45 protein-coding genes, 6 pseudogenes and 1 riboswitch (2 of these 52 only partly in view) are annotated in these 57,671 nt (G+C 43.9%); of the genes and pseudogenes, 39 read left to right on the top strand and 12 right to left on the bottom strand.

Translation table 11 applies throughout. The features are described 5' to 3' along the window. On the bottom strand, positions 1-365 hold the 5' portion of the coding sequence (locus LC048_RS17635) for a nitrous oxide reductase accessory protein NosL (protein ID WP_306048264.1). It extends 271 nt beyond the left edge of the window; the window shows 365 of its 636 coding nt (coding positions 1-365); the start codon lies at positions 363-365; its stop codon lies off the left edge, out of view. Positions 366-734: 369 nt separating this feature from the next. Beyond that, entirely contained in the window at positions 735-1,073 is a 339-nt protein-coding gene (locus LC048_RS17630; RefSeq protein ID WP_226602679.1) for a helix-turn-helix domain-containing protein, read from the bottom strand. Positions 1,074-1,728: 655 nt separating this feature from the next. Continuing rightward, positions 1,729-1,814: riboswitch (cyclic di-GMP riboswitch) on the top strand. A 30-nt stretch (positions 1,815-1,844) separates the two neighbouring features. On the opposite strand from LC048_RS17630, the gene LC048_RS17625 reads away from it, so the two are divergent. Then, a complete protein-coding gene (locus LC048_RS17625) occupies positions 1,845-1,970 on the top strand; it encodes an anti-repressor SinI family protein (protein ID WP_226602685.1) in 126 nt (41 codons plus the stop codon). A gap of 104 nt (positions 1,971-2,074) precedes the next feature. Here the strand turns inward: LC048_RS17625 and LC048_RS17620 are convergent. Next, positions 2,075-2,396: pseudogene (locus tag LC048_RS17620) on the bottom strand (helix-turn-helix domain-containing protein). 295 nt (positions 2,397-2,691) lie between these two features. Here LC048_RS17620 and treR point away from each other — a divergent pair. Beyond that, positions 2,692-3,421 (top strand): annotated as a pseudogene (gene treR, locus LC048_RS17615) (trehalose operon repressor). A 225-nt stretch (positions 3,422-3,646) separates the two neighbouring features. Here treR and LC048_RS17610 read toward each other — a convergent pair. Continuing rightward, a complete protein-coding gene (locus LC048_RS17610; RefSeq protein WP_226602688.1) occupies positions 3,647-3,922 on the bottom strand; it encodes a late competence development ComFB family protein in 276 nt (91 codons plus the stop codon). A gap of 202 nt (positions 3,923-4,124) precedes the next feature. On the opposite strand from LC048_RS17610, the gene LC048_RS17605 reads away from it, so the two are divergent. From LC048_RS17605 to LC048_RS17540, 14 genes are all read left to right on the top strand, one after another. After that, the gene (locus tag LC048_RS17605) at positions 4,125-4,640 is read left to right on the top strand and encodes a type 1 glutamine amidotransferase domain-containing protein (protein WP_226602689.1); all 516 of its coding nucleotides are present in this window, start codon (positions 4,125-4,127) and stop codon (positions 4,638-4,640) included. Positions 4,641-5,003: 363 nt separating this feature from the next. Next, positions 5,004-5,753, top strand: a complete 750-nt coding sequence (gene map, locus LC048_RS17600; RefSeq protein ID WP_226602693.1) for a type I methionyl aminopeptidase — start codon at positions 5,004-5,006, stop codon at positions 5,751-5,753. A gap of 116 nt (positions 5,754-5,869) precedes the next feature. Next, the gene (locus LC048_RS17595) at positions 5,870-6,730 is read left to right on the top strand and encodes a MurR/RpiR family transcriptional regulator (RefSeq protein ID WP_371931928.1); all 861 of its coding nucleotides are present in this window, start codon (positions 5,870-5,872) and stop codon (positions 6,728-6,730) included. 145 nt (positions 6,731-6,875) lie between these two features. Beyond that, entirely contained in the window at positions 6,876-7,778 is a 903-nt protein-coding gene (gene gnd / locus LC048_RS17590) for a phosphogluconate dehydrogenase (NAD(+)-dependent, decarboxylating) (RefSeq protein ID WP_226602694.1), read from the top strand. Positions 7,779-8,162: 384 nt separating this feature from the next. Continuing rightward, the gene (locus LC048_RS17585) at positions 8,163-9,113 is read left to right on the top strand and encodes an ABC transporter substrate-binding protein (RefSeq protein ID WP_306048260.1); all 951 of its coding nucleotides are present in this window, start codon (positions 8,163-8,165) and stop codon (positions 9,111-9,113) included. Beyond that, positions 9,110-9,490 (top strand): hypothetical protein, encoded by a 381-nt coding sequence (locus LC048_RS17580; RefSeq protein ID WP_306048258.1) that lies wholly within the window; start codon positions 9,110-9,112, stop codon positions 9,488-9,490. The genes LC048_RS17585 and LC048_RS17580 overlap by 4 nt, the downstream gene beginning before the upstream one ends. Then, on the top strand, positions 9,429-11,348 hold the full coding sequence (locus LC048_RS17575) for an ATP-binding protein (RefSeq protein WP_306050538.1): 1,920 nt from the start codon (positions 9,429-9,431) through the stop codon (positions 11,346-11,348). Before LC048_RS17580 ends, LC048_RS17575 begins: the two co-directional genes overlap by 62 nt. Continuing rightward, positions 11,320-12,660 carry a sigma-54-dependent transcriptional regulator gene (locus LC048_RS17570; protein WP_226602699.1) on the top strand — a complete coding sequence of 447 codons (1,341 nt, stop codon included), beginning with the start codon at positions 11,320-11,322 and terminating at the stop codon, positions 12,658-12,660. The genes LC048_RS17575 and LC048_RS17570 overlap by 29 nt, the downstream gene beginning before the upstream one ends. Positions 12,661-12,906: 246 nt before the next feature. Continuing rightward, positions 12,907-13,884: an NERD domain-containing protein gene (locus LC048_RS17565; protein WP_226602701.1), complete on the top strand. Its 978-nt coding sequence runs from the start codon at positions 12,907-12,909 to the stop codon at positions 13,882-13,884. A 281-nt stretch (positions 13,885-14,165) separates the two neighbouring features. Then, complete coding sequence (tatA, locus tag LC048_RS17560; RefSeq protein ID WP_041967698.1) at positions 14,166-14,375, top strand: twin-arginine translocase TatA/TatE family subunit; 210 nt, start codon at positions 14,166-14,168, stop codon at positions 14,373-14,375. Positions 14,376-14,399: 24 nt separating this feature from the next. Next, a complete protein-coding gene (locus LC048_RS17555) occupies positions 14,400-15,287 on the top strand; it encodes a 4Fe-4S dicluster domain-containing protein (RefSeq protein ID WP_226602703.1) in 888 nt (295 codons plus the stop codon). Between the two features lie 12 nt (positions 15,288-15,299). After that, a complete protein-coding gene (gene nrfD / locus LC048_RS17550) occupies positions 15,300-16,592 on the top strand; it encodes an NrfD/PsrC family molybdoenzyme membrane anchor subunit (protein WP_226602709.1) in 1,293 nt (430 codons plus the stop codon). Next, entirely contained in the window at positions 16,582-19,680 is a 3,099-nt protein-coding gene (locus LC048_RS17545) for a molybdopterin-dependent oxidoreductase (protein WP_226602710.1), read from the top strand. Before nrfD ends, LC048_RS17545 begins: the two co-directional genes overlap by 11 nt. A gap of 59 nt (positions 19,681-19,739) precedes the next feature. Then, the gene (locus LC048_RS17540; RefSeq protein ID WP_226602712.1) at positions 19,740-20,324 is read left to right on the top strand and encodes a molecular chaperone TorD family protein; all 585 of its coding nucleotides are present in this window, start codon (positions 19,740-19,742) and stop codon (positions 20,322-20,324) included. Positions 20,325-21,066: 742 nt separating this feature from the next. On the opposite strand, the gene LC048_RS17535 is transcribed toward LC048_RS17540, so the two are convergent. Beyond that, complete coding sequence (locus tag LC048_RS17535; RefSeq protein WP_226602714.1) at positions 21,067-21,291, bottom strand: DUF1128 domain-containing protein; 225 nt, start codon at positions 21,289-21,291, stop codon at positions 21,067-21,069. Positions 21,292-21,385: 94 nt separating this feature from the next. Beyond that, positions 21,386-22,744 (bottom strand): annotated as a pseudogene (locus tag LC048_RS17530) (alanine/glycine:cation symporter family protein). A gap of 327 nt (positions 22,745-23,071) precedes the next feature. On the opposite strand from LC048_RS17530, the gene LC048_RS17525 reads away from it, so the two are divergent. Together LC048_RS17525 and LC048_RS17520 are read left to right on the top strand one after the other, a co-directional pair. After that, positions 23,072-23,434, top strand: coding sequence for a YtxH domain-containing protein (locus LC048_RS17525; RefSeq protein WP_226602717.1), 363 nt, complete (start codon positions 23,072-23,074; stop codon positions 23,432-23,434). Positions 23,435-23,486: 52 nt separating this feature from the next. Continuing rightward, on the top strand, positions 23,487-24,302 hold the full coding sequence (locus LC048_RS17520; RefSeq protein ID WP_226602719.1) for a YihY/virulence factor BrkB family protein: 816 nt from the start codon (positions 23,487-23,489) through the stop codon (positions 24,300-24,302). An 852-nt stretch (positions 24,303-25,154) separates the two neighbouring features. Here the strand turns inward: LC048_RS17520 and LC048_RS17515 are convergent. After that, positions 25,155-27,076: pseudogene (locus LC048_RS17515) on the bottom strand (heavy metal translocating P-type ATPase). Between the two features lie 194 nt (positions 27,077-27,270). Here LC048_RS17515 and LC048_RS17510 point away from each other — a divergent pair. Further along, positions 27,271-28,209, top strand: a complete 939-nt coding sequence (locus LC048_RS17510; protein WP_226602722.1) for a DMT family transporter — start codon at positions 27,271-27,273, stop codon at positions 28,207-28,209. A 16-nt stretch (positions 28,210-28,225) separates the two neighbouring features. On the opposite strand, the gene LC048_RS17505 is transcribed toward LC048_RS17510, so the two are convergent. Then, on the bottom strand, positions 28,226-29,404 hold the full coding sequence (locus LC048_RS17505; RefSeq protein ID WP_226602726.1) for an MFS transporter: 1,179 nt from the start codon (positions 29,402-29,404) through the stop codon (positions 28,226-28,228). A 163-nt stretch (positions 29,405-29,567) separates the two neighbouring features. Between LC048_RS17505 and LC048_RS17500 the strand changes: the two genes are divergently transcribed. The 6 genes and pseudogenes from LC048_RS17500 to LC048_RS17475 all read left to right on the top strand — a co-directional run bounded on the left by LC048_RS17500 (position 29,568) and on the right by LC048_RS17475 (position 37,570). Then, positions 29,568-29,954, top strand: a complete 387-nt coding sequence (locus LC048_RS17500; protein WP_226602728.1) for an OsmC family protein — start codon at positions 29,568-29,570, stop codon at positions 29,952-29,954. 234 nt (positions 29,955-30,188) lie between these two features. Continuing rightward, positions 30,189-30,806, top strand: a complete 618-nt coding sequence (locus LC048_RS17495) for a YczE/YyaS/YitT family protein (protein ID WP_226602729.1) — start codon at positions 30,189-30,191, stop codon at positions 30,804-30,806. 154 nt (positions 30,807-30,960) lie between these two features. Beyond that, positions 30,961-31,791 carry a YfkD famly protein gene (locus LC048_RS17490; RefSeq protein WP_226602731.1) on the top strand — a complete coding sequence of 277 codons (831 nt, stop codon included), beginning with the start codon at positions 30,961-30,963 and terminating at the stop codon, positions 31,789-31,791. 576 nt (positions 31,792-32,367) lie between these two features. Continuing rightward, entirely contained in the window at positions 32,368-33,159 is a 792-nt protein-coding gene (locus LC048_RS17485) for a YtxH domain-containing protein (RefSeq protein WP_226602732.1), read from the top strand. Between the two features lie 1,075 nt (positions 33,160-34,234). Further along, positions 34,235-35,920 (top strand): gamma-glutamyltransferase, encoded by a 1,686-nt coding sequence (ggt, locus tag LC048_RS17480; RefSeq protein ID WP_306048251.1) that lies wholly within the window; start codon positions 34,235-34,237, stop codon positions 35,918-35,920. A 95-nt stretch (positions 35,921-36,015) separates the two neighbouring features. Beyond that, a pseudogene (locus LC048_RS17475) lies at positions 36,016-37,570 on the top strand (IS3 family transposase). Between the two features lie 65 nt (positions 37,571-37,635). Here LC048_RS17475 and LC048_RS17470 read toward each other — a convergent pair. Further along, on the bottom strand, positions 37,636-38,139 hold the full coding sequence (locus LC048_RS17470) for a DUF421 domain-containing protein (protein WP_306048249.1): 504 nt from the start codon (positions 38,137-38,139) through the stop codon (positions 37,636-37,638). Positions 38,140-38,287: 148 nt separating this feature from the next. On the opposite strand from LC048_RS17470, the gene LC048_RS17465 reads away from it, so the two are divergent. Together LC048_RS17465 and LC048_RS17460 are read left to right on the top strand one after the other, a co-directional pair. After that, positions 38,288-38,473: an SE1561 family protein gene (locus LC048_RS17465; protein ID WP_226601480.1), complete on the top strand. Its 186-nt coding sequence runs from the start codon at positions 38,288-38,290 to the stop codon at positions 38,471-38,473. A 748-nt stretch (positions 38,474-39,221) separates the two neighbouring features. Then, positions 39,222-40,775, top strand: coding sequence for a fumarate hydratase (locus LC048_RS17460; RefSeq protein ID WP_306048247.1), 1,554 nt, complete (start codon positions 39,222-39,224; stop codon positions 40,773-40,775). 161 nt (positions 40,776-40,936) lie between these two features. On the opposite strand, the gene LC048_RS17455 is transcribed toward LC048_RS17460, so the two are convergent. After that, positions 40,937-41,899, bottom strand: a complete 963-nt coding sequence (locus LC048_RS17455; RefSeq protein WP_306048245.1) for a DUF3231 family protein — start codon at positions 41,897-41,899, stop codon at positions 40,937-40,939. 119 nt (positions 41,900-42,018) lie between these two features. Here LC048_RS17455 and pdaA point away from each other — a divergent pair, with 119 nt between their 5' ends. The 3 genes from pdaA (at position 42,019) to rlmD (ending at position 45,582) form a co-directional block, all read left to right on the top strand. Then, positions 42,019-42,828: a delta-lactam-biosynthetic de-N-acetylase gene (gene pdaA, locus LC048_RS17450; protein ID WP_226601478.1), complete on the top strand. Its 810-nt coding sequence runs from the start codon at positions 42,019-42,021 to the stop codon at positions 42,826-42,828. A gap of 315 nt (positions 42,829-43,143) precedes the next feature. Next, a complete protein-coding gene (locus tag LC048_RS17445) occupies positions 43,144-44,004 on the top strand; it encodes a DNA-3-methyladenine glycosylase family protein (protein ID WP_226601477.1) in 861 nt (286 codons plus the stop codon). A gap of 15 nt (positions 44,005-44,019) precedes the next feature. Next, positions 44,020-45,582 carry a 23S rRNA (uracil(1939)-C(5))-methyltransferase RlmD gene (gene rlmD, locus LC048_RS17440; protein ID WP_226601476.1) on the top strand — a complete coding sequence of 521 codons (1,563 nt, stop codon included), beginning with the start codon at positions 44,020-44,022 and terminating at the stop codon, positions 45,580-45,582. 69 nt (positions 45,583-45,651) lie between these two features. Here rlmD and LC048_RS17435 read toward each other — a convergent pair whose 3' ends face one another. Then, entirely contained in the window at positions 45,652-46,125 is a 474-nt protein-coding gene (locus LC048_RS17435; RefSeq protein ID WP_371931927.1) for a TetR/AcrR family transcriptional regulator, read from the bottom strand. A gap of 209 nt (positions 46,126-46,334) precedes the next feature. On the opposite strand from LC048_RS17435, the gene LC048_RS17430 reads away from it, so the two are divergent. The 3 genes from LC048_RS17430 (at position 46,335) to LC048_RS17420 (ending at position 50,859) form a co-directional block, all read left to right on the top strand. Next, positions 46,335-48,392 carry an efflux RND transporter permease subunit gene (locus tag LC048_RS17430; RefSeq protein ID WP_226601475.1) on the top strand — a complete coding sequence of 686 codons (2,058 nt, stop codon included), beginning with the start codon at positions 46,335-46,337 and terminating at the stop codon, positions 48,390-48,392. Then, positions 48,389-50,185, top strand: a complete 1,797-nt coding sequence (locus LC048_RS17425) for a YhgE/Pip domain-containing protein (protein WP_306048242.1) — start codon at positions 48,389-48,391, stop codon at positions 50,183-50,185. Before LC048_RS17430 ends, LC048_RS17425 begins: the two co-directional genes overlap by 4 nt. Positions 50,186-50,355: 170 nt before the next feature. Beyond that, positions 50,356-50,859, top strand: a complete 504-nt coding sequence (locus LC048_RS17420) for a ferritin (RefSeq protein ID WP_226601473.1) — start codon at positions 50,356-50,358, stop codon at positions 50,857-50,859. Positions 50,860-50,938: 79 nt separating this feature from the next. Here the strand turns inward: LC048_RS17420 and LC048_RS17415 are convergent, their stop codons facing one another. Beyond that, positions 50,939-51,160: a hypothetical protein gene (locus tag LC048_RS17415; protein WP_226601472.1), complete on the bottom strand. Its 222-nt coding sequence runs from the start codon at positions 51,158-51,160 to the stop codon at positions 50,939-50,941. A gap of 368 nt (positions 51,161-51,528) precedes the next feature. On the opposite strand from LC048_RS17415, the gene LC048_RS17410 reads away from it, so the two are divergent. The 6 genes and pseudogenes from LC048_RS17410 to LC048_RS17385 all read left to right on the top strand — a co-directional run. After that, positions 51,529-51,912, top strand: a complete 384-nt coding sequence (locus LC048_RS17410; protein ID WP_226601471.1) for a hypothetical protein — start codon at positions 51,529-51,531, stop codon at positions 51,910-51,912. Positions 51,913-52,068: 156 nt separating this feature from the next. Next, positions 52,069-54,144: a catalase gene (locus LC048_RS17405; RefSeq protein WP_226601470.1), complete on the top strand. Its 2,076-nt coding sequence runs from the start codon at positions 52,069-52,071 to the stop codon at positions 54,142-54,144. Between the two features lie 67 nt (positions 54,145-54,211). After that, a complete protein-coding gene (locus tag LC048_RS17400) occupies positions 54,212-54,841 on the top strand; it encodes an NAD(P)H-binding protein (protein ID WP_226601469.1) in 630 nt (209 codons plus the stop codon). Positions 54,842-54,855: 14 nt separating this feature from the next. Next, positions 54,856-56,464: pseudogene (locus LC048_RS17395) on the top strand (FMN-binding glutamate synthase family protein). A 334-nt stretch (positions 56,465-56,798) separates the two neighbouring features. Next, positions 56,799-57,458 carry an oxidoreductase gene (locus tag LC048_RS17390; protein WP_226601467.1) on the top strand — a complete coding sequence of 220 codons (660 nt, stop codon included), beginning with the start codon at positions 56,799-56,801 and terminating at the stop codon, positions 57,456-57,458. 24 nt (positions 57,459-57,482) lie between these two features. Then, positions 57,483-57,671, top strand: partial view of an MBL fold metallo-hydrolase gene (locus LC048_RS17385; RefSeq protein WP_306048239.1) — the 5' portion only. Its footprint extends 918 nt past the window's final position; the window shows 189 of its 1,107 coding nt (coding positions 1-189); it begins with the start codon at positions 57,483-57,485; its stop codon lies beyond the right edge, outside the window.

Genomic DNA, 57,671 nt, shown 5'->3' with positions numbered 1-57,671 from the left:
ACCCATTCTGATGTGATATAATCACGGACCCATTTCTCCTCGAATTCAACATCATCACGTCTATTGATATTTAATAAGCAGCCTGAGTCATCAAAGAATACATATTCTCCGTCTTTTGTTTTGGCCTGTGCTGTGAAAACTCCCATTGGATCAGCTTCCGGATATACCTTCATGTTGCAGAATGCACAGACATCGTCAGCACCTGGTTCATGAGGGCCATCTGCATGGTCGTCATCATCGTGGTTCACTTCAGTTGCTGCCGTTTCCTGACCCTCTTTTTGTTCATTTTCCGTTGCTTCATCTCCACAGCCAGAAACAATTATCATTAAAAATAAGGCCAACATGATAGCAAATAACTTCTTCATAAAATCTCCTCCTTTGATCGAATTTAATCCTATCAGGGAGTTGTGAGTAAAATGCGAAAAATCAAAGGAAAAAGCGTGAGAAGTATTCTATTTTTTGTGACAGTTTTATGACGATTAAGCAATCATTAAAATATATATTTTATGTACATTCTTAAGAAGGTGAAAGAATTAACTGATAGGATAACCTTGTTGCGCATATCGTTAAAGTAGTGCGAGGGTGTGGATAAAGGATGCCGCCAGCCTGACCAGACAAAGAAAAGCGTATGATACTGTTTTTTTTGTGTGCGAACATCAAATAAAAGCTTCTTACTTGAAAATACTCGTTCTAAAGCGCAGTTTTGCATTGTAATTTATATAAGTACTAACATGCTAATCTTGTTTTCTCCTGCTATTAAACTTCATGAAATCAAGATAATAAGCAAAATCTTCTTTGCTGATACCGTTTTTTATAGCTTCATCTACAAGTCCAACCCATTCATCATCAACAGGCATCCTGGCGGCTTTCATGTTTTGCTGTCCCATCAAATACTCAACAGTTGTATCAAGGTTGTCTGCCAAGCGGGACAATACCTGAAGCGATGGATTTCCCTGAATCCCTCTTTCGATGTAACTGAGATAGGATTTAGAAACATTCGCTTTTTCGGACAGTTCACTAATTGAATAATTTTTTTCAAGCCTTAAGCTTCTTATAGTTTCTCCAACCTTCATAAGTGGATCTCCTTTTTATTCATCTATTAATTCATTATAACGAACAAAAGGGTTCTTTTAAAAACACGAGAAACTGAGATAAACGGAGGATATTCTTAAAAAAGAACGATTTATGTTCTTTTTTAAGAAAATTCGCGATATTTTAGACTTTTTCAGAATTGATACTTATGGACTATACTCGAATGGAAGATAGTAACAATTCACTTTTCAAAGGGGCTGGATGGCTGTGTACAGAAAAAATTGTGACCGTTGTAATCGTCCTTCGTTTAGCAGCAGTGAGGTAGGAGAGTGGCTCTGCCCAGTTTGCGGAAATGATTTAACAAGATATCCGTTTTTTAATGCCATCAATCTTGAAAAAGTGGTAATTACACCGCACTTAAAAAAGCAAATCTATAAGAAAATTGGCCAACGATAAAAACATCTCAAGTTTATGGGGGTTATTTGAAAAAAAGCGTTCTACAATTAGATTCATAATCTGACATAATATTTTAATGAATGGTTGTAATTTTCAGATAATATCTCTTTCTTACTATAATTTTGTAATTATTTGGGATAAAAGAGATGAAATACTTTTATTACAGCCGACAAATATTTACATTTTTTATATATAGAACAATGTACAATGGCATTGAAAGTGAAAAAATGAGTAAAAAGATACAGAAAAAGGCAAACTTGTTGAAAAACTAGGACGCAAAGTCACGGATCTAAGGTGCGATTAACTATGATGGCCGGACTGCCTGGAATACTAACTGTATTTTGGGAGGGAAAAACTTGATTAAAGAGCAGGTAGTTTTCGAAGAACTGGATACAGAATGGGTGCAGCTTATAATGGAAGCTTTAGAGATGGGAATTAACAAAGAGGAAATCAGGGAATTTTTAACGAAACCCAACAAATAGACAAATGAATTCTTACATAGAAAATGGAAGTGCCATCGAGCAGCTCTTTTGGAGGTGCTTTTTATTTTTAAAAAAAAATGGACAGCTTAGACTGTCCATTAAGTTTATTTATTGTGGAGTCTCCACTTATTGAATTCTAAAAACTCACGAAACTGGTCCTTTGTGATACCAGAATCCATTGCTTCTTTTACAAGGTTGACCCAATCAGTATCCATATTTTCCTTGTCAGGTTGTTCATGTATTAGATGGTCTACTGGTACATTCAATACTCCTGCAATTTTTTCTAGAAATTGAATTGAAGGATTTGTTTGAAGGTTTCGCTCCAATGAGCTCAAATATGATTTTGCCACGCCGGCTTGCTCTGCCAGTTCAGATAAGGACATTCTTTTTTTCTTGCCGAAGTTTCTTGACGCGTTCACCGATCACTGTTATCCACACACCTTATCAATTTATATTTATATCATAACAAATCTGACAAAAGAGTTCCATATTAAGAACGGCCTATAGAACAATTATAACCAATCTTAAAGTTTTTAAGAGTCACTTTTATGAAAATCATGTTGGGAAAAAACTCATCGCTTTATTATCGGCCAATATGATTACAGTTGTACAATATTTTATGAAGATTCTTTGAAAATTTCATATTCCATTGTCACTTGTGTTCAAAACCGCATAAAAAAGGTAAAATGGTAGCAATCAGACAAGGTACGGGTGATGTGTTATGCAGAAAAAATATTTAGTGATTTACAAAGAGATTTCGAAACTGATCCAGGAAGGGCATTATCCTCCAAAAACGATACTGCCATCTGAAAATGAATTTGCTGACAGGTATCAAACCTCGAGGGAAACAATCCGGAAAGCATTAAATCTGCTTGCTCAAAATGGGTTCATTCAAAAAATTCGCGGCAAAGGTTCGCTTGTGCTGGATTTGAAAAGACATCAGTTTCCGATTTCGGGATTGATTAGTTTTAAAGAACTGGCGGAGAACATGGGCGGAAAGGCCAAAACGACTGTGGAAGAGTTCATTCTTGAATTAGCAGGCGGTGAAATTGCCAGGGGAATTGAATGCAGAAGAAGATGAAAAGATTTGGAAGGTAAAAAGAGTGAGGCATATTGATGAAGAACGAGTGATTCTTGACAAGGATTTTCTCGTAGAAAAGCATGTGCCAGGCCTGTCACGTGTGACTTGTGAAAACTCGATATTTGAGTATATTGAAGGGGAACTGGATAAAAAAATCAGCTTTGCAAAAAAGGAATTTACAGTAGAGGAACCAAGTGCCGAAGACAGAAAACTACTTGATATGGAAGGGTTCAATGCGATTGTCATCGTGAAAAACTATATCCATTTTGATGATGCTACCCTGTTCCAATTTACCGAGTCAAGGCACCGTCCTGATAAGTTCCGTTTCGTTGATTTTGCCAGACGTATGGATACTCAACAGTCCTTATAATGGCTCTTTTCGAAAAGTAAGCAAGGGTCACTGTATTTTTACGTTTTTTCGTGCGATGTCTGTTATGGTACTGCAAGAAATAGCTCGAAGCTGGTCATAATGCAATTGATAGCTTATAAAGCATTAATCAATGCAACAACATCCCTAAAAAATAGCTGCCATTGAAGTTGCCCGGTTAACCAGGCTGTCAATTGGCAGCTTTTATTTATTGTGAAATTTCTATGTTTAATGCTTGGGGTACTTGCCGACAAGATGGATGGCACTGATGATTCTTTTATTGATCCAGGCCCTGTTTTCATGCGTATTAAGCTGTTCGTAAACTACCTTCCGGCCATCTTCAGTAGTGACGTAGTGACTTGGAAGAGTGTTCAGGCTGATGGCAATGATATCATTCCTGCACTTCTGGCAGTTACAGAAAGTCTGGTAATCAGGGCTCATCATCAGCACGTTGACAAGAGTGGAAACGACCTCTTCCATTACATTGACATAATTAAATTTCATGGTGCTTTCTCTCCCTATTGATGTCCTAGATTAAATTATAGTTGAATGCTGGAAATATAAAATGTTTTTTTAATATTTGCTATAAGATAGGTCTTTTTGCATATTTTTATACAAAATATTGGAACTTTTATTAAATGTTTTACGAGCCTCAGACAGGGAAATTTAATAGTGGAGATCTTGTAGAAAAGGAGATGTTGAGGACATGGGTAAAAAGATTGCCTGTTTATTAACCGATTTATTTGAAGATGTCGAATATCTTGAGCCGGCACGCGCATTCACCGAAGCGAGTCATGAAGTAGTCACAATCGAAAAGGAAAAAGGGAAGACTGTGACGGGAAAGCAGGAAAAAGCCGAGGTGAAAATTGATGAAAGCATCGACAGCGTTAAGCCGGAAGATTTCGATGCACTTTTCATTCCTGGAGGCTTCTCTCCGGACCAGTTACGTGAAGACGAGCGATTTGTCCAATTTGCCAAGGCATTCATGGACGAAAAGAAACCAGTCTTCGCCATCTGTCATGGACCTCAGCTGTTGCTAACTGCAAAAACGCTAGAAGGCAGAGGAGCCACCGGCTATAAATCCATCCGTGTGGATATGGAATACGCCGGAGCAAAATACATGGACAAAGAAGTCGTCGTTTGCTGCAACCAGCTCGTGACCAGCAGGGAACCGAAGGACATCCCGGCGTTCAATCGTGAAGCCCTTAAGGTGCTGGAATAGTATTGGTCAGGAACCCTTTTGCTTAGGCAGAAGGGTTTTTTAATGGCGGTGGTTTGTAGCTGGAAACTGGAAAAAACCGTGTGAAATTTCCAATTCGCTATAAAAAAGAGATTTTCGCTATAAAAATTTCATTATCGCTATAAAAAATGAATTTTCGCTATGAAAACGAGAAAATCGCTATAAAAATAAAATTTTCGCTATAAAAATTTATGGATGAGACTTTTTATAGAAGCAAAGAGGGTATTCGTAATGAAATCAGGCAACAAAGGACAATTTCATATTGCTCTCCGGCAATCTGGTTCATTTTGCGAATTTCATCATATAAGATAATATAGAATTGAATTGATTCGGGGAGATGACGGAATGATTGTTTTAAAATCGGCACGTGAGATTGAAAATATGAAGGCAGCGGGCAAGCTGCTCGCTTCCGTGCATAAAGAGTTGCGCAAACGGATTAAGCCTGGGGTTTCTACCTGGGAAATTGATCAGTTTGTTGAGGATTATTTGAAGGAGCACGGCGCCACACCTGAGCAGAAAGGTTACCGGAACTATCAATATGCAACGTGCGCCAGCATCAATGATGAGGTCTGCCACGGCTTCCCTAGAAAAGAAGCCCTGAATGATGGCGATATTGTCACGATCGATATGGTCGTCAAACTGAACGGTGCATTGGCGGATTCTGCTTGGAGCTACGCCGTTGGGGATATAAGCGAACAGTCACAAAAGCTGCTCGATGTAACAAAAGAGGCATTGTATCGAGGTATTGCAGCATCCGTACCTGGCAATCGAGTTGGCGATATTGGTCATGCGATCCAGTCATTTGTCGAAGGAGAAGGCTTTTCGGTTGTCCGTGAATTTATCGGTCATGGCATAGGCGCAGTGATTCATGAGAAGCCCGATATTCCACACTATGGCATGCCTGGCAAGGGGCCGAGGCTTAAGGAAGGCATGGTATTCACCATCGAACCAATGGTCAATATCGGCGAATGGAAAACGATGATGGATTCTAATGGCTGGACAGCAAGAACCGTAGACGGCAAGTTGTCGGCACAGTATGAACATACAATCGCGATCACCAAAGATGGTCCTGTCATTTTGACTCAACAGGATTAACAAATGTAGCGGGCTGAACACGAGTTTGGCCCTATTTTTATAAAAGAAATGAAAAAAAAATTTCAGCTTCAACATATAATTACGAAATTCGGCGTCAAAAAAAGGAGGCAATACAATTGGCCAGTGAGTTGAAAGGGCAAAATGTCATCGTCAAGATTAAAGCCATCCACTCGTCTCTTTCCTCGAAGGAGAAGGCAGTCGCGGATTATATATTGAACAATCCAAAGGAAATCATCCATTTATCAATCACCGAGTTTGCAGAGAATGCTTCTGTCGCTGAGGCAACCATTTTCCGTTTTTGCAAACGGCTTGGATTTCGGGGCTATCAAGCTTTTAAAATCGCGCTTGCGAGTGAAGTCGTGGAACCGATCAAGAATATCCACGAAGAAATAAAGGAAGAAGATCGAGTTGTTACTCTTGCGGAAAAAGTATTTTCCGGGCATATCGAGGCAATGAAAGGAACGCTTAATCTTCTGGATGAAAAGGTTCTTGAGAGCATTATTGATGTGCTTGCAAAGTCAGCACGCATAGATTTTTACGGATCAGGCGGTTCGTCAGCCATCGCACTCGATGCATATCATAAATTTTTGAGGACAGGCATCAATTGCAATGCCCACAGTGACGGACATCAGCAAATTATTTCCGCAGCGCTTCTCGGTCCTGGACAGGCAGCCGTTGGAATTTCCCATAGCGGCAGCAATAAAGATGTCATAGAAGCACTGAGGATTGCAAAAGCTAATGGAGCCGCGACAATCGCAATCACAAGTCACTTCAAGTCTCCACTATCAAAGGAAGCGGATTACGTATTGTACACGACCTCACGCGAAACACTATTCCGATCTGAAGCATTAGCTTCAAGGCTGGTTCAATTAAGTTTGATTGATGTGCTTCATGTAGGTGTTTCAGTTCGCAAGCAAGAACAAACACTGGATAACCTGCAAAAAATCAGGGAAGCCATTTCAATCAAAAGATATTAAGAATGAAAATTATTTTCTTATTTTTAATATACATATGAAAAAATATTTGATATTATCTTTGTATAAAGTTCGCTTCATAAATGAGAAGCTGTTTGGAAAATAAATAATAAATGAGAAATTTTTAACGAAAAAGGAGTGCTTCTAAGTGAAACTAGGAATGGTTGGCCTTGGTAAAATGGGCTATAATTTGGTATTGAATTTGATGGAAAATGGCCATGAGGTAGTGGCGAACGATATTAATGAAGAAGCGATGCAGAAAATTAAAGCAGAAGGTGCTGAGATTGCTGCAGATTATAAAACAATGGTGGACATGCTGCCAAAGCCGCGTGTAATCTGGCTGATGATTCCTGCTGGCGATTTAATCGACCAGGTCATCGAAAAGTTCACACCTTTCCTTGAAGAGGGCGACATTCTGATTGATGGCGGCAATTCAAATTACAAGGATACACTTCGTCGTGCTGAAAAGCTTTCAGCAGCAGGCATCCAATTCATGGATGTCGGTACAAGTGGCGGAATGGAAGGCGCTCGTAACGGTGCTTGCACAATGATCGGCGGCGATGCAGAAGTTTTTGCCCATGTAGAACCAATCTTCAAGGACATTTCAATCGAAAAAGGTTATCTCTACACAGGTAAAGTGGGAAGCGGACATTTTCTGAAAATGGTCCATAACGGAATTGAATATGGTATGATGCAGGCAATTGCCGAAGGCTTTGAAATCCTTGAAAAGAGTCCGTTCGATTATGACTACAAAGAAGTGTCGCGCGTCTGGAACCACGGATCCGTCATCCGCAGCTGGCTGATGGAATTGATGGAAAATGCGTTCTCCAAAGAGCCAAAGCTTGAAAGCATCAAGGGCGTCATGCACTCATCAGGCGAAGGAAAATGGACTGTTGAAACCGCACTTGACCTGCAGACAGCAGCACCGGTCATCGCGCTGTCACTGATGATGCGCTACCGCTCACTTGAAGACGATACGTTCACAGGAAAAGTTGTTGCTGCACTAAGAAACGAATTTGGCGGCCACGCAGTTGAAAGAAAAGAAGATTAAGACTCAGGTTCTCCTCTAAATGAGGGGAGCCTTTTTTTATTGTACGGGATGTATTAAATATTTTCCTTGTGGATGACTATAAATTGTTTTCTTAATCCAGCTTCAGACGCATGTCTAGCTGCGGCTCCTAACTCCTCGAGTCGCTTCGGTCCGCCCAATGAAGTCAAAGAACGACTTCACTGGTCGGCCCTCCAGCGCTTGTCGGGGGTGACCAAGGCGCTTGCGCTTTTCTTATACACGTTCATAAAATTATCCTTTTTTGCAAGATGGCTACGTTACTTTTTCCGTTATAGTGGAAGGGAATAATGGAATTGGGGGCGCAGATTGTGAAAACAAAGTGGTATTTCTTTTTTCTTACAATGATTGCCGTTTCGGCTATTATATATGCTTTTCTTGGAGTCAGGGGGAGATGAGCCGGTAGAAATTGGCGTCCTGATGATTGGTGAAAACAGATATGAGAAATTCACTGGTTTGGAAGCTGGGTTGAAAGATCTCGGGTATACCGATAATGAGGTTCATTTTACTGTGAAAAATGCACATGATGATGAAGTGCTGATTGAAAAGCAAATCGATGAGCTGCTCGAGGATGAACCCAATCTAATTGTTACGCTTGGCGGGATTGAAACTCAGCGTCTGAAAGCAAAAATGGATGAGAGAAACATTGAAATTCCGGTAGTTTTTGCAGGTCTTGCGGCACCGAAGGAACTTGGATTGATTAAAGATTACAAGTCACCTGGAGGTCTTTTTACCGGGATCAATAATTATCACGCAAGTATCTCTGGCAAGCGCCTCGAGATGCTTACTTCACTTGTGCCCGCTATTGAAAGGGTGCATGTGATTTATGACAGCAAAATTGATGTCAGCAAATTGAGCCTTGAAGAAACAAGAAAAGCAGCGAAGGACTTGGGGGTGGCGATTTCCCCATGCGATGCCAGCTCGAAGGAATGCCTGGATACTCTATGGAAAACGGTTGATGATGGAGAGGCAATCCTTATCTTGCCGAGTTTCAGGATTGAATCGCTGACAGCTGAGATTGTGAAGCTGACGGAGGAGAAAAAAGTTGCGGCAATGGGATTGTATGATTTTGAAGCGAAAAAAGGGTTGTTAGCAAGCTACGGATCCAGCTTTTATTCGCAAGGCTATCAGGCATCAAGGTTTGTCAGCTTGATTCTTCAGGGAAACAAGCCGGGGGAATTGCCTGTAGAACTGCCCGATGGCATTCGTTTTGTCGTCAACCAGCAGACGAAGGACTCGCTTGGAGTCGCCATTAATCAAGATCTGCTGCATATCGCCGAGCTGATTCATCCTGAAGTACAAGGAGGCAGGAAGCGATGAGAGCACTGATCAATTTCCTGCATTCGCAGACAATCCGCAACAAGGTTCTTGTATTCGGTGTCGTGATGTCGACCATCCCGTTGCTGCTGATTAGCTTATTTTACTACTCTTTTGTTAAATCGGATCTGGAAACGAGGATTCTGGAAAAACAGCATCTTGTGCTTGAAAATCTATCGGGTGAAATCGATTATGAATTCAGCCAGACATTTCAGCGAATCCAAGTCCTTGCATCTCTTAATCTATTAAATGAAAAACAAAGCGCCTTATATGAGCTCCTGCAGCAAAGCGAATCAGTCGAGGAGGTCATAATTGCCGATGATAAAGGCTTTGTGGAAAAAAAGGGTATCGCGATACGAGCTCAACATTGCCGGGGATAACGAGCGGTGGTTCACGGATGAAATGTGGTTCCAGCTCCAGACACTTGACAGGGTCTACGGCCAGGTAGAATTCAACCAGTACGGCCAGCCTGTTATGAAGCTGGCAATTCCTTTTTACGAAGGTGAATCGAAAAAAGCCATCGGGGTCGTTGTCCAGCTTCAGAAAATAATCGGGAAAATTTCGTCCATGCGCCAGGACCACTCCTCATATATATATTTAATCGATGACAAAGACCGAGTCATCGCCCACCAGGACTACAGTAAGCTCTGGCAAAAACAAACGTCTGGCAGCGAGGATGAGCTTGGTGTTACAGCTGAGATTGAAGACTTAAACTGGGTGCTAGTGATGGAGCAGCCGAAAACAACGGCATTTGCCCCAATCAACAGGATGCTGCAAAGTGGCATAGGTGCAGTCGCATTGATGATTTTAACCGTAAGCTTAATCAGCGTTTGGGCGGGGCTTTATTTTACAAAGCCAATTGTCTCAATCGACCGGGAAATGAACAATTTGAAGCAAGGCCGGAAAATCAAGCCGGTAAAAATGAAACGGACCGATGAGCTGGGGAAACTGGCTGATTCCTTCAATGATATGAGCAAGGAGCTGCTTGAAAAATCAAGACTTCTCGAGCAGGAGAAGGAAAGGCTCGATGTGGTTGTCAACGGAATTGGTGCCGGGCTGGCTCTCGTGACGAAAGAGTATCGAATCACCTGGATGAACCCGATTTTAAAAGGGTGGCTGAAGGAAGACCGGTTGACCCTGCCTTGTTACGCAGTGATTGGCGGGGAAAATGCTCCTTGCTTGAATTGTCCAATTACCTGTCCGGATCTTGATAAAATCGCCGACGAAGTCATGAAGTTTAAGGACGGCGCGAATGGCGAGCGGATTTTCAGGCACAGGGTTTTCCCGCTGAATCATGCGATCGATGAAGAGGGAGAGTTCCTAGTCGTCCTAGAAGATATTACCGAGCAAAAACAATTGGAAGAAACGATGATCCAGACCGATAAACTAAGCGCGCTAGGCATCATGGCTTCGAGCTTTGCGCATGAGGTCAACAATCCGTTGGCGACCATTAATGTATACGCAGAGGATTTGATTGACCGAATGCAAGCAGATGACGAGGATCTCGATGAGGATGAAATGGAGCACTATCTCCGTAAAATCAAGGAAAATACTGAGCGCTGCAAACGAATAACCGGAAACCTGCTTAATTTTTCCCGGAAGAATGATTGGACAGAGGACCAGATCCGGGTGAAGGAAATTATCGAGAATAGCGTCAGCCTTGTCGAGCATCAGCTGAAAAAGCAGCGGATCCAGCTTGAACTTCATGTGGAAGAAGGGCTGCCGGCTGTGAATGGTGACGGCCTCAAGCTGATGCAGGTGATCGTCAACCTGATCAATAACGCAGTCGATGCGATGGAAAGCGAAGGAAGACTGGTAGTTTCAGCTTCAGAAAGAAATGGAGATGTGGTTTCGATTAAGGTCACAGACAGTGGACATGGAATCCCTGCCGAAGCGATGGATAAACTGTTTGATCCTTTCTTTACGACAAAGCCAGTTGGTAAAGGAACCGGGCTTGGCTTGTCAGTATGTTACGGCATCATCCAGCAATTCGGCGGGAGCATCACGATTGACAGCAAGCCATCAGAAGGAACGACGGTAGAAATCCAGCTGCCGGCAGAGCGTTTACTGAAAGCAGGTCTGGATGTGGCTCAGGGACCAATAGAGAAGGACCGCAGTATCGGCAGTCACTTGCAAGCACGAGAATCAGTAGTGAACAGTGAAAATAACTACGAGCGGTCGGCACAAGAAATAATGGAGGTGGGCTACGATGTCAGCAACAAGATTGTTAGTCGTTGACGATGAGCAGGATCTGCTTGAGCTTCTGGTAAGAAGGCTGAAGCGTAAGGGATTTGACGTGGACAGCGCTGGCACAGCAGAGGACGCCCTTAAACTTGTGAAAAAGAATGAATATGACATTGGTGTCTATGATATTAGGCTGCCTGGTATGGATGGGATTGAGCTATTGAAAGAAACCAAGAAAGCCCAGCCGGAAATCGAAGTGCTGATTTTGACCGGGCACGGGACGATTGATACTGCGATCGAAGCTATGAAGGTGGGCGCATTCGATTATATCACAAAGCCTTATAATCTATCAGAATTGGAACTGACGATAGGGAAGGCTGCGGAAAATAAAGCGCTGAAAGAAAAGAATGACTCAATGAAAAAAATCATCGCCCAGCATAATGGTTTCAATATCATTGGAAACAGTGCCAATTTTAAAGAAGTGATTGAGATGACGCGGAGGATTGCTGACAGCGAGGTACCGGTCCTGATTGAGGGCGAAAGCGGCACAGGCAAGGAGCTGTTTGCAAAAGCACTTCATTATTGGAGTTGTCGTGCAGAAGAACCATTCGTGCCGGTGAATTCGGGTGCGCTCCCTGAGCACCTGCTGGAAAGCGAGCTGTTCGGCCATGCCCGCGGTGCTTTTACCGGAGCGAGCCAGGATAAGAAAGGTCTCGTTGAAGCAGCAAAAGGCGGAACTCTATTTCTGGATGAGTTGGGCGAAATGCCATTGGCGCTGCAGGTGAAATTGCTGCGTTTCCTGGAGACAGGTGAATTCCGACGCGTCGGCGATGTCCGGGAACGGCATGTTAGCGTCCGGGTAGTCGCTGCAACAAATCGGGACATGGAAAAAGAAGTTGCCCAAGGGCGGTTCCGCGAAGACTTGTATTACCGGTTGAATGTTGTCAAGCTGACGATCCCGCCGCTGCGTGAACGGAAGGGAGACCTGCCAGCGCTGATTGAGCATTTCATCGGGAAAACGAAAGACCCATCGAAGCTGCTATCGAGTGAAGCATTCGCTGCCCTTGAAGATTATGATTTTCCGGGTAATGTCCGGGAGCTGAGCCACCTGATTGAACGCGGTGTGTTGTTATCCAAAGGAAGCATAATTGGAACTGAGGATTTACTTTTGCCTCACGCTGGTAAAACCAAGGCTGAGCCAGAAGTTCAGCTTTCTCCACTCTGCTCCTTGGAAGAAGTAGAAAGAGTGCATATCGAAAACGCTTTGAAGCAGATGAACTGGAACAAAACGAAGGCGGCAGATGTGTTAGGCATCAGCGTCCGCAATTTGTACCGCAAAATCGATCAATACGGGTTGAAAGAATAGGATATTAAGTTTGAAGGCAAGCAGCGAACTGGAAAAAATCGCTCAAAATTTCCAGTTCGCTATAAAAATCTAATTTTCGCTATAAAAAAGAAAAAATCGCTATAAAAACGAGATTTTCGCTATAAAACTTAAAAAATCGCTATAAAACCTAAATTTTCGCTATAAAACTTTTAATGACCTGGTAAAAGGAATTTGAAGAGCACATAGAGAATCATTATAGAGAAAAAATATAAGGGAGTGATGTGCTTGATTGAAAAAATCCGGGATTATCCAAGAGAAATTACTGTTTTGAAGACATTATTAAGAAGATTTACCTTAAATCCACAGCTGCAAGCAGAACTTGAGAGTAAATTATCCAGAAAATTAGCAGGTTATAGAGGTGAAAAGGAATTAGATTACCATTTATCGCAATTTGACCATTCCAAATTCCATATTTTACACGATTTGAGGATTCCACATAATAATACCCACTTCCAGATTGATTCCCTCCTAATATCAGACACCTTCATCCTTATCATTGACTCAAAAAATTACGCTGGCGTATTGGATTTCTATCCGGAATTCAATTATTTGCTTCAAACGTTGAATGGAATCGAAAAAGTTTACCCGGACCCGATCCTGCAAACAAGAACCCAGGCTTCACAACTAAAATCCTTCCTAATTAAGCATTATTTTTCTCCACCCCCAATCGAATTTCTGGTTTCCATCAGTAACTCACAGGCTATCATCAGAAATCCAGGGAACAGCCAGGAGGTAAGAATGAGAGTTTTTAAGACTCCAGCTGTTGCCTATAAAATTCAAAACTTTGATGACAAATATCATAACCAGGTTTTATCAACAAAAGAAATCAAAAAAATCACCAAGCTTTTATTGAATAGCCATGAACCGTATATCCCTGATATTCTTTCAATGAACTTACCTATGAATCAAGTGCACAAAGGAGTCCAATGTCCTGAATGCAGCCGAATAGGCATGAAAAAGATTCATGGCAACTGGGTGTGTGAAAAATGCGGACATCTATCAAAAAATGCTCATATTGATGCGCTTAGGGATTTCTTCATCATTTATGGTCCTGCTATTACGAGCAGACAATTTAGCGATTTCCTCAACATCCCCTCCATACACCAAGCCAAAAGGCTGCTTTCATCAATGGATCTCGATAGCGTCGGCACTAAAAAAGGCAGAGTCTACAAACCTGGCAAAAATTTTCCGTTATGGGAATAAGCCGCCAATCTGGATTCCTTTCATTCCAGCAAACCATGCCAAAATGTCACATGCCAAAATTGCAAAACCATGCCAAAATGTCACACAACCAGCGGCTGATTCCGAATCTACAATTCGGTTTCAGCCGCCTTTTGGCGTTCACAAAGATGTCACGAATCCTGCAGCCTTACTCCCCCCATGGATTACAAGAAGCCGAACTCCCTATAATCCACCATGCCGAAAAAGTTGGCACGCAGCTTGCATTATATATTAGCAAGAAAAAATAAAAAGGATGTGGCATAATGCTATCCAATATTGGTATTCCTGGTTTGATTTTAATTCTCACATTGGCGTTAATCATCTTTGGTCCGAAAAAGCTTCCGGAAATCGGCAGGGCGTTTGGCCAGACGCTGAAGGAATTTAAAAAATCGACTCGTGAACTGACAAGTGATATCACTGACGATATCGCAGATGACATCAAAGAAATCAAAGAAATCAAGAAAGAAATCTAAACGCATAAAAAGAGGTGAGTAAAAATGGGTCTATTTTCAAATGAGAAAAAAGTAGATTACGACAAAATCGTCGACAAGATGGTTCCAGATGCCAAGAAAGAAATGGATGAATCACAGTATGACACAGAGCTCGGGCTGAACATGGCGCGCGATGCCAGGAAGGTCATCAGCGGCAAACTGAAAATTGAAGACTTCCATAAAGTCTATTCTTCATCACTGACCAAGGAATTCGGCAACTATTATGCATCAGCAGATGGACCAGACATCAGGAAGGGTGATGGCCCAAAATGGGCGATGGTCATCGATCTGAAGAAATGTGTCGGCTGTGATACATGTACGGTCAGCTGTAAGGCAGAAAACAGGACGCCGCCGGGGATATCCTACAACGTCGTCATGGAATCGCTAGAAGGGGAGTTTCCGAACATCAAGGCCGTCAACCTGCCAAGGCCGTGCATGCAGTGTGACAAACCAGCTTGTGCCCAGGTTTGTCCGACGAGAGCGACTTATAAATTGGAGAACGGAATTGTCGCGATTGACAATGACCGCTGCATCGGCTGCCGTTACTGCATCGTAGCCTGCCCGTATGGAGCTCGCTCCTTCGATTTCGGCGAAAGCTATGAACAGGAAATGCAGGGAGCTAATGATGTAACAAGCCCTGAATACGGCGTAGAACGCGGCAACCGTGAAAAAGGCAAGACACCAATCGGCACGGTCCGTAAATGCAGCTTCTGCTTCCACCGCCTGCAAAGAGGGGAAGAGCCGGCATGTGTGGAAACTTGCATTGGAGATGCTCGTTTCTTCGGAGATATCAGCGATCCGAACAGTGTTGTATCCAAGCTTGCAGCGAGTCCTAGAGCATTCCGACTTAAGGAAGAGCTTGGAACGCATCCAAATGTTATTTACTTAAGATAGGAGGGAATGGCGATGGCCAATCTTGCGGTTGATTTAAAAGAGAAAAGTACATCAAAAACGAAAATAAATGTGCAAGTATCAAAAGCTTTTAAAATTTGGATATCTGCTTTGACAGTTGCTTTCTTAATAGGCGGGTATTTTATCGTAGAGCGTTTCATCACTGGCCTGGCAGCAACGAATCTTTCCAGCATCACTCCATGGGGAGCCTGGATTGCTTTCTACATTTTCTTTGTTGGTTTGAGCGCGGGTTCGTTCCTGCTGTCGACGTTGATCTATGTTTTCGGGATGGAAGAATACGAGAGAGTCGGCAAGGCGGCGCTGTTCACAGCGATTGTGTGTATGATCGTCGCACTGACATTCGTCCTGATGGATCTTGGTCGTCCAGAGCGTCTGCTGAATGCGATTATCTACTGGAATGTTACTTCACCATTAGGGTGGGAGGTCCACTTTTACCTTGTCTACATTGCGCTGCTGATGGTGGAGCTTTACATTGCGATGAGGGAAGACCTTGTCCGAGCTGCAAAGAAAAACACGATGCAAGGCTTTGTGGCAAAGTTATTAACCTTTAAAAATTCAACAATCAATGCAGCAACAAAAAAACGTGACCATATGTGGATGAAAGTCCTCGGAACTGTCGGAATCCCAATCGCGATCTTCGGCGTCCATGGCGGTACTGGAACGATATTTGCCCTTGTAAAAGCACGGCCTGCTTGGAATACAGCATTATTCCCAATTATCTTCGTCGTATCGGCAATGGTTTCTGGAACCGCATTACTTTTGGCAATGTATGTCATAAAGAAAAAAGTCCAGAAGCAGGAAATTGATAAGAACATGGTTGTATCCCTGGCAAAATTGATGGTTGGCTTCCTGATCATCGACCTGGGTCTTCAATTCTATGAATATCTCACTGGCTGGTACGGTCTAGAAGCGGAACACCTTGATACCCTCGGAACCATGATGGCAAGTGAAAAAGCCTGGTCGTTCTGGATCGTGCAAATGTTCCTTGGTGCTGTAGTGCCAATCACGCTTGTATTCTGGAAGAAAACAAGCGAAAACATTAATGCCTTGCTGACAGCCGCCGTGCTAATCGTTATTGGCATCATCGGCGTACGCTTCAACATCGTTGTCCCTCCGCTTGTCGTGCCAGTTTTCCATGAGCTGCCTTGGGGAAATTACGCACCGACAATCAAGGAATGGATGGTGAGTGTCGGTGTTGTCGCGATGGGACTATTAATCTATTCATTCGGCGAGCTGCTGCTGCCAATCGAAGAAACTTCTGACGAGGTGAGTCATAATGGAAAATAAACCAATGAAACGGCGTGGATTTTTAAAAGCGCTTGGAACGCTTGGAGCGGTAGCGTTTGTCGGTCCGGCATTCGTTGGGCCAATCAAGCAGGTAATGGGCGATGTCTGGATCGATGAGCCACACGGAACCGGCACAGATTATCAGGATTATACAGCAGAAAATGTCATCTTCACGTCATGTCAGCAGTGTAATGCGACATGTACGATCAAAACATATATCACTGCCGGGGCGGCAGGGGGAGCTTACTCTTCCATCGTCCGCAAGATTGCCGGCAACCAGTACAGCCCGATAAATATGGTACAAATCGGCCATATCAACTACGATACGCCGGTCTCACAGGCTGTAAAGGGAACTGGCGATGTGGCTAAAATGGGTCGCGGCCTCCGCGGTGGACGTACCTGCTTGAAAGGGCAGGCCGGCATCCAGACCAACTATGATACATTCAGGATCCAAAAACCGTTGAAGCGCGTCGGCGAAAGGGGAAGCGGCGTCTGGAAATCAGTCAGCTGGGAAGAGGCCTACAAGGAAATCCTCGAGGGGAGCAAGGATCTTGGCACTCCGGGGTTAAAAGAAATGTGGAAATACGCCCCGGAAGCAGCGGTCATGGCTGATTGGGATAAACTGAAAGCTGGCGAAATGACAAAAGCTGAATTTGATAAAAAATACAAGGATGTCTTAATTGATACAAACCATCCTGACCTTGGACCGAAAGCAAACCAGATTGCTGTCATGGCAGGACACAGACGTGAATTCATCGAGCGACTAGCTGCTAGCAGCTTAGGAACTGCCAACTATTACGACCATGGCGGCTATTGCGGTATCACAAGCGTAATGGGTAATGTCCGCTCACATGATTCTGAAAAGGCGAAGAAGCGGATGATTCCTGATTATGATAAAGCAGAAATGGTCATTGTCTGGGGAACAAACCCAATGGTGGCAAACCGTGGTCCAACTACATTTGCTCCACAAATCACAAACGCAATCGACCGCGGCATGAAAATGGTCGTCATCGATCCACGCTACAGCAAGACAGCAGAGAAAGCGGACGTTTGGGTTCCGGTTAAACCGGGTGGTGACGGAGCGTTAGCCATGGCAATGTGTCGATGGATCATTGAGAACAATCGTTATGACGATATCTACCTCCGCAATCCGAACCAGGAAGCAGCAAATGAAGATGGAGAGACAACCTGGAGTGATGCTTCCTTCCTTGTGAATGTAGGAGATAAAAAGCGCCCGTTCGTCCGTGCCCAGGACCTTGGAATCGGCGGCGAGGAGTTTGTGGTCATCGAAAACGGCAAGCCAGTTTCACATGCGAAGGCAAGAAACGGCGAGCTTGATATTGATACAACAATCAATGGCATGAAAGTAAAATCGGTCTTCAGGATTTTTAAAGACAGGGTTATGGAAAAATCAATCGAAGAATACGCAAACCAGGCAGATGTGCCTGTTGACCAGATCGTCCAAATTGCTCGGGAATTCACATCCCACGGCAAAAAGGTCGGCATCCATTCTTACCGCGGACCAGCTATGCATACGAATGGCTATTACAGCGTGAGAGCAATCAATATGCTCAACCACCTTGTCGGCAACCATGACTGGAAAGGCGGCGACACCGTACTTGGCGCCAAGTATAAAGCAACCGAAGGACGCTACGATCTTGCGACAGTACCGAATGCGAACAAAGGCTGGGGCATCCCCGTCACAAGACAAAAAGTACCTTATGAAAAAACATCATTATTCGCAAAAGATGGCTATCCAGCAAAGCGCCCATGGTATCCATTCGGCAATAAGCTGATCCATGATGTCCTTCCAAGCTCAGCTGAAGGCTATCCATACAAAATCAGGGCATTGCTGATCAACAGGACTTCACCAGTCATGTCTGCGCCAAGATCGGAAATGCAGGCAAAATTCATCAGGGATCCAAAAGTTGTGGAACTTGTAGTGGCATCTGACGTAATCATCGGCGAGACTTCGAAGTATGCGGACTTTATTTTACCGGATCTTGCTTACCTGGAAAGCTGGAACGCGGAGGACATCTTCCCGATCCTGAAGCATAAATTCGCAGGCGTCATTCAGCCGGTGACAAGAGTCGTTCCAGACGCGCGCCCAACTGAACAAGTGTACATCGATTTGCTTAAAGGCTTGAGCCTTCCAGGTGTTGGCGACAAAGCATTCGCAGATGGTTCGGCGCTTAACACGCCTGAAGATTATTACCTAAAACGAATTGCGAACATCGCCTTCGATGGACAGAAGCCTGTCAAGGACGCAAATGCTGAAGAGCTGGCGATTTTTGAAAAAGCAAGAAAGAAAGCGCTCGGAAAATATTTTGACATCCAGAAGCTCAAAAGTGCCGTTAAACCGGATGAATGGAAGAAAGTCGTCTACGTATTGAACCGCGGCGGCCGCTTTGAGGCAGCTGGCGATGAATATGTCGGCAACAAGCTCAAGTATCAATGGGCAAAGCAGGTTTATTTTTACGATGAAAAGGCTGCAGGCTTCAAGAGTGCCTATACAGGCAAGTTCTTTGAAGGCGTTCCGGTAGCGGAGGAAATCAAGACATACGACGGAGAAGTTTATAAGCCAAACAAGCCGTTGCAATTCATCAACTGGAAATCAAGGAATATGGCAACTCACCGTACCGAAGGAAATACGTGGCTCCGTGAAGTGAAACCGGAAAACTATTTGTGGATCAACCCAATCGACGCCAAGAAAAAAGGCATCAAGACCGATGACGAGATTTACATCTCATCCAATAACTCAAAAGTGAAGGGCCGGGCGCTCGTAACACCAGGAATCAAGCCAGGCGTCGTCGGAGCAAACTTCAGCTTCGGACATGATGCATACGGCTCAAAGGCAGTCAAAGTCGACGGGAAAACAATCGAGCCCGCTGGAAAATATGGTCACACAGACTATGAATTCAATAAGCCGCTGCATGAAGAATCCGGCTACGCTAAACCGCGCGGACTAGGCTTCTCAGTCAATGCACTATCCGACCGCGATGGCAGTTATTTCGAAGGCTACCTTGCAGACTTGCTGATTGGCGGACCGGCACAGCAGGACGTATTCGTAGACGTGGATAAAGCATAACATCATCGGGGGTGCCTTGATGGGCCCTCGAAATTTCTTGAAAAATGAAGGTGGAGACAATGATGGAAGAACGATATGGAAAGCTCGCGGTCGCGAATATCATGACAAGCATCTGGCTTGGGGAATGGGATACTTATGAAGCGTTCATGAACGATGTCCCTGAAGGAATGCAGGAGGAGCTTACATTTCATTCATTTTACAAACGAGATGAAGTGCAGCTCTGGTATGACAATCACTTTTTCATACCTGGAGACCACTTTGTCTCCCCTTATTTTTCATCTTATACGAAGAATAATGAAGATGAAGAAGCTCGCAGGCACGAGCTGCTTTGCCTGATTGGTCTTTATGAAAAAACAGCCTTTTATTTCCCTCTTGAAAAAGACAGACTGCCAGACCATTTCGGCAGCATGACCGCATTCATCAGCTCAATTTTACAGGGGGAAATTAAAGCGGAGCAAGAAGGAGACGGAGAACAGCTTCAACAGCTTGAAGAAATTGAAGCGGAAATGATGACACGATTCATCAATCCTGTCCTCAAACCACTGCTTGATAACGCTAAAGCAAAATTAAACCATCCATTTTTCAAAGAGTTCCTCAGCTTTTATGCAGAGGTGATGAATGAAGATTGGGTGAAGGCAGCTTGATAAATGAAACGGTCCCCAAAAATTGGGGACCGTTTCATTTTGCTGTTAAGGAAATTATCAAATTATTTAAGTGTGTATAGCTAAATGTAGTTTTCTTAATCCAGCTCCAGCGCTTGTCGGGGCTGAACGAGGCGCTTGCGCTTTTTGTTATTTATTATGTTTAAATAAATCGATGAACGCATGATAAAATTCTATGCCCTGATAAAAAATAAAGCTAACCGCAGTCAGGGAAAAGAAACCGATCATTAGGAATCGAAACCACATATTCATTCCTCCTTGATTTTTTTTGGTCAAAAAATCAAAGAGTTCTGATCACGTAATTCGACTGAAAAAAAACTGCAGTAAGAAATAAAATTAAGCCTGAAACCTTATCTATTCGGAACGTTTTTAAGGTGATATATGCCGTTAGTGTGAGAAGGGATAAAGTGGATAGGACGAACGGGAATTTCTTATCATCGAAATCGGGACTAGGGGTATTTTCCTGAACTTGATCTAAGGGCAGTATGATTTTCGACGGGCTGTTGCCATCTGCATGGATTTTTTCAGCAGGAATCGTTCCATGGCTGAGCAAGAATAAAAAAATCAGGCTAAGTGAAGAAATTATCAGCTTATTAACGGTTCCTCACTCCCTTGAAGAGTAGTAACACTATCGTATAACAATATATGCATAGTGGAAACAAATAAGTTTTGACATTTTTCGTGGCATAAAAAAACAGGCACCGTAATTCAGTGCCTGCTGATGTTACTGCTTTCTTAAGTTTCCTAGTTCTTCAGCGATCGCCTGCATTTCATTCGGGCTGAAGTTGTTTTTTCGCATGATCATATCATAGATTTCTTTTAGTTCTTCATACATATCGCTATCAAAATGTGTTGATTTAATCGCGCCAAGGTTCATGAACTTCAATTTTTCCTTGATTTTCTCAATCATGAAATCAACGTTTTCAGGGGAATTTTTAGTTAAGTCCACACCGTTCATCCTCTCAATGTTTGTACAACCATCTTTCCACGTTCGTTTAAAAAAGTCAATCAGGAATCCGGCGCCGTAAAGACGCCGGAATCTCTTAGGCACTATACGTTTTTGCTTCGTTCTTTTCTTCCTTAATCGCATTCAGGATCTTCTTTGTTTCAACTACGACCACGCCAGACAAACCGAGCAATCCGATTAGGTTCGGGAAGGTCATCAATCCGTTCATAACGTCTGCAACTCCCCAAACGATCTCCAGTTGGGATATCGCTCCGACAAAGACAGCCGCGACAAACGCGATCCGGTAGTAAAACACGACCTTCTTGCTGAACAGATAGGAAAAGCACTTCTCTCCATAATAAGACCAGCCGATAATTGTTGATGATGCAAAGAACAGCAATCCAACCGCGACAATCACGGAGCCGGTCTGGCCGAGGAACTTGTCGAAGGTCGCTGAAGTTAGGTCGGCTGCGGTAGTATCGCCAGTGTACAAGCCACCCATGACGATGGTGATGCCTGTGATCGAACAGATGACAATGGTATCAATGAATACTTGAGTCATCGACACAAGAGCCTGGCGTCCAGGAAGGTCCGTCTTTGCCGCGGCTGCAGCAATCGGTGCAGACCCGAGTCCTGCTTCATTGGAGAACACTCCGCGGGCAACACCCATCCGGATGACAGTTCCAAGCGCCCCGCCAGCCACAGCCTCGCCAGTAAAAGCATCTGTAAAAATAAGTGCAACTGCTGCTGGGACTAGGTCAAAGTTCATGATCATCACAACAAGACCAGCAAGAAGGTAAAATGCCGCCATCACCGGAACAAAAAAGGGCAGTGACTTTCCCGATACTCTTGATTCCACCGATCAATGCAAGAGCCGTGAAAATGGTCAATACGAGCCCCGTAACCCAGGCAGGCACTGAAAATGTTGATTGTACGACGCTGGCGACTGAATTTGATTGAACAAGGTTTCCAATTCCGAATGCCGCAATCGCACCAAATAGCGCAAATAAAACCCCAAGCCACTTTTGGCCAAGGCCGCGTTCGAGATAGTACATCGGTCCGCCGGACATCTCGCCATCCTTGTCCTCGACCCGGTATTTAACAGCTAAAACAGCTTCCGCGTATTTCGTCGCCATACCGAAAAATGCGGTAATCCACATCCAGAACACGGCACCAGGTCCGCCTGTGAAAATCGCTGTTGCCACACCAGCAATATTTCCAGTACCAACAGTTGCAGCGAGAGCTGTCATCAAGGCCTGGAATTGTGAAATATCCCCTTCGGATTGTTGGTCCTGTTTTTTAGTAAAAGCCAGCTTGAGTGAGTATGGAAGCAGCTTCATTTGCAAGAAGCCAATGCGGAATGTAAGGTAAACTCCTGTCCCAACAAGCAGGATCAATAATGGAGGGTACCCCATACCCAGACGCTGATTCTTCCAATCCAATCTTCAAATGTCATGATGCTCCCCCTTAAAAATTATATTCGGAAAATGTTCTCCAACAAGAATATTCTGATAATTAGTGGGAAGTCAAGCGATATCCATCAGGAAAAATAGGACAATAGCTGAAAATAAGGTGAGATTGGTTGTCGTTATGGTGTTTTGTGGAATTATAAATAATTATTCATTTTTGAAATTTAGACCTCTTGTTGTTGTACTCAACATAAAATTTCTTAATATATTTCACAATACTTGCATGAAGTGATGGCAATCGTGGAAAATGTTAGGTAGTAGGCAGGCATGAAGAGGCCTGCAAAATGAGAAGGAAGAATGTAGGAGGAGAAAACATGGGCAGTTCGAAGAAGTTTTGGATGGGCATGGTGTTAGGCGCGGTGGCTGGGGGAGCGGTTACCCTTTTGGAAAAATCGACACGGCAGGCTGTAAAAGAGGATTTCAGCAAAGTTTCCAGTAGTGTTTCGTATGTTGTAAAAAATCCAAATGAGTTTATCGAAGACCTGAGAGAGACAGCGAATAAAGTAAGGGCAACAGTGGAACAAGTAACAGAGGACGTTGCTTTTATCACTGAAAAGGTAGAAGAAATAAAGGATGTACCGCCTCAGGTTACAGAATTGGTCAAAGATACAAAAGAAACGCTGAGAAAGATTGCGGCATCGGGACAAACACAGAAGCATATAGATGAAACAGATTGATGAATTGACAAGCCCTGGGAACGAGCAAGGAAAGCATAAATGAGGTGAATGGATGGTTGATATATCATTTTTTAGGCATATGTGGCAAAGAATTCAAGAGGACGATGTTCCGGCACTTGCCGCGCAGCTTGCCTATTTCTTTTTGCTTTCCTTGTTTCCGCTGCTGATTTTCCTGGTCACACTTGTTCCATATCTGCCAATTTCCGAATTGGATATCCTCGGTTTTTTTGATGACTATGCACCAGGTGAATCGATGGACCTGATCAAAAGCAGTCTTGAGGATATCATGAAAAAAGATGGCAAGCTGCTTAGCTTTGGTTTACTGGCGACAATTTGGTCAGCTTCGAATGGAATCAATGCGATTGTAAGGGCATTTAACCGTGCGTACCGAGTTGAAGAGACTAGGTCGTTTATCGTAAGCAGGCTTATGGCGATTTTTTTGACATTTGCCATGATTTTTGTGTTTCTGGTCGCTTTGATCCTGCCGGTGTTTGGAAAAGAAATTGGGAGCTGGCTGTTCGCGAATTTCGGACTGAAGGAAGAATTCCTTTATGTCTGGAATATGCTTCGCTGGGTAATCAGTATTTTGATTTTATTCATCGTTTTCCTTGGTTTGTACTGGATTGCTCCCAACAAAAAGCTGACCTGTGTCAGTGGGGTACCGGGATCGATTTTTGCAACCGGAGGGTGGGTGCTCGTATCAATCGGTTTCTCTTACTATGTCAGCAACTTCGCTTCTTATACCGCCACCTATGGCAGTATCGGCGCAATCATCGTCCTGATGATCTGGCTTTATTTATCCGCGTATATCATCATCATTGGCGGAGAAATCAATGCCTACTATAGCGAAAAGAAAGCAGGCTGCTGATGGCCTTTTATCCTGAAATTACCTTAAGTAACGTCTGCAGTTTTAGCAGAAGATACTGTTGAGGCTTGATCCTCATTATTTTAAGTAGTTAAGTTTTTACACTTAGATCAGTGTCCAGCTCCAGCGCCTAGCCCCTCGAGACGTTTCGGTCCGCCCAATGAAGTCAAAAAACGACTTCACCGGTCGGCCCTCCAACGCTTGTCGGGGCTGGACAGGCGCTTGCGCTATTCTAATAAGGGGGAATTCAGGATGGCAAAGAAAACGAAGAAAGACGGAAACACCAAGCAAAAAGGCAAAAGCAACCACAGCCAAAAAACATCCGGCTCAGCAAATGGATCAAACGGATATCACTAACACCAGGCGCCCCCATTGCGAGGGCGTCTTTTCATTGTAATTAAGGTGCAATGCATGATAGACATTTGCCGGTACGATGACTGACAGAATCTGCCCGTGCGGTAAAAAAAAGCCCGTCATCAAGGCTATGACGGACAGAAATCGGTGGACCAGGAGTGAAAGTGTCCGTCATCAAGGCTATGACGGACAGAAATCGGTGGACCAGGAGTGAAAGTGTCCGTCATCAAGGCTATGACGGACAGAAATCGGTGGACCAGGAGTGAAAGTGTCCGTTATCAAGGCTATGACGGACAGAAACCAGCGGAACAGAAGTGGAAGTGTCCGTCATCAAAGCAATGACGGACAGAAACCGGCGGCGGCAGTGGACAAGTGTCCGTCATCAGTGCAATGACGGACAGAAATCGGAAGAAACAGCGATAAAGTGTCCATCCCAGGGCTGTAAAGAAAATCCAAATAACAAAAACTCCTACTGGCTTAACTACCAGCAGGAGCTTCGTTTTATTTCAACAGCCTCAAACTATTCAAGATAACTAAAATCGTGCTTCCTTCATGGTCGATGACGCCGTATGGCAGGTCGAGCAGCTGCAGGAAGTTTGATGCGATCAGCACCATGATCACGAGGATGGAGAAGACGACGTTTTGCTTGACGATTCTGTTCATCCGGCGTGACAGATTGATGGCTTCGGCAATCTTCGGCAGGTCGTTTTTCATCAAGACGACGTCTGCTGTTTCCAGGGCGACATCGGAACCTTCACCCATTGCGATGCCTACGTTCGCGGTTGCGAGCGCCGGGGCGTCGTTGATGCCGTCTCCGACCATGGCAACCTGACCGTATTGTTCTTTCAATTTCTTTAATTCCTGGACTTTTGTTTCAGGCAGACATTCAGCAATGTAACCCTCGACATGGCTTTCGGCAGCGATTGCTTTTCCTGTGTTTTGGCTGTCACCTGTGAGCATGACGGTGTAGATGCCTTCAGATTTCAACAGGTCAATTGCCTGTTTTGTTTCTTCACGCACTACGTCCTTCAGTGCAATCAACCCTGCCAGCTGACCATTCCGTTCGATAAAAACAATCGTCTTTCCTTCAGCGGCAAGCTCTATTGCAGCACCGCCTGAAAAGGCTTCTGCTGCAGGCCTTCCGACAAAGTCAGCTTTCCCGATTTTCCAGTCTTCATTTTCAAAATGAGCCTTTACGCCCCAGCCTGATACATCCTCGATGCTCTCTGGATGAACAAGTTCTTTACCAATAGTATCTCTGGAGTGTTTTACGATCGCGTTGGCCAGTGGATGGTTGGAGTGGCTTTCAATCGATGCTGCTTTAAGCAGCACTTCATCGCGATTCAGTCCTTTAGCTACAATCAAATCCGTTACTTCAGGCTTGCCCTTTGTCAATGTTCCTGTTTTATCAAAGGCGATGGTCTTAAGGTGGCTCAGGTTTTCCAGATGGACGCCGCCCTTGAATAAAATACCGTGCTTCGCACCATTCGAAATTGCCGACAAAGTAGCAGGCATAATCGAGGCAACGAGTGCGCATGGGGAAGCGACGACAAGCAGGATCATCGCCCGGTAAAACGTCTCCGTCCAGCTCCAGCCAATCAAGTAATGCGGAACAAACATCATCAGCACAACCACAGCGAGAACAACCTTTACGTAAGTACCTTCAAACCGTTCAATGAACAGCTGTGAAGGAGACTTTTCACTTTGTGCGTTCTGGACAAGCTGGATAATTTTTTGGAACAGTGTATCGTCATTACGTTTTGTGATTTCAACGGTAAGCGATCCAGTAAGGTTGACCGTACCCGCGAAGACATCGTCTCCGGATTCCTTTGAAACGGGGATCGATTCCCCGGTGATGGCAGCCTGGTCAATCGTCGTCTGACCCCTGGCAACCTTGCCATCTGATGGAATTCTTTCACCGGGCTTCACCAGGATCATGTCGCCAATTTCCAGTTTCGAAACATGCACTCTCTCTTCCACGCCATCTGAAATCCTCAATGCTTCCTCCGGCTGCAGCTCCATCAAAGAGGAAATTTCCTTATGGCTTTTATTCATCGTATACGTTTCAAGCGCTCCGCTCATCGCAAAAATGAATATCAATATTGCGCCTTCTGTCCAGTAGCCAATAATTGCAGATCCAATCGCGGCAAAGATCATCAGCATTTCGACGTTCAGTTCTTTGTCTTCGATTGTGGCTTCAATACCTTCCTTTGCTTTGGCAAAACCGCCTATTACATAAGCCAGGATAAAAGCGATGACAGATGATGTTTCTGAATCTCCCTTGCTCAAAATCCAGCCGGTACCGCAATCAGGATCCCGCTGAAGCTCGCGGCGATCAGTTCTGCGTGAGGCTTAATTTTTTCTAAAAAGCTTACTTCTGGAACCGAGTTCTGCTTTGCTAATGCACTTGCTCCCTGTGCCATCTTTTTCTCCTCCTTAAAAATCTCTAAATGATACTAATAATCACAATCATTACCCTTAAAAAACACGAAAGCTGCCACCAGATTGGTGACAGCGAAAATCCAAGTCAAAAAATACATATTGTGTTCACTATTATGTTACCATACAATATATGCTTTTTAAAAGATAATTGCGTTTGTCCTAAGGAGATAGTTTGATGACAACTAAAGACTTTTTTACACACCCGCTTGGAATTGCTGCTTCAGCTGCAGGGGCGACACTCCTATGGGGAAGTGCCTTCCCATTTATAAAATTGAGCTATATCAGACTTGATATCAAGCCGGAAGAAATGGGTGAACAGATGCTGTTTGCAGGATACCGCTTCCTGCTAGCCGGACTGCTGATCCTCGTTATGTTCCTGCTATTAAAAAGGAATATGAAGTTCAGGCCGGAGACGACAAAGTCTCTTCTGAAAATTGGCCTGTTCCAGACGTTTCTCCAATACGTCCTCTTCTATATCGGACTTAGTTATTCAACGGGAATCCAGGGTTCCATCATTGCCGGCACAACTTCATTTTTCCAGATCCTGCTTGCGCATTTTCTTTATCCTGATGACAGGATGAGCCGTTTGAAGGTTGCTGGGTTGATGGTTGGATTCACCGGGGTCATTTTTGCGAATTGGCCAAATGGGGATTACGAAATCAGCTTCGGGATCGGTGAAATCCTGCTGATGGGAGCAATGATGGCTGGCGCCTACGGTAATATTCTTGCCAAGCAGGGCAGCGGCAAAATGGAGGTCATTTATTTAACAGCTTACCAGATGATTTTAGGATCCCTCGGTTTGATTGCGATTGGCGCTTTTTCCGTCGGGCTTGCTCCATTCGATTTCGACCTTAAGTCCGGATTGATGCTTCTGTATCTTGCATTCTTATCAGCGGCAGGCTTTATTTTATGGAACAATATCATGAAATACAACCAGGTCGGCAAAGTGTCTCTTTACTTGTTCCTGGTTCCTGTATTCGGTGTGATGTTATCAGCACTCCTGTTAGACGAACCGCTACATTATTTTATCATAGCCGGATTAATATTGGTGGTGACAGGAATCGTTCTTGTCAACCGGCCTGCTCGAAAAAGAAACAGCCTCCCTGCGAAATAAGGGAGGCTGTTTTTCGTTATGCAGTATTTGTCTGATGTGAGGATCCATCATGACGAACGGCAACAAGGGCAATGAAAATCAAGAGCAGTATCGTGCTGATCACGTAAAAGAAACTGATGCCTTTAAGCCATTGAATCGCCAGTCCCCCAATAAAAGGGCCGCTGATGCTGCCGAAGCTGAAGAAAATGCCGCACATCAGATTGCCTGCTGGCAGCAGCTGTTTCGGCAGCAGGTCTGCCATATAGCTGATGCCAAGAGAGAATGTTGATCCTACAACCGTTCCCGCAATAAAGAAGCAAATAAGCAGTCCGGTAGTCGAATTTTCGAGCAAGCCTGCGGCGGTAAAACTGATGAAGCCGGCTAGTGTGACGGTGATCAACACATTCCTCCGGCCGAGCTTATCACTTAATATACCTAACGGAAGCTGGGAAAGGATCCCTCCGATCGCGAAGGCCGGAAGCAACAGCGCCACCGCATCGACGCCGATCCCTGTTCTCATGGCATAGACAGGGAAATTGCCGTTTAAGCTCGCTTCCAAGAACCCATAACCAAATGGAGGCAGGAATGCAACCCAGGCATATTTAAATACTTTTCCAAACCTTCTCATTGTCCCAAAGAATGAACTGCTGTCCGTGTCATGTTCGGGCCGTTCATTTTTCAGAAGCCAGACGGTCAGCCAGGCGGCAAGGCTGATCACAGAGGAAATGACGAAAGGCAGGGTAGTGTTTATTTTTACAAAACCAGTCATCAACGGTCCAGCGGCGAACCCCAGTCCAAAGAACAAACCGTAGAGGGAAATATTCCTTCCAAGACGGTCTTTAGGTGAAAAAGAAGTAATCCATGTCTGTGTGGCAAAATGAAGCATGTGATCGCCAATCCCGATTGCCAGCCTTAACAAAAACCAGAACCAAAAGGATTTCCATAATGGAAATAAAGCGAGGGAAATGGCTACCGTAAAGCCGCCGATAAGAATGATCGGCTTGTAGCCAAACCTGCGGAGCGGCGCTTCCATTAATGGTGAAGCGATCAATATCCCTAAATACAGGCCTGTGGCGTGAAATCCATTCATCGATGACGACACGCCGTCCTGTTCAAAAATAATTGCAATCAATGGAAGCAGCATTCCCTGTGAAAATCCTGAAATCGCGACTATGCTGACCAAAATCCAGAAACGAAGCTTCTTACTTATATTCATAATATTAAAATCTCCCTAGGTACTTAATACTCTTTAGATGTTAACGATATAAAATTTTATGTGCAACGATTTTTATTTTTATTTATGGAAAAAATAGTGTAATCTCATGGTAATAGTCAAAATCAACTATTTTAATTAGAGGTTGCGATAGGGGGAGAGTTACATGGAATTTAAAATGAAACCGGATGTAGGTTTTTTTACAGAAGTAGGCATTGGAAGACTGGATGTTGCTGGTGACGAGCAATACGGCATTAGACCTTACCAGCTGCTCGTCTCATCTGTTGCGGTGTGCAGCGGCGGAGTTCTTCGCAAGGTTTTGGAAAAAATGAGAATGGACGTCAAGGATATACATATCCAGGCTGATGCTGAACGTGTCGAAGAGGAAGCGAACAGAGTAAGCAAGATTACCGTCCATTTCCGCATTGCCGGCAACAATCTGGATGAAAAGAAAATCGAAAAGGCAATGGCGTTGACAAGGAAGAACTGTTCAATGGTCCAATCGGTAATTGGCAGCATCGAAGTTGAAGAAACGTTTGAAATCGTTCAATAAATGTTCTTAATGGCGAGTTACACCTTTAGCTCAATATGCTATAATAAGTATGGGAATTTACCTGTATTAATATAATAGAAACAATGAACTCTGTTCCGGGAGGACAGGGTTCTTTTTTCGCTGTGTGGACAAAGTTCTAACCGAGCGAACTATGCTTAATGGACATTTTAATCCAGGAAACGGTTTAACTAAAATACCTAATAGAACGGTTATATAAGAAGGAGAATACGGAATATGGCTTTTGTTTATCGCACTCTATTTTACATCATTGGGTTAATCATTCTGTCTTTTGGAGTATCGATGACCATCAAGGCTGGATTGGGGACAGGTGCATGGGATGCACTCAATGTCGGTTTATCAAATACTGTAGGACTGACACCTGGAAGCTGGGTTGTGATCGTGGGAATCGTCATGATTTTCGTCAATGCGGCTTTAGTAAAAAGACGTCCGGATCTAGCTGCGATTATCACGCTGCTTATCACTGGTGTGCTCATTGACTTCTGGCTGCTGCGTGTGTTCGAAGACATGGTAGTTACCGGCTATGCAAAGCAATTTGGAGTCTTTATTTTGGGAATGGTCGCACTAAGCTTTGGTCTTGCGGTCTACCTCCAGCCGAAATTCCCATTGATTCCTATCGACAATTTCATGATGGCGTTAAGGGAACGGTTCGGCCTTAATCTGATGGTAGCCAAAACGCTTGGTGAAGTATTTGCTTTATCTGCTGCATTCATTTTTAAAGGACCAATCGGCATCGGAACTTTAATAGTAACTTTCGCAATCGGTCCGCTGATTCAACTATTCTATCCTTACTGTGAAAAATTATATAACAAGCTGATCACATCTGCGCGTTAATTTTTGAGGCTCTGTCATAAACAGAGCCTTTCATTATGTTAAAAACAACAAAGTTTCTTAAAAGCACCTTAAACTTTGGATAAAGTTACTCAACTCCGAAAACACTATAAACAAACTTATAAGTTTCCTGTAGTGAAAGGAGAATACAACACCAATGAAAAAAGCAGCAGCTATTCTTGTGATGACGATGGTTTTCATGATGTCCATATTTGCTTCCGGCTTTGCTGAAGAAAAAACGAAGAAAGCTCCACAGCCAAAGCAGGCTGAAAAAGCAAAGTATACCATTCCGAATTCGGTCATGAATATCACAAAGGACAACACCTACCCTAACCCGACGGAGGATTTGCCTTTCCTTCAGCCAAGTGAACTGACGAAGAACTTGATCAAGACATCGAAAGTGAAGATTGAGAACCCTGATTTGATCCGAATGCTGAATGAAACGACCATTAACAGCACTCCTTTTGTCATCGGCTATCGCGCGATTGTTTACCTTGGCGAATGGCCGCTGAATTATGTCTCTTCTGAAACGTCCCCAAACTGGGAGTTCCAGAAAATCAATACGAACTACTATGATAATCGCGGTGGAAATTCTATATACCAAATCCATTATGTTCAGGAGCAGCAAAAGACTGTTAAGGGCGGCTTGACGGCAAAGATCAAAAATGCCGAAGAGGTGCAAAAGATGATGCTTTTAAAAGCAGCAAAGAAAACAGGACTACCGCTTGCTTTTGAAACAATCGTCGGCGCCGGCACAAAAAAAGACCATATTTATAATATCCAGCCAAAACGCCTCGGTTACCTTTACGCCTACGCACCTGCTATAAATGAAAAGGGCAAGGTGACATATGGAGAGGTCTACTTGATGCTAAAAGGAAACAAGAAAATCATAGTCGTTAAAAATGTTGTCTCGCAGGGAATTGGTGCATGGATTCCGGTTCAGGACCATGTCAGCTTCGGTTTTGTCTCCAGCGAAAAACCAAGATAAATAGAAGAAGATAGCCTTATTCCTTTACCAGGAGTAAGGTTTTTTATTTTCTCCTTAAAAAGAAGGAGCAAATTTTCACTTCGAGAATTGTCCAGCTCAAGCGCCTAGCCCAAATCACTCGAGTCGCTTGTCTAGCTAGGGCTCCTAACTCTTCGAGACGCTAGTCCAGCTACGGCTCCTAACTCCTCGAGACGCTAGCCTACTGTCGCCTCCTAGAAACTCCGAAATTCAACTCCGCCGACAGAAGCAAAAAGCGCTTCTTTGTCTTAGTCTCCAGTTTCTGCGTTTCTGGGCATTCGGCTATACTTTTCGATTTCGGTCCTGCCCATGAAGTCAAAGAATGACTTCACTCTCAGGCCCTCCGGTGCACACGATGTGCTAGCCCCGCCAGCCACAGGACGTTGCGCTTTAAGGCGGGCAGCGCTTGTCGGGGCTGATCAAGCCGCTTGCGCTTTTTTTTCGGTAATTTTTTCCTCTTGACAAAAGGTAGATATATCCTGTTTAACAGTTGTCCAAGGCGGGAAATAGTTAGACATAACCAAATGAAACACCAAATATTAAAGGAGGAATTAGATTATGTCTGAAAATATCCTTTCAAACAACCAGAACTCAATGGATAACAACAACTCAAACTCTTACAATATGAACAACAACATGTACACTTCATCAACGGAAAATGCTTCATATGATACAACAACTGGTACAACAACATACGCAAGCACATCAGGTAATGCGTACTCTAACAATACTTCAATGGGCGGCTACTCTAGCAGTTACGGAGTAAGTTCAAATAACTCAAGCTCGTCAAATGGCAAGCTGATGAAAGGCGTCCTTATTGGAGCGGCAATCGGAGGGGCATTGACCTTGCTTGATTCAAACACTCGTACAAAGGTGAAGGATAAGGCTGTCAATGCAAAAGACACGTCAATGAATGTGTTCAGCGAAGTCAAAAACAATCCTTCTGACGTAAAGGACCAAATGATGAACAGCTTTAAAGAAGCTTCCACTATCCTAAAGGAAGCAATTAGCGATGCGCAAAACCTTTACCAGAGACTGAACGATGATGTATTCAGCAAGATGAATGAGGCTAAGTCCAATTCTTCTGAAGCTATGCAAACAGTGATGGACGCTAAAAATGACCTTAAGGAAGTCGGATCTAAAGTGATGGAAGCAGGCTCAACTGCGATGGATAACCCGGTGGTTAACTCTGTATCTGAATCAAGCTCTTCAAATACTGGATCCAATGGTGCAGCTGATGCTTATGCTACAGGCATGGAAAGCAAGCCGTCTGATACAACAGGATTAGGAAACACTTCAAATACCTTCACTGTATCGCCTGAAAACCAGAAGAATGATAACAACCGATAATTTTAACCAGACCAGTCCTATTCATAAACCACTCTGTTTTAGGGTGCATATCATTTAAATGACAATAAAAATGGCGTGTAAACTGACATCAGTTTTGACACGCCATTTTTCTGATTTAATGTATTTTCGGATCTAAAATATAATGGTTCTTATTCAACAAAGCACCCGTTTATTCCACACCATAAAAGAACGGACCCTAGTGAAGGGATCATCATGGGCTGATAAATAAGCGGAGAAACTTCCCTTATTTAGAAAATGGCACGGAAAACAGCTTAAATAGACGGAAGATTTCCGCCTATTTACTTGAAAAACATAAAAAATTGGCAATCGTGCTTGCTTAACCGGAAAACCTCCGCTTATTTACCCCTCACCGAGCTATACTCTACAGTTTAACCGGATATTCTCCGTTTATATAGGATTGTTTGTTACTCAATTAAGGTTAAGTCTTCCCTTGTTCTAGAAAAAATCAATCTTCCGCTAACTGCTCCCTTCGGTGAGAAAAAAATAAAGTAAAATTCCATGTTCATCGTTATACAGGCTATACTTGAATGCAATGTTCGTAGAATGGAACCCTTAAATTGACTTCCGAACTGGTCATAAAATTGACAGTGTAAATGACCGTCATTATTCCTTGTACAACAAACATTGTCAATGGCATTTACTATCATTTTGCAGGTGTTAATTTGTAATGAAATGGCTTATAAATTCTGGCACAAGAGGAAAAATGGCGTGGAAAATTTCAACGCCATTTACTGTGCCATTTTCGCCATATGCACCTCAAAACGGAACGGTTTATCCTATTCAAAGGACTGTTATTTTATTGTTAACCAGGGAATTATAAAATTGCAAGTGTGGATAACTACATGTAGTAATCTTAATCTAGCTCCAGCGTCTAGCTCGTACTGCCAATGAAATCAAAGAACGACTTCCTGTCAGGCCCTCCATAGATTGTCGGGACTGAACGAGACACTTGCGCTTTTTGTTCATGGCTTTACTCCCATATATTTGGTTGTTTCCGGTCTGGCAGTCGGGGGTAATTAAAAGTACATGCAGATAGATAGGGAGGACAAAGTCAATGGACAAGGACATGAAACCACGCTCGAACAGGTGTGATTATGATAGAGAAACAGCAACAGGTAAAATAGCTATGGCAGCTTCGGCGCACCCGATTGCTACAAATGCCGGGGAGAAGATTCTCCGAGAAGGCGGCAATGCGATTGATGCGTCCATCGCCATCCAGTTTGGACTGAATGTCGGCGAACCGATGATGACTGGCATTGGCGGTAGCGGCTTTTTCATGGTTTATCATGCCGAAAGCAAAACAACGAAGATTTTCGATGGTCATACAAGGGCGCCAAAAGCGGCATATCCAGAACTTTTTTTAGATGAAGAGGGAGAAGTTGTCCCTTTTAAAGTGAGATCGACAAAGGCGACCGGAGTAGGTGTTCCCGGAATTCTTAAAGCAATGGAAGCAGCAAGAAAGGAATACGGGACAAAGCCGCTGGCAGAATTGATCGAACCGGCTGCACAGGCAGCAGAAAAAGGTGTAGAGGTCAACTGGGTGATGGAAGAAATCCTTAATACATTTGATTATCGATTAGGCGAACATGCAAAGGAACTGTTCCAGCCAGGAGGCAAATCACTTAAAGAAGGTGACATCTACCAGAAGGAGCACCTCGCGAAAACATTCCGTATTCTTCAGCGTGATGGAATCGAGGCATTCTATGAAGGTGAGATTGGTGAAGCGATTATCTCTACCTTAAAAGAACTTGGCGGGATCATGGAAATGTCTGATCTCAAGGAGTATGAAATCACCATTGATGAACCTGTCTGGGGAACGTACCGAGACTACAAAATAGCTTCCTCTAATATGCCAAGTGCTGGCGGGACAACGATGCTGCAAATTTTAAAGCTGCTCGAGGGCTTTGATCTCAGCAAATATAATGTAAAATCGTGGGAAAAATATTATTTATTTACCGAAGCAATGAGGATTGCATTCTCAGATAAAATCGCTTTTGCTGGGGATCCTGAATTTGGGGAAATCCCGTTAGAAGGTCTGCTTAGTGAAGAGTATCTCGCGGAACGCCGGAAGCTTATTAATTTCGATAGAAGAAATGATGCTGTCGACTTTGGCAATCCGTGGGTTTATTCTGCTGGAAAAGAAATCAACGTTGTGCCCCAGCCATTCGAGCCTGAAAGGGAGAGAAGTGAAACGACTCATTTCACTGTGATGGACAAATGGGGAAATATTGTCGCTTGCACATCTACCGTTGAGCATCCATTTGGCTCTGGAATCATGGTCAAGGATCATGGATTTGTTTTAAACAACGAAATGACTGACTTTGACGCGGTCCCTGGCGGATTGAATGAGGTTCAGCCAGGCAAACGTCCCGTAAGCTGCAAAACACCGACGATTGTTTTCAAGGATGAAAAACCTGTATTGACGTTAGGCTCTCCAGGCGGTCCAACGATCATTGGCTCTGTATTCCAAACCATCGTCAATGTTCTTGATTTTGGGATGGATCTTAAAGAAGCCATTGAAGAGCCGAGGATTTTTAATAGTACCGGCCCGCTTATAGGCTGGGAATCTGGTATCAGCATGGAGGCGAAGGGGGAATTGGAATCCAGAGGCTTCGAGTTCGCTGATGGACCATTCCCGCTCGGCAACGTGCAGGCAATCCAGATTGATCGTGAAAAAGGCCTGATATATGGAGCGGCAGATTCAAGCCGCGAAGGGAAGGCTACTGGACTTGATGAATAATTAGGTGGAAAAAGAAGCAGGCTGAATGATATGCTCCCCTTTAGGTAGACAGATTAAAAAATAAAAATCTGTCTACCTAAAGGGGAGTATTTATTATGTCAAAAAGGACATATTCATTCCAAGATAAAATCAAGATTGTAGAGGCGTTAAAAAAGGGTAGCCATTCTATTTCAGAGCTGAAGTTTATATACAAAGTAAATGATCATGCAATTTATGATTGGGTCTACAGGTATGAAAAATACGGAGCAGAAGGATTAAAGAAGTCTTCTACCTGGAAGAGGTATTCTAAGGAACTTAAGCTGGCGGCTGTACAGGACTATCTTAGTGGGGACTACTCTCAAAATGATGTTATCAGAAAGTATGAAATCTCATGTAGACGCGTCCTCCAGAAATGGATTAACAAGTATAATAGTCATAGAGAATTAAAGGACACTTCCAAAGGAAGGACAAACACTATGACTAGAAGAAACACTACCATAAATGAACGAAAAGAGATTGTGCTCTATTGCCTTGAGAACGGCAAGGATTATCAGAAGGCAGCTGAGACCTTTAAGGTCTCTTACCAACAAGCATATCAATGGGTTAAAAAGTATGAGGATGGCGGCGAAGAAGCCCTTCGGGATAAGCGAGGGAGGAAAAAGGAAGAAGTTGAACTCTCCCCAGAACAGAAGATGAAATTGGAGATGAAGAGGCTTGCGAGCGAAAATGAGCGATTACGCGCAGAGAACTTATTCCTAAAAAAGTTAGAGGAGATCGAAAGGAGGCGAAGATAAGCCAGATACGCCTTGAGGAGAAATATATCGCTATCAAGGAACTACACGAAGAAGAAGGATTCTCTTTCGTTATGCTTTGTGAAATTGCGGGGTTGGTAGGTCTGCATATTATAAATGGCTGAAGCGAACACCTTCCAAGCGTGAATGTCAAAATGTGATGCTTGTAGAAGAAATGAAGGCTCTCCATGAGGAGGTTAAAGGAATCTACGGCTACCGCAGGATTACGATGACTTTGAATAGAAGGTTGAACAAGAGCTTCAATGAAAAGCGAATCTATAGGCTGATGAAGATTGTCGGCATTCAAAGCGTTATTCGGAAAAAGAAAAATCGCTATAAAAAGTCAACCCCTCAACACGTCGCAGAAAACGTGTTAGACCGTAATTTCCAAGCCGAAAGTCCAAATGAGAAATGGGTAACTGATGTGACTGAGTTCAAGTATGGAGAAGCAAAAAAGGCTTATTTGAGTGCAATTAAAGACTTACATGATGGAGCCATCGTTAGTTACGTATTTGGACATTCCAACAACAATAAACTGGTATTTGATACGCTGGATCAGGCCACGGCCCTACTGAATGGTGACCGCCCACTTATACATAGCGACAGGGGCTTTCAGTATACCCATTTTGGATTTAAACAAAGAATAGATCAAGCACAGATGACTCAAAGTATGTCCCGAGTCGGAAGATGTATTGACAATGGTCCAATGGAATCCTTTTGGGGATCACTGAAAAGCGAGAAATATTACATGGAGAAATATAAGACCTTTGAAGAGCTTTCTGCGGCGATTGATGAGTACATATACTTTTATAATCATGAACGTTACCAAAAAAGATTAAACGGCCTTAGCCCCCTAGAATTCAGGGCTAAAGCCGCTTAGGCTGTTTTTATTATTTCCACTGTCTACTTGACGGGGAGCAGTTCAGAATGATTTCAGTCTGCTTCTTATTGGTCCACGCTAGCCAGAGTATTGGTCTGTGAATCTGATTTTTTTATGACGGAGATGCTCCCGTCTGTTTCAAGGACAACAGCTTCCACCTGATCCATTGAATTGATTCCGCTTGAACGTGCTGCCTGGAGAATTTCAACTTCGAGCACACGCTCCTTTACTATATTTTCTTTTAAATATTTCCCTTGATAAAAAATTAGTTTTGGATCTGATTTGATTAGCTTTTTGAACCCGTCTGAACGGATGGACAGCCACGCAACGAGGAATTGAAGGACAATCAAAATGAGAAACGCCGCAATCCCTTCAATAAGCGCAATATTTTTGTTCAAAAGGGTGGTCGCCAGGGTCGAGCCGAGCGCAACTGTGACAATCAGGTCAAATGCATTCATTTTTGATAAAGTTCTTTTGCCGGAAATGCGCAGCAATAAAATAAGAGCGGAATAAGCAAGAAAGCCCATAATCAGTAGCCGCAAAGCCGATTCCCAAGAATTAAAAAACATATCATCACCTCATCTATGTTTTTTCCTAAAAAACCATGGACAAACATATGAAGAAGGGGGAATACTATCCATATGATGTGTAACCGTAATATTGCACAATTCCCCATTTTTAGGTAGGATGTTAAAGGTAGTGAAAGGAGCGAGAATTTTGGGAAGTTCGATAAATGATAAAAATACGCAGGTTGTATTCTTGAAACAGCGTTTGGATATGTTTGCTGAATTGCTTGAAGCAATCAATCCTGAAGAAACGGAGCTTGAAGATATCGACCGCATGATTCAAATCGTCGAAGAAATGGACGCGAAATGCCGCGAATTCAAGCATCGCGATATGTAAAAAAGACCTTTAAGGAGGTCTTTTTTCTATGCTTAATAAAACTTGTCGGGGCTGACCAAGGCGCTTTCGCTCTTCTTTGTCTAGCTCCAGCGCCTAGCCCCTCGAGACGTTTGTCTAGCTGCGGCTCCTAACTCCTCGAGACGCTTCGGTCCTGCCAATGAAGTCAAAGACCGACTTCAATGTCAGGCCCTCCAGCGCTAGTCGGAGTTGAGCAGTCGCCTCCGCATTTCGAATTCGATCCTGCCAATGAAGTCAAAGACCGACTTCACTGTCAGGCCCTCCAGCGCTAGTCGGAGTTGAGCAGTCGCCTCCGCATTTCGAATTCGGTCCTGCCAATGAAGTCAAAGACCGACTTCAATGTCAGGCCCTCCAGCGCTAGTCGGAGTTGAGCAGTCGCCTCCGCATTTCGAATTCGGTCCTGCCAATGAAGTCAAAGAGCGACTTCACTGTCAGGCCCTCCAACGCTTGTCAGGGCTGAACGAGGCGCTTTCGCTTTTCTTTGTCTAGCTCCAGCGCCTAGCCCCTCGAGACGTTTCGGTCCTGCCAATGAAGTCATAGACCGACTTCAATGTCAGGCCCTCCAACGCTTGTCAGGGCTGAACGAGGCGCTTTCGCTTTTCTTATTTGTAAACGATTCCACATTCATCTTTAAAACAATAGATGATAGGAGTATAATGATATCGGAGAAATTGTTATAAAATTTTCACATATAAAAGAGTTAGAACGACAAGGGGAGAGGGGTAGTTTGATGAATATCGAAAAGTTTCAGGAAAGCATGTACCAGCTGATTGTTGAAACATCCACGAACCTGCCTAAGGATGTGCGCAGGGCAATCAGAGCAGCGGCGGAGCGCGAGAACGCGGGAACCCGTTCGGCGATGAGCCTTGATACGATTACGAATAATATTAAAATGGCTGATGACAATGTATCACCGATCTGCCAGGATACGGGCTTGCCAACCTTCAAAATCAAAACTCCGGTTGGGGCGAACCAGCTGGAAATGAAAAAAGCGATTCACCATGCAATTGCGCAGGCAACGAAGGATGGGAAATTACGTCCAAACTCCGTTGATTCACTTACAGGGGAAAATAGCGGCGACAATCTTGGCGGCGGCACTCCTGTCATCAAGTTCGAGCAATGGGAAAAGGATTATATTGACGCACACCTGATTTTAAAGGGCGGCGGCTGTGAAAATAAAAACATCCAGTACAGCCTGCCAGCTGAACTAGAAGGACTTAGCCGCGCTGGCCGTGACCTGGATGGGATCCGTAAGTGCATCATGCATTCGGTTTACCAGGCACAGGGACAAGGCTGCAGCGCTGGATTTATAGGCGTTGGGATCGGAGGCGATCGTTCTTCCGGTTACGACCTTGCGAAAGAGCAGCTGTTCCGTACGGTTGACGATGTGAATCCGCATCCTGACCTTCGCAGTCTTGAGGAATATGTACTGGAAAATGCTAACAAGCTTGGAATCGGCACGATGGGCTTTGGCGGCGAAACAACCCTCCTTGGCTGCAAAGTTGGTGTCATGAACCGTATTCCTGCTAGCTTCTATGTATCTGTAGCATACAATTGCTGGGCATACCGCCGTCTTGGTGTAGCGGTGAATCCTGAAAGTGGAGAGATTCAGGATTGGATGTACCAGGAGGGTGAGAAGATCGACTTCGCACAGCCTGCAGCCCAGGAAATCGCTGCAGCAGCTGAAGCACCAGCAGAACAAACTGTTGTTACATTGACTGCGCCAATTACAGAAGAGCAAATCCGCGAGCTTAAGGTTGGGGATGTTGTGAAAATCGACGGCATGATGTATACCGGCCGTGACGCGATTCACAAGTATCTTTCAGATCATGATTCACCAGTTGACCTGAATGGCCAGGTCATCTACCATTGTGGTCCGGTTATGCTCAAGGATGATGAAGGTAAATGGCATGTGAAGGCGGCTGGTCCAACAACAAGTATTCGTGAGGAGCCTTACCAGGGCGATATCATGAAGAAGTTCGGCGTCCGCGCTGTTATCGGTAAAGGTGGAATGGGAGCAAAGACGCTCGCTGCTTTGAGAGAACATGGCGGTGTATACCTTAATGCAATCGGCGGCGCAGCGCAGTACTACGCTGACTGCATTAAATCCGTAGACGGCGTTGACCTGATGAATTTTGGTATCCCTGAAGCCATGTGGCACCTGAACGTAGAAGGTTTTACTGCGGTTGTCACGATGGACTCACACGGAAACAGCCTGCACGAGGAAGTTGAAAAATCATCCCTTGAAAAACTGGCACAGTTCGCTGATCGAGTTTACAAATAAAACAATGAAAAGGAGACTCACTCTTTGGGAGAGTCTCCTTTTTATTGTCTAGATGCGTCTCCTGACTTTTCCAGACGCTTGCCGAAGTTAGACAGGACAGGTAGCCTTTGTCGCTATTTCTTCCGTTTTGCCAGCTGCTCTCGATCCACATTTCCCGGCGGTCATTCCATCCAGCCGTTTTGGATTTGAATATTTGCCCCATCTTCAGCGAAATTCGCTGTCTCAATAAGGAATCTTGCGTAAGTTGCCGCGAGATCATGCCGCGGACTTACTGCCATTGAATCTCCAAAGTTCCGCACCTTTGCGGAAGACAGATTTGAAATGTGGAAGAGCATAAGCTTATCTGAGTAAGGAGCTTCAGTCGAATCGGTAATCATAAATTGGCTTGGAATGGATACAGGCAAGTCTTCTTTATACATGATCTGGGAAAGTGTGTTGTGCTGTTTAATATTAATTTTTTTCCCTCGTAAAAAATAATCCCTTACCTCTTCTTTCTTCGCAACCTGGCTGAATCCCATGACAAGAATCGTTTTGATCGCATTGACCTGGATGTTCAGAAATAAATGGGTTATTTCCATAGCTGATAGAGATCTTTTATCGCCAAAATAGCCATTAAAAAAGCTTTGTTTTTCTACAAAAGACGTTTCTTTTGTTATCGGGATGTATGGTGGCCTGACATGCAATCCCTTCTTTAGCATCATTTCAGTTACCTTATTCGAAAGATTGAGTGAAGAAATATTGATGTTCGTGATTGAATGGCGCAGCTCCATCTTCGAGAAACCTGGCAGCGCGACGCTGTAATAGAGCGCCCCATATTTGACCATCATATCAAGGTAGTTCAGGTAAAAACTATCTGAAAACAGCCGGGGAGCCTGTTCATTTACGTCAGCATCTGAAAATCCATTTGGTATGGTCATTCCTTCAGCTGTAAAAAGTTCTTCCAATTCTGCGAGGATCTTTTTACTCAATTGATCTGCTGTTATAAGGCAATCCTTGATCTCCTCATCGTCCACGTGCAATAGAAAATGTTTGAACATACAGGCAGCCATTGAGTTCGCCATATATATATTCCAAAGGTTGCCTACTTCTCCAGATGTCCAACCGATCTTTTGTTCTTCTGACATAGCGTTCTCCTTAGTGTTTTGTATGTTTTTACTATTCGCTATTTAAATTGATATATACTTATAAGAATTTTTTTGACAAGCTGACAAACACTAAGCAAAAACATCAATGGAGGAACATCATGAAAAAGATTTTTCAAATTTTGCTTGCTTCGGCGATGCTGCTGCTAATTACCTTGCCAGCGACAACGGATGCAGAGGATAACTCCAATTCACCTTTGCATTGGGGGTTCAAGAAGGGCCGCAATGGAAGGCAGGCAGATGCAGGCAGGATGTTTGAGGTCATCCTTGAAGACCACGGAGCAGTTTACAAAGGAGACAAGAATTCAAAGGATATCTATTTAACCTTCGATAACGGATATGAAAATGGCTATACTGAAAAAATCCTCGATATTTTAAGGGAGGAAAAGGTGCCTGCTGCCTTTTTCGTGACAGGGCATTATCTCGAAAGTGCTCCAGAGCTTGTTGCGCGAATGGCGAATGAAGGCCATATCATCGGCAATCATTCCTGGCACCACCCTGATATGACGAAGATCAGTGAAGAGAAGATTAAAAAGGAACTGGAAATGGTCAGAGCTGAAACCGAGAGAATCACAGGGAAAAAGCATATGACGTATTTGCGGCCCCCACGGGGGATTTTCAGCGAAAAGACGATGGCAGCTGCGAAGGAAGCCGGATACACCCATGTTTTCTGGTCGCTCGCTTTCGTTGACTGGAATACCGACCAGCAAAAAGGCGCTCAATACTCTTATGATAAAATCATGACGCAGATCCACCCAGGCGCAGTCCTGCTTTTGCACACCGTATCCAAGGATAACGCTGATGCACTGGGAAAAGTAATCAGGGATTTGAAAGAACAAGGCTACAATTTTAAAAGCCTTGATGATTTGATGCTAAGCAAGAGCGGAATGAAGGATCCGATGTTGTACTGAGTGGCAGTTTGTCCCGGCATCTTTTGGTGCCGGGATTATTGAAATTGGAAAAAGTTCTAGATAATTTCCAAGTCGCTATAAAAATGAATTTTTCGCTATAAAAATTTTATTTTCGCTATAAAAAAGAAATTATCGCTATAATATCTTCTTTTTCGCTATAAAAAAGATTTTTTCGCTATAAAAATAACAGCTACCCATTTCATATCAGAATTTTAAACAAACAGATAAAGCTTCCTTTTTAAAAAACCCCATTTCTTCGTAAAAATCCTGCGGAAATGCTATAATACGGGGAAAATACTTAAGGGCGGTTTGTGTATGTGGGAAGAAAAGGTGGCATTTTCAGGTCCATATGATTTTGATCTTGCTTTAAGCAGGCTGGCGCTCGATCCTCTTCATTCGGTGGATATAGAAAAGCGACATGTGAAGGTGCCGCTTGATTTTAAAAATAAAAAAGTCGTAGCAGATGTCATCGGAACGGGGACTCTGGAAAAGCCTGAATTCCTTATTCGTGCTGACCATGACAAAGAAATGACTCTGCAGCGTCTAACGGAAATTTTTCAATGGGATGTGAAATTAATCCACATTCATGAGCATTTTCAGACGACGGAGTTAAAAAACTTGTTCAATGAACATTATGGCACTCCGCTCGTCCTTGAATTTGATCCATTTTCAAGTCTTATCAAGAGTATTATTCATCAACAGGTCAATCTTAAGTTCGCTTTTACTTTAACAGAACGGTTCGTGAAATCTTTCGGCGAGGAACTGGATGGTGTCTGGTATTATCCGAATCCGGAAAAAGTCGCTCAACTGACAGTTGAACAGCTGCGGGAACTACAATTCAGCGGGCGGAAGGCTGAATATGTGATTGGCATTGCCGAGATGGCAGCATCCGGACAGCTTGATTTTGAAAAAATGAAGTCAATGCCTGATGCGGAAGTTGCCCGGGAATTGATCAAGATTCGCGGCGTCGGTCCATGGACGGTTGAAAACTTCCAGATGTTCGCGCTCGGGCGGCCGAATTTATTCCCGATGGGCGACATTGGCATCCAGAATGCACTGAAAAAGTATTTCAATCTTGAGGAAAAACCGACCCCTGCTGAAATGGAAAAGTTTAAAGAACCATGGAACCCTTATTTAAGCTATGCTTCGCTCTATTTATGGAGAAGCATTGAATAATTGGAGTGAAGTTTTATGAAAAAAGAGCAGCAAAAGCAAAAAGAGCATCAACTCAAAATAGGTCAGCAAAAGAGCAAAGAGCAGTATAAAAAAGGCGGGAAGCCAGCTGACAAAGACTCGCATGTAAAAAAAACCAATCCTATCAAAAAAGGACAGCAAGTAAGTGAAGGCAAGTATAAAAAACAGGGCCTGCAGCCGAGCAAAGACCAGCAAACCGCGAAACTGGAGCTGAAACAAACCTTCCCGCTGACGATCAAGCGTCTTGGTATCAATGGAGAAGGCGTAGGTTATTTCAAGCGCCAGGTCGTGTTTGTGCCGGGTGCTTTGCCGGGTGAGGAAATTGTTGCGGAGGCGACGAAGGTACATCCAAAGTTTGCTGAGGCGAAAATCAAGAAAATCCGCAAGCAATCAGAGCATCGGATCAAGCCGCTGTGTCCGGTCTACGACCAGTGCGGAGGCTGCCAGCTCCAGCATTTGCGCTATGACCAGCAGCTCAATGAAAAACGTGACATTGTCATCCAGGCTATGGAGCGCCATACAAAGCTGAAAATCGATGACCTGGATATCCGCCAGACTATCGGTATGGAAAACCCATGGGGTTACCGGAACAAGAGCCAGTTCCAGGTTGGCGAAAAGGACGGTAAGATACTTGCCGGTCTTTATGGCTTAAACTCGCACAACTTGATCAATATCGAGCAGTGTGCGGTCCAGCATCCGGCAACGACAAAAGCTACAGAGATTGTAAAAGGCATTCTGCAGGATTTGAAGATTCCGATTTACAATGAGAAGAAGCACAAAGGTCTCGTCCGGACAATCGTTGCCAGGACAGGTGTCCAGACCGGAGAGCTCCAAATTGTCTTGATTACGACACAGAAAGAGCTTCCGAAAAAGGACATCATCATCCAGGAAATCAAAAAGAGGCTGCCAGAGGTTAACTCGATTGTCCAAAACGTCAATGGAGAGAAAACTTCGGTCATTTTCGGAAACGAAACGGCGACTTTGGAAGGCAATGATTATATCCAGGAAACACTGGGCGACCTGCAGTTTGAATTGTCTGCACGTACATTCTTCCAGCTGAACCCGGAACAGACTGTTAAACTCTACAATGAAGCGAAGGCAGCGGCGATGCTGACAGGTAAAGAAAAGCTGGTTGATGCCTATTGCGGAGTTGGGACAATTGGATTATGGATGGCCGATCAGGCTGGAGAGGTCCGCGGAATGGACGTCATTGCAGAATCGATCGAAGATGCAAAGAAAAATGCCATCAAGCACGAGGTCAATCATGCCAGGTTCTATATGGGCAAAGCTGAGGAACTGCTTCCAAAATGGCTGAAGGAAGGCTGGAGGCCGGATGTAATTGTCGTCGATCCGCCGCGAACAGGCTGCGATGACGAATTCCTGCAGACAGTCCTAAAAATCAAACCAAAATCCTTTGTCTATGTTTCCTGCAATCCTTCAACACTTGCAAAGGATATCATGACACTCGGCTCAAAATATAAAGTTGAATACATCCAGCCAGTCGACATGTTCCCGCACACTTCTCAGATTGAGAGTGTCACGAGACTGGTACTGAAATAATGAAAGCGCCGGCCCCGGATAGATGGGCTGGCGCTTTATCGTATGTTCGATAATCCTCTATTTATGAAGTTATTGATGATTTTCTGCCATCTCTCTCGGTGTTTTGTCCATCCCGTATTCCACCCAGTTTTTAATCACATATATACTTCCGCTTACGACAAATCTATTGATATATTCAAATGTATCACGGTCAAAGTGTTTGTCGCGAATCCAGTTTTTGAAGATGAATTCCTGCGTGATCGCCATTCCTTTTTTCTGGAAGTGGATATCACTGTTTTCGCTAAGGAGTGTCTGGCATACATCGTTTTTCAGTGCAATATACTCAAGGGTCTTCTCTGTCATTTTTAAAGCTTCTTCTTCTTTGGAAAAATTATATTGGTTAAGCGTCGCTGTCATATCTTCAATGAATTCTTCTTCAATCGCATTCAGCAGGTCATATTGACTGGAAAAATGAGAGTAAAATGTGGAGCGATTGATGTCTGCCAACTCACAGATTTCTTTTATGGTGATATTGGAAATCGTTTTGTTTTTCAATAAGTTCATCAGACTTTCCTTAAGAACCATCCTTGTTACTTTTTTCGTCTGTCCATCAAATAAACCCTTCCTTTATCTGCAAAACATTGAGTTAAACAACAGAAATTAATCATATGTTGTTTATTGCACGTTATGTACGCAACTGTTTGTTGAATAGACAACACGGTGTTTATATAATGATAAAGTGAAATGGCAAAAGACTCAAGTGAGGTTGAAGAATGATAAGCATTGCTGAAAAAATCATAAAACATAAAAAAGCTGTTGTGATCGCATTTTTTTTATTTACGTTAATCTCGACGGTGGCGCAATTTTTTGTGTCGGTCAATTATAATATGGTCGATTATCTGCCAGATGATGCTCAGTCAACAAGGGCAATGGAAGTGATGGAAAAGGAGTTTACTGCAGAGGTACCAGATACTAGGGTGATGGTAAGGGATATATCCTTGCAGCAAGCACTAAGCCTCAAAGAGGAATTGTCAGCGATTGATGGTGTTGGCGATGTCATATGGCTTGATGATGTGGTGGATTTAAAAACTCCCCTCGAGATGGCTGATAAAGAGACAGTCGAAAACTACTATAAAGATGGGAATGCGCTGTTCTCCATCAGCGTCCGCTCTGGTGATGAAGTATCAATCACCGATGGTATTTATGCCTTGATTGGTGAAGACGGAGCGATTGCGGGCGAAGCCATCAATACCGCATCCTCACAAAAAATGGCTGGGACAGAATCGATGTATGCAGCGATTTTGCTCGTTCCAATTATTATTTTCATTCTCGCGATTTCAACCACTTCATGGATCGAGCCTTTATTCTTCCTGACGGCGATCGGGGTATCGGTTCTCATCAACCTTGGCACGAACATTTTTATCGGCGAGGTTTCCTTTGTTACCCAGTCGGTCGCTCCGATCCTGCAACTGGCTGTTTCACTCGATTATGCCGTTTTCCTGCTTCATAGCTTTTCAGATTATCGGAAGCAGACCAATAATCCTGAAGAAGCGATGCGTATGGCGATGAAAAAGTCATTCCCGGCAATCACCGCCAGTGCAGCGACTACATTTTTTGGATTCATTGCCCTGACATTCATGGAATTTGAAATAGGCTCGGACCTTGGGATCAATCTCGTAAAAGGAATTGTTTTAAGCTTTAGTAGCGTCATGGTATTTTTGCCGGCGCTGACATTATTTTTCTATAAATGGATGGACAAAACGCAGCACAGAAGCTTTGTTCCAAGCTTTACTGGAATCGGCAGCTTTGTCGTAAAATTGAAAATCCCAAGTCTCCTGCTCGTTTTTGCTATTCTTGTTCCAAGCTTTTTGGCGCAAAGCAATACGGCGTTTACGTATGGGCTTGGCGAACAGCCGGAAACGACACGAGCCGGCAGTGATTTTATCAAGATCAAAGAAGCGTTTGGAGAAACGACCCCGGTTGTCCTTTTGGTTCCTAAAGGAGATACTGCAAAGGAAGCAGAGCTGGTCCAAGAGCTGGAGAATCTGGATTACGTCACAAGTGTGATTGCCTATGTCAATATGGTAGGCTCGGTCATTCCTCCTGAATACCTGGATGAATCGATCACGAACGAATTTTATTCGAAAAATTACAGCAGGATCATCATTAATACGAATCAGGGGACAGAAGGAGATATTCCTTTTTCAATCGTTCAGAAGGTAAATGGAGCAGCTGAAAGATATTATGGCGACAAGGCACTGAGCCTCGGGGAAAGCGTCACATTGTATGATATTAAAAATGTCGTCAACAAGGATAATATTGTCGTGAATGTATTAACTGTCGTGACGATTGCGATCGTCCTGCTGGCAACCTTTAAGTCAATTTCGATTCCGCTGGTGCTGCTGATCACGATTCAGTCAGCGGTCTGGATCAATCTGTCGATTCCGTATTTTACAAGTTCATCGCTGGTGTTTGTCGGATATTTGATCATCAGCACGGTACAGCTTGCCGCGACGGTAGACTACGCTATTTTGCTGACGGAAGCTTACCAGCATAATCGCCAGGACATGTCCGCGAAAAAAGCAATCGTGAAAACATTAGATGCAAAAACCTTCTCCATCTCGATATCTGCAGCGATTTTATCGAGTGTCGGATTTATTTTATGGCTGACGTCTTCCAACCCGATTGTTGGATCCATCGGCCTGTTATTAGGAAGGGGAGCATTGCTTGCGTTCGTGATGGTCGTCTTCTTATTGCCAGCAATGCTGCTGGTATTCGATAAATTCATAAAAAAGACGACCTATAAAGCAAATTTTTACGAGGAGAAATGATGATGAGAACAAATAAATTACTTCCTGCTGCTCTAGCATCAATGATCATCCTGCCTACATTTCTTAGTCATGGAGCAGCGGCAGAAACTGGAGGGAAGATCACCTCCAAAGACGAAGTTGTTTATGCCACATTAAAATCCAATGGACATCTTGATGATATTTATGTGGTCAATACATTGGAAGTAACGAAGGCTGGAGAAATTCTCGATTATGGGATGTACAGCAGCGTCAAAAACCTGACTAACCTGTCTGAACTTGATCAAAACGGGCAGGCTGTCCGGATCGATGCCCCAGAAGGAAAGTTCTATTATCAGGGAAACATGGAAGACAATACAGAGCTGCCATGGGAGATTAAGATTTCCTATTTTCTTGATGGACGTGAAGTTGAAGCATCTGAGCTTGCAGGAAAAGAAGGCCATTTGGAAATGAAGATCAGTACTACAGCCAATGAAGGAGCAGACAGCGTGTATTTTGAGAATTACTTATTGCAAGTTTCGCTGCAATTAGCTAATAGCTATCAAAATATAGAAGCTGATGCTGGAATGGTTGCAAATGCCGGAAAGAACAAGCAAATTACCTTTACTGTCATGCCGGGCCAGGAGGAAGAGTTCAGTGTCGAAGCCGACGTGGAGGATTTTGAATTCACAGGTGTCGATATTGCAGCCGTTCCTTCAACTCTGCCGATCGATACTTCGGAAATGGAGAGCATGACCGATGATATGTCGGCATTATCAGACGCAATCAGTAAATTGAATAATGGAGTTGCCGACCTGAACAGTGGTGTTTCACAATTGAACAATGGTGCAGCTAGCCTGCGTGACGGTTCGGCAAAATATAAAAACGGCATTGGTGAGCTGAATGGTTCCTCCTCACAAATCGTCAGTGCATCCAGTTCCATTGGTGATGCATTGAAGCAAATCAGCACGTCACTTTCAGGGGATTCAACTCAAATGGACGTGACAAGCATGAGTGAGCTGCCGGCTGTACTGAATCAATTAGCCAGCGGGATGAAGCAGGCAGCCGATGGGCTGACAACTTTGCGCGAAAATTACGCAAATGCCTACGGTGCACTTGATGGAGCGATCAAAGAAATTCCGGCCCATGAAGTTTCAGAAGAAGAGATAGAAGCATTATACAGCAGCGGCGCAGATGCGAATGTTATTAATAAACTGGTGGAGTCCTATACAGCTGCCCAAAAAGTCAAAGGTACTTATTCACAGGTACAGGAAGCCTTTGCAGCTGTTGACCCAACACTGAAGCAGGTCAGCGGCTCTGTAACTGAAATGAGTGCAGGACTGACAACAATTGCGGATGAACTGTCTGCATCCCTTAAGGACATGGATATGAGCGGCCTGGAACAGTTGCAGAAAGGGCTCGCGGAATTGTCCTCACAATACGGGGAATTCCACTCCGGTCTTGATGGATTTACAGGAGGAGTAAGCAAGCTTGCAGCTTCCTATAATCAGCTGCATTTTGGAATTGCCGGTCTGGCAGATGGCACAGCTGAATTGAACAGAGGAGTCGGTGAACTCAAAGACGGAACAAATGAATTGCACCAGGAAACGAAAAACTTGCCTGAGCAAATGCAGCAGGAAATCACTGATATGATCAAGGAGTATGACAAATCGGACTTCGAGCCAGTTTCTTTCGTTTCCCCGAAGAACGAGAACGTCACTTCAGTACAATTCGTCATCAAAACAGAAGCCATTGAAAAAGAAGAGCAAGAGACGAAGAAGGCGAAGCCAGAGAAAAAGAAAGGCTTTTGGGATCTTTTAATGGATTTATTCAAATAAATTTAGGTCAGCTCCGGAAGCTTGGATGTGGCTTACGGACTGTCCTTTTTTATTTTTGACTTGGATAAACATGGTTTTTATCCATACAAAAGGGTAAAATTCAATTGTGAAGGTAAAATAAATATGTTAGCGTAAAAAGACAATAGCTGCATGGATTGAGGAGGAATACAATGATCAGCGATAAGTTGGTTGATGGTTTGGTTCAACAAATGAATTATGAGTTTTATTCTGCGCACGCATACATGGCAATGGCTGCGTATTGCTCAGCGGAGAATCTCGATGGCTTTGCAAACTTCTTTTTGGTACAAGCTGAAGAAGAACGCTTCCATGCGATGAAATTTTACAATTTCATTAATGATATGGGTGAGCGCGTGACATTCGATGGGTTCCACGCTCCATCAAACGATTTCGAGTCTGTTCTTGATGTTTTTGAAAAAGGACTTGGCCACGAGAAGGAAGTAACACGCCGCATTTATCATCTTGCAGATATTGCACTGGATGAGCGAGAGCACGCAACGATGACATTCCTGAAATGGTTCATTGAAGAACAGGTAGAAGAAGAAGCCCTTTTTGACAGCCTAATTCAAAAGCTGCGACGCATCGATAAGGACAGCAACGCATTCTTCATGCTCGAAAACGAACTGGCACAGCGTTCATTTACTGCGCCAGAGTGAATAGATATATCAAAAAGCAGGATTCCCTAGTTGGGAATCCTGCTTTTTTGCTGAACCAGAAAGCATAAAATTTATGTACTTAGATTAGTGTCCAGCTCCAGCGCCTAGCCCCTCGAGTCGCTTCGGTCCTGCCAATGAAGTCAAAGAACAACTTCACTGTCAGGGCCTCCAGCGCATGTCGGGGCTGACCAAGGCGCTTACGCTTACTTACACAGTAGAGAAAGAGAGGATCTCTAGAAAGGAAAAACAATAGATTCTCAAACTTGATTGCAAAATAAAAGGATTTTACGAAAAAAACCAAAAAATAGATATCTTCAAAGGCCAGGGAGGAGAATTTTTCTCCTTTTGGAAAATAAAAAACCGGTTACAGCGATTTTATCAACGGTTGAGATGAATTTATCAACGGTTTGTGGAGTTTTATTACCGGTTGCAGAGAATTTATTACCAGTTGATAGAAAGTGAATACCAGGTGCAGCGAATATAATACCAGCTGGAGAAGATTTAATACCAGTTGTAGCGATTATAATACCAGTTAGAAGATTTAATACCAAAAAGAGTTATCTGGCTGCAGCAATATTGCCAATTCCATCCATACTGACCTAGAAACTTTTTTCGTATGTTAAATAGGGTATAGAACTAATAAGAGAATCAAACAACAAGGAGGATCTTATGAAGAAACTACTGATATCTTTAACGGCAGCAGGAATCCTTGCTGGGTGCAGTGCTGATGACGGTGAAGTTGGCCAGGAAGGTCCGCCGGAAACGGAAGTGAAAACTGAGGATGATCCGGTGACAACGGATTATCTGCAAGAAAGGTTTTACGAAGGAATGGATTATGACGCTTACGCGGTTGAAGTCCAGTCTTGGGTTGATAAAGGACAGGCCACAATCGATGATACTGTAAAGACTGAAGGGCAAAAGAATGTTTCTGCAGATATTATCCAGGTAGCCGATGGGTTCCTTGCAGTTGCCAACGACGGGAATGAAATTACCTTAGTTAAACCATTCGCTTCTCCTGAGGATGCGAAAGAATACTTGAATGAAAACTTGTAAAAAGAAAGCCCGCTGACTAATCGTTTAGCGGGCTTTCTCTTGTGGTATACGTCCATATAGGAGCATGGTCAATCATGGTGAATAAAAAAAAGCAACTTGAGAGCGATTACATATTTGTCTGCATGCTCCCATATCAAGAGTGGGAGGAATGAATCAGTGAAGAAGGACGAGACCAATCAATCTACGAACGAAAATTCAAAGGATCAGCAGCTTGAGCAATTCAGGTCTGGACATAATGGTGAAGCAATGACGACTAACCAGGGGCTGCGTGTATCTGAAGATGAACATTCCTTGAAAGCAGGAGCCCGTGGTCCAACATTGATGGAGGATTTCCATTTCCGTGAGAAGATGACCCATTTTGATCATGAGCGCATTCCGGAGCGTGTCGTGCATGCGAGGGGATTTGCCGCCCATGGTCATTTCCAGGTCTATGAGCCAATGGCTGAATATACGAAAGCAGGATTCCTGCAGGATCCTGCCAAAAAGACTCCCGTGTTTGTGCGATTTTCAACGGTGGCCGGTTCACGCGGATCTGGCGACACGGTTCGTGATGTCCGAGGTTTTTCGACTAAATTTTATACAGAAGAAGGTAATTATGATCTTGTTGGTAACAATATCCCTGTTTTCTTCATCCAGGATGCAATCAAATTCCCTGACTTGATTCATGCGGTAAAGCCAGAGCCGCATAATGAAATCCCCCAGGCTCAATCGGCGCATGACACGTTCTGGGATTTTATTGCGAATAATACGGAATCAGCTCATATGATCATGTGGCATATTTCAGATCGTGCAATCCCACGCAGTTTCAGGATGATGGAGGGCTTTGGCGTGCACACCTTCAGGTTCGTGAATGAACAGGGCAAGTCACGCTTCATTAAATTCCACTGGAAACCGGTACTGGGTGTCCATTCATTAGTCTGGGACGAAGCCCAGAAACTTGCCGGGAAGGATCCGGATTTCCACCGCCGGGATCTGTTCGACGCGATTGAGATGGGGAATTATCCGGAGTACGAGCTGGGCGTCCAGATGATTGACGAAGAAGATGAGTTTAAATTCGATTTCGATGTATTGGACCCTACAAAAGTCTGGCCGGAGGAGTCGGTGCCAGTCAAGATCATCGGAAAAATGACGCTTGATCAAAATGTGACCAATTACTTTGCGGAAACAGAGCAGGTGGCCTTCCACCCGGGACATGTCGTTCCAGGGATTGATTTTTCAAACGACCCGCTTCTTCAAGGGCGTTTGTTCTCTTATACTGACACGCAGCTATCCCGTCTCGGAGGCCCGAACTTCCACGAGATCCCGATCAACAGGCCGGTTTGCCCATTCCATAACAACCAGCGTGATGGTATGCACCGGATGACGGTTGACCGCGGGCAGGTCGCTTATCACAAAAATTCACTGCAAAGCAATGATCCTAAGCCTTCACCTGTAAGCGAAGGAGGATATGAACATCACCAGGAAAAAGTAGAGGGAAGAAAAGTCCAGGCACGCAGTGACAGCTTCAAGGATCACTATTCCCAGGCGACTCTATTCTGGAATAGTATGTCTGATGTGGAAAAGCAGCATATGATTGAGGCTTTCAGTTTTGAGCTTGGAAAAGTGAAGAGCAAGGATGTGCAGCAGCAGGTCGTCGAGATGCTCGGAAATATTGATACTTTCCTTGCTGAGGAAGTCGCTGCAAGCTTAGGAGTCAATAAGCCGACAAGCAAGCCAGCAGAAGTGACCATGACTTCGCCGGCATTGAGCCAGATGAATACAGCAAAACTGCCTAATACAAGGAAGGTTGCAATCCTTGCTGACAATGGTTTTAACGGGGCAGAAGTTTCCGGTTTGATGGATCTGCTGAAAAAGAGCGGCATCACGGCAGAAATAGTCAGCAAGCAGCTAGGGATGATCAAAGGCGATGATGGCACGGAACTTGAAGTCCAGCATACCCTGCTGACTGGCAGCTCTGTCCTCTTTGATGCGCTGTATGTTGCCGGCGGCCAGCAAAGCGTTGACAGCCTGAAGCAGAAAAAGGAAGCGGTCTACTTTGTTGATGAGGCTTTCAGTCATCTAAAAGCAGTTGGTGCAGGAAAAGAAGCTGCAGAATTATTGGCTGCAGCGGGCATACAACCAGAGGGTGTGCCAGGTGTCGTTATATTTGAGAGCGGCAAAGAAGTGGCGGCTCATAGCCAGAAGTTCATTGAGACCATTGCCGAACATCGCCACTGGAACCGGATGATGTAATTTCTAAGTGAGTAAAAAGAGAAACGGATATAATCTGTTTCTCTTTTTTACAAAGGAGGGGACCAAAATGAAAGTAATCGTGATTGGTGCACATAGCAGCGTCGGGGAGTTTGTTGTCAGCAAGCTGATGGAAAATGGATATACATCGTGCGCAGTCGTCAGCGATGAGAATCAAATCGACCTGATGAAAAAGCGAGGAGCTACCGAAGTTGTTCTATATGAAGAAAGCATCCTGCCGGCTTTATTCCAAGGGTATGATGCTGCTATATATCTAACTGGCATCAATCCAAAGGCGAAAACTGGCAGAACTGTAATGGTGGACCATCAATCAGTGATTGAGACTGTGAAGGAAGCAGAGAAGCAGGGCGTCAAGCGTTTTGTGATGATGAGCGCCATCACGGCCAACGAAGAAGCAGGCGATGACAGCATGGAAATTGGCGCAAAAGAGATGCCGGATGAATTGCTGAGGCAATCAAATTTGATGTATACCATTGTGCAGCCGGGAGCTTTTACAGATAAACCTGGTATTGGGAAAATATCTGCGGGTGAAACACTGGACTCGAAGGAGCTTGAAATTTCACACGAGGATATCGCGGAAGTACTGGTTATGTCGCTTGAAACCGAAGCTGCTATTAACAAGACCTTCGAGGTCGCAGAAGGAGATACAGTCATAACAAAAGCTTTATCTTCATTATAGGAAGGGGGATCCTAATGGGATTGACGGATTATCTAGTGATCGGCTTGTTTATTTTTATAGCTTTGATTATCATGGTGCCGGTCATTCTATTTATCTATTTATATATAAAAGACGACAATCAGCAGCAACATTCAATTTTAAGGAATTTTCCTGTGCTTGGAAAGGTTCGTTATTTTACAGAGCATATCGGTCCGGAGCTAAGGCAATATTTGTTTAACGCTGACAATGAAGGGAAGCCTTTTTCACGCAAAGAATACCAGGATGTCGTAAAGGCGGGTAAATATAAGGAAAGATTGATAGGATTTGGTTCATTAAAGGACTTTGTAGCAGAAGGTTTTTACATCAGAAATACGCTGTTCCCTAGATTGACTACTGAGATGAAAGTCGATAATGCAGATAAAATCAAAACAAAAGTTTATAAGATTGATGGGGAGGGCCTTTTTACAAGAAAGGAACATAGTGAGGAGAAACTGGCAGACCCGTATTATTTGCAGGATGATGATGCAGTAGTGCTGGGCGAGCAAACCTGCCGCTATCCCTTTCGTGTAAAGGGCCAGGTAGGCCAGTCTGCGATGAGCTATGGCGCCCTTGGCGAGAAAGCCATCCAGGCGATGTCCAAAGGTCTGGGACTGGCAGGTGGAACGTGGATGAATTCAGGTGAAGGCGGGCTGTCTGATCACCATCTTGCTGGAAATCCTGATATCATGATGCAAATCGGCCCCGGACATGTTTGGTGTCCGTAAACCAAACGGAGAATTCTCCTGGGAAGAGTTCAAGAAGAAAAGTGAGATGCCCCAGGTAAAAGCTTTTGAAATCAAGCTTGCCCAGGGAGCAAAAACCCGCGGAGGCCACGTAGAAGGAGAAAAGGTAACCGATGAAATCGCTAAAATACGGCTGGTTGAAGTGGGCAAGACGATCAACAGTCCGAACCGATTCTATGAGTTCAGCGATGTTCCTTCGTTGTATGATTGGGTTGAGGAGCTGCGTTCAGTTGGTGGGAAGCCGGTTGGAATCAAAATAGTCGTCGGTGATATGGATGCCCTTGAAAACATGATTTCATACATGAAAGATAGCGGGAAAGGACCCGATTTCATAACAGTTGATGGAGGCGAAGGTGGAACGGGTGCAACCTACCAGGAGCTTGCGGACACGGTTGGTCTTCCAATTAATTCAGCGCTTCCGGTAGTGGATGAAATGCTTCGCCAGTACGGAATCCGAGACAGAGTGAAGCTGATTGCATCGGGAAAGCTGATCACTCCTGATAAAATCGCCATCGCCCTGGCTATGGGAGCGGATCTTGTGAATATCGCCCGCGGCATGATGATCAGCGTCGGCTGCATCATAGCCCAGGTATGCCACTCAAATACTTGCCCGGCAGGCGTGGCGACCACAGACAAGAAGCTTCAGGATGGGCTTGTCGTAGATGAAAAAATGTACAGGGTCGCTAACTATATCATTTCATTGCGTGAAGGCTTGTACAATCTGGCAGCTGCTGCTGGCTTGGACAGCCCGACACAGTTTGAACGGAAACATATCGTCCATAAGGATGAACTTGGGCGTGTGTCGCCAGTAGAAGATTTGATTATTGCTGCGAGAAGGACGCAATTGCAAAAGAAAATATAATCGTGATGCCTGACCTTGCTCTAAGGTCAGGCATTAATTATTTTACCGTTGCAAGGCAATGATCGCTCACCCTTGATTTCATTCATTTCATCCTGATGTTCAATTGTTTTTTTCCTAGCCAGAAAAAAGCATGTTTAACAACAATTTAACATCAAGCATCGTAGGGTTATCCTTGACTGAAGTTATATATAAATTGTACGCATATAATACAGTTTTTAGGTGTTTGTAAAACTATATTTCATTGAACATGAAAATAATTTTTCTTTGCGTTTTTCTATTAGCTGCGAATTATGGAATAATGAAAACAGGTATAGTACAGGGAGGTCTTTGAATTGTGGGAAAAAAAGCTTTGATTGCAGGTTCTACTGGTTTAATTGGAAATGAACTGTTGAAGCTACTATTAAATGGCGAGGATTATGAACAGGTAGTGGCGATAGTCAGAAGACCTCTTGAAGTCAAACATTCTAAGTTGGTGGAGAAGGTCGTTGATTTTGACAGAATGGATGAGTACCATGAAATATTCGCTGTAGATGATGTGTTTTGCTGCCTTGGCACGACGATTAAGAAGGCGAAGACAAAGGAAGCAATGTGGAAAATAGATGTCGATTATCCGGTGGAGATTGCCAGATTGGCCAGTTCGCACGGAGCACATAAATTTTTACTTGTCAGCTCGATGAATGCCAATCCTGAATCCTCGATTTTCTATTCGAAAATGAAAGGGCAGCTTGAAGTAGAAATCAAAAAAATCCCTTTTGATACAACAGCAATCTTCCGACCATCTTTGTTACTGGGGGATCGGGATGAATTCAGGATGGGAGAAAGAGCGGCGGCTGCCATTTCTACGAAAGTCCCCTTCCTGTTTGCTGGACCATTAAGGAAATACAAACCCATCGAAGGCAGGACGGTAGCATCCGCCATGTATCAAGTAGCCCAAAAGGATGCAAAGGGACTGACGGTATATCCTTCTGTGGAAATCCATGATATTAGCCAGTAATCAATCAGCTCTTGTGAGGTATAGATGATGTTAAATCTTTTCATATTCTTGGTGTTATTTTTAGTGGCAGCTTATGCTGTACTGACTTACTATCCGGCTTTTGGCGGAAAGCATACTGACGAAAGAAAATCGAGATACGCAAAGTCTCCGCAATATCGAAACGGCAGTTTTGTCAATCCGATTGATACTACATGGAATACAGATTTTAGTTCA

The sequence above is a fragment of the Mesobacillus subterraneus genome (assembly GCF_020524355.2).
Taxonomy (GTDB): Bacteria; Bacillota; Bacilli; order Bacillales; family Cytobacillaceae; genus Mesobacillus; species Mesobacillus subterraneus_C.
This window is presented reverse-complemented; position numbering and strand designations above follow the sequence as displayed.

Excerpts from the sequence above, each read along its gene's own strand:
- LC048_RS17630 (WP_226602679.1), bottom strand. The coding sequence starts at position 1,073 with ATGAAGGTTGGAGAAACTATAAGAAGCTTAAGGCTTGAAAAAAATTAT.
- LC048_RS17610 (WP_226602688.1), bottom strand. The coding sequence starts at position 3,922 with ATGAAATTTAATTATGTCAATGTAATGGAAGAGGTCGTTTCCACTCTT.
- LC048_RS17605 (WP_226602689.1), top strand. The coding sequence starts at position 4,125 with ATGGGTAAAAAGATTGCCTGTTTATTAACCGATTTATTTGAAGATGTC.
- map (WP_226602693.1), top strand. The coding sequence starts at position 5,004 with ATGATTGTTTTAAAATCGGCACGTGAGATTGAAAATATGAAGGCAGCG.
- LC048_RS17585 (WP_306048260.1), top strand. The coding sequence starts at position 8,163 with ATGCTTTTCTTGGAGTCAGGGGGAGATGAGCCGGTAGAAATTGGCGTC.
- LC048_RS17580 (WP_306048258.1), top strand. The coding sequence starts at position 9,110 with ATGAGAGCACTGATCAATTTCCTGCATTCGCAGACAATCCGCAACAAG.
- LC048_RS17575 (WP_306050538.1), top strand. The coding sequence starts at position 9,429 with ATGATAAAGGCTTTGTGGAAAAAAAGGGTATCGCGATACGAGCTCAAC.
- LC048_RS17570 (WP_226602699.1), top strand. The coding sequence starts at position 11,320 with ATGTCAGCAACAAGATTGTTAGTCGTTGACGATGAGCAGGATCTGCTT.
- tatA (WP_041967698.1), top strand. The coding sequence starts at position 14,166 with ATGCTATCCAATATTGGTATTCCTGGTTTGATTTTAATTCTCACATTG.
- LC048_RS17555 (WP_226602703.1), top strand. The coding sequence starts at position 14,400 with ATGGGTCTATTTTCAAATGAGAAAAAAGTAGATTACGACAAAATCGTC.
- nrfD (WP_226602709.1), top strand. The coding sequence starts at position 15,300 with ATGGCCAATCTTGCGGTTGATTTAAAAGAGAAAAGTACATCAAAAACG.
- LC048_RS17545 (WP_226602710.1), top strand. The coding sequence starts at position 16,582 with ATGGAAAATAAACCAATGAAACGGCGTGGATTTTTAAAAGCGCTTGGA.
- LC048_RS17540 (WP_226602712.1), top strand. The coding sequence starts at position 19,740 with ATGATGGAAGAACGATATGGAAAGCTCGCGGTCGCGAATATCATGACA.
- LC048_RS17525 (WP_226602717.1), top strand. The coding sequence starts at position 23,072 with ATGGGCAGTTCGAAGAAGTTTTGGATGGGCATGGTGTTAGGCGCGGTG.
- LC048_RS17520 (WP_226602719.1), top strand. The coding sequence starts at position 23,487 with ATGGTTGATATATCATTTTTTAGGCATATGTGGCAAAGAATTCAAGAG.
- LC048_RS17510 (WP_226602722.1), top strand. The coding sequence starts at position 27,271 with ATGACAACTAAAGACTTTTTTACACACCCGCTTGGAATTGCTGCTTCA.
- LC048_RS17505 (WP_226602726.1), bottom strand. The coding sequence starts at position 29,404 with ATGAATATAAGTAAGAAGCTTCGTTTCTGGATTTTGGTCAGCATAGTC.
- LC048_RS17500 (WP_226602728.1), top strand. The coding sequence starts at position 29,568 with ATGGAATTTAAAATGAAACCGGATGTAGGTTTTTTTACAGAAGTAGGC.
- LC048_RS17495 (WP_226602729.1), top strand. The coding sequence starts at position 30,189 with ATGGCTTTTGTTTATCGCACTCTATTTTACATCATTGGGTTAATCATT.
- LC048_RS17490 (WP_226602731.1), top strand. The coding sequence starts at position 30,961 with ATGAAAAAAGCAGCAGCTATTCTTGTGATGACGATGGTTTTCATGATG.
- LC048_RS17485 (WP_226602732.1), top strand. The coding sequence starts at position 32,368 with ATGTCTGAAAATATCCTTTCAAACAACCAGAACTCAATGGATAACAAC.
- ggt (WP_306048251.1), top strand. The coding sequence starts at position 34,235 with ATGGACAAGGACATGAAACCACGCTCGAACAGGTGTGATTATGATAGA.
- LC048_RS17470 (WP_306048249.1), bottom strand. The coding sequence starts at position 38,139 with ATGTTTTTTAATTCTTGGGAATCGGCTTTGCGGCTACTGATTATGGGC.
- LC048_RS17460 (WP_306048247.1), top strand. The coding sequence starts at position 39,222 with ATGAATATCGAAAAGTTTCAGGAAAGCATGTACCAGCTGATTGTTGAA.
- LC048_RS17455 (WP_306048245.1), bottom strand. The coding sequence starts at position 41,899 with ATGTCAGAAGAACAAAAGATCGGTTGGACATCTGGAGAAGTAGGCAAC.
- pdaA (WP_226601478.1), top strand. The coding sequence starts at position 42,019 with ATGAAAAAGATTTTTCAAATTTTGCTTGCTTCGGCGATGCTGCTGCTA.
- LC048_RS17445 (WP_226601477.1), top strand. The coding sequence starts at position 43,144 with ATGTGGGAAGAAAAGGTGGCATTTTCAGGTCCATATGATTTTGATCTT.
- rlmD (WP_226601476.1), top strand. The coding sequence starts at position 44,020 with ATGAAAAAAGAGCAGCAAAAGCAAAAAGAGCATCAACTCAAAATAGGT.
- LC048_RS17435 (WP_371931927.1), bottom strand. The coding sequence starts at position 46,125 with ATGAACTTATTGAAAAACAAAACGATTTCCAATATCACCATAAAAGAA.
- LC048_RS17430 (WP_226601475.1), top strand. The coding sequence starts at position 46,335 with ATGATAAGCATTGCTGAAAAAATCATAAAACATAAAAAAGCTGTTGTG.
- LC048_RS17425 (WP_306048242.1), top strand. The coding sequence starts at position 48,389 with ATGATGATGAGAACAAATAAATTACTTCCTGCTGCTCTAGCATCAATG.
- LC048_RS17420 (WP_226601473.1), top strand. The coding sequence starts at position 50,356 with ATGATCAGCGATAAGTTGGTTGATGGTTTGGTTCAACAAATGAATTAT.
- LC048_RS17410 (WP_226601471.1), top strand. The coding sequence starts at position 51,529 with ATGAAGAAACTACTGATATCTTTAACGGCAGCAGGAATCCTTGCTGGG.
- LC048_RS17400 (WP_226601469.1), top strand. The coding sequence starts at position 54,212 with ATGAAAGTAATCGTGATTGGTGCACATAGCAGCGTCGGGGAGTTTGTT.